Origin of the sequence: Flavobacterium sp. GT3R68 (assembly GCF_007109225.1) — a bacterium.
In the GTDB taxonomy this organism is placed as follows: Bacteria; Bacteroidota; Bacteroidia; order Flavobacteriales; family Flavobacteriaceae; genus Flavobacterium.
This window is the reverse complement of sequence record NZ_VJZK01000006.1, coordinates 115,344-162,249: the sequence shown is the minus strand read 5'-3', so window position 1 is coordinate 162,249 and position 46,906 is coordinate 115,344. Positions and strand designations below refer to the sequence as shown.

The window sequence follows — 46,906 nt, the reverse complement described above, 5'->3', positions numbered from 1 at the left end:
TGACCGCTACGGAAAACTCCTTAAACAGCTCAGTCCGATTAATTCAACTGGCTGGGACGGTACTTTTAACGGGCAGCTGATGCCATCCTCGGATTACTGGTTTAGTGTAGACTATACAGAAGAAGGAGTTGTCAAAGTATTCAAGGCACACTTCTCCATGAAGAGATAACAATTTTATTAAAATAAAAAAGCCTCTTGTTTGGAGGCTTTTTTTATCTAAATATGGCAATAAAAAAAAACCACTCAATTTGAGTGGTTTTGTGTTTTCAATACTATTTAGAATTGTAAACCCTTATCGCATCTTTTAAAATTTCTACAGAACGGATCAAATCTTCTTTCTTAAGAACATAAGCAATTCGGACTTCGTTTAAACCAACTCCCGGAGTAGAATAAAAACCCGCGGCTGGAGCTACCATAACTGTTTCTTTATCCAAGTCATATGACTCCAATAACCATTGTGCAAATTTATCTGCATTATCAATAGGCAATTGAGCAATACAATAGAATGCACCCTTAGGTTTTGCTACGACTACACCTTCAATTTTATTCAATTCGGTAATCAAAGTGTCTCTACGCTCTCTATATTCAGTAATTACTTCATCAAAATAACTTTGAGGAGTGTCAAGAGCAGCTTCACTTGCAATTTGGGCAAAGGTAGGCGGACTCAATCTGGCTTGTGCAAATTTCATTGCCGTAGCCATAAGTTCCTTGTTTTTGGAAACAATACAGCCAATTCGGGCACCACACATACTGTATCTTTTAGAAACCGAATCAATCATAATGGCATGTTCTTCCAATTCGGGAATATTCATCACCGAATAATGCACATCGCCATCATAAGTAAACTCACGGTATACTTCGTCAGCAATAAGAAACAAATCATGCTTCTTAACTAATTCTGCCAATTGCATCATTTCTTCTTTTGAATACAAATAACCTGTTGGATTTCCAGGGTTGCATATCAGGATAGCTTTTGTTTTTGGTGTAATTAATTTTTCAAAATCTGCAATCGGAGGTAAGGCAAATCCAGTTTCAATAGTGGAAATTACCGGGACTACTTTTACGCCTGAAGCTGTTGAAAATCCATTATAGTTAGCATAAAACGGTTCCGGAATAATGATCTCATCTCCTTGGTCCATCGTGCTCCCCATAGCAAAAAGCAATGCTTCCGAGCCACCGGTTGTAATGATGATATCGGCTACGTTGATTGGCAGGCCATGGTTGATATAATATTGGGATAATTTAGTTCTGTAGCTTTCAAAACCGGCAGAATGACTGTATTCCAAAACCTTTATGTCAAGATTTTTAATCGAATTCATCGCCGCTTCCGGGGTCTTGATATCCGGTTGACCAATATTCAGGTGGTATACTTTATTTCCTTTCTTTTTCGCAATTTCTGCGTAGGGCACCAATTTTCGGATTGGCGACTCAGGCATTTGTTTTCCTTTGTTTGAAACTTTTGGCATGTGTGATTATTTTGAAATGCAAATTTGCGATTTTTTTTTCAAAAAAGTGACAATCTATAGTAGCGGATATCGTTAAATCATTTTTATTTGTAGTATTTATTGTAACTTTATAAAAATGATTTTCCATGAAGAAGGCGTTTGTTCTAATTTTAATCTGTTTTATCAGTATTCCTCTATTTGCTCAGGACGGATTCCAATTTCAATCCAATAAGAATAAAGTAGTTATCCCTTTTCAATTGATTAACAATTTGATTTTTATACCAATCAAAGTAAATGGCGTGGAACTGAACTTCCTGCTGGATACCGGTGTCGATGAAACCATTTTATTTAGTCTAGAAGATAAAGATGAAGTCCGTTTTTTTAATGTCGAAAAAATTAAACTAAAAGGATTGGGCGACGAGGATGCAATTGAAGGCCTAAAGTCATCACATAATAAGCTTGAACTTCCTCATATGTTAGATGCTGATCATGAATTATTCATTGTTCTGGATCAGGATTTTAATTTTTCTTCGCATGTAGGAATCCCGGTAAACGGCATAATTGGATACCATTTTTTTAAGAATAACCTTGTCGAAATCGATTACGACCGCAAAAAAGTATTCGTCTACAAGGAAAATAAAAAAGTCAGTAAACGAATTAAAAATAAATACACTTCCTATCCGATCAGCATCGAAAATAACAAACCCTATCTGTTTGCTTCAGTGGACATTATTAAGAAAACGGTTCCGGTAAAATTATTGCTGGATTCCGGAAACAGCGATGCCATCTGGTTATTTGAAAACCGGGCGAATAAAATTGGTGTTCCAGCTAAAAATTTCAATGATTTTCTTGGAAGAGGTTTCAATGGTGATATCTACGGAAAAAGAGCACGTGTTGCCAATTTCGCCATCGACCAATTCCGATTTGAGAATCCGATTGTAGCTTTTCCAAACACTTCTTCCTTGGGGAATGTCGTTTTTGTCAAGGACAGGGCAGGATCCATTGGCGGGGAAATATTTAAAAGATTCTCCGTTATTTTCGACTATAAAAACAGCAGCCTATATTTAAAAAGAGGACGAAATTTCGATGCTCCCTTTAATTATAATATGAGCGGGGTAGAGATACAGCATCAGGGATTGCAATGGGTTCAGGAAACAGTGCAATTGCAAACCGCGCCCAAAGGAATTGAATTTGATTCCAGCGGGGAAAGAATTAAAAATGATTTTAAATATAAATTTAGCCTGAAACCGATTTACTCCATTTCCAATGTCAGAAAGGATTCACCCGCCGATTTAAGCGGATTGAAAAAAGGCGATGTCGTGATTTCCATCAACAAGTCACCGAGCTATAAATACTCCTTGGAACAAATTACTGCCCTTTTAAAATCAGAAGATGGAAAAACTATAGAAATGGAAGTGGAGCGAAATAACGTTCTTATGAAGTTTAAATTCCAGCTGAAAAGTATGTTATAAAAAAAAGCGCTTCAATCGAAGCGCTTTTTTTTATTATTGATTTGGTAATGCTTTTTTCTTGGCGAGCAAGTTGACTTCCTCTTTCACAACTACCTCTCCTTTTATTTTCAAGGGAACCCTGCCTTCCGGATAATTAACCGCATTGGATTCCACTGTGATTGTTTTTCTGATTGGGCCGAGATTCATGTTGTATTTCACACTGATTTCTCCCATTTTTCCAGGCATGATCGGTTCCGTTGGTTTAGTCGGAACAGTACACCCGCAGGTCGATTGTACATTCGTGATAATCAAAGGCGCATCACCGGTGTTTTTAAATTGAAAAACACGGACTCCTTTATCTTCCTCTTTCGTTACCGTTCCGTAATCGATCGTATTATCTTTGGCCAAAAATTCGATTTTCGCACCAGATTGAGCAAATGCTGAAAAACTTACAGCGATAAATGCTAATAACAATAATATTCTTTTCATCTTTTAACTTTTAGTTTGGTTATGTAAATTTAGTTTTGTTTTAATTAATGTACAAATATTTAATTCGCTTTTTATACTGTACATTATTATTTACTTTTGTAACAAATACAAATAGCGTACCAAAATTCAATTGTTTAGTTTTGGAGCAATTATTTTGAGCCTTTTTAATAAATCATTTTCCTGCTGTACGTTGCAATCCGCGCGAAAAGGCGCGGGATTTCCACTGCCATCAGGGCTAGTAATAAATCATTTGATTGTTTACAATAATAAATCAAATACAGAATCAACGCAATAACGAATCAATACTAAAATGACAATTCCATCGCAATTCGACGCCAAGACCATAGAAGACAAATGGTATGATTACTGGATGAAAAATAATTATTTTCACTCCACACCGGATCATCGTACACCATACACTATTGTAATTCCGCCGCCAAACGTGACCGGGGTACTTCATATGGGACACATGCTGAACAATACGATTCAGGATGTTCTAATTCGCCGCGCCCGATTGAAAGGCTTTAACGCCTGTTGGGTTCCAGGAACGGATCATGCATCCATTGCCACCGAAGCTAAAGTCGTTGCGAAACTGAAAGCGGAAGGAATCAACAAAAATGACCTGACGCGTGATGAATTCCTGGCTCATGCCTGGGAATGGACCGATAAATACGGAGGTGTTATTTTGGATCAGCTAAAAAAACTAGGTGCGTCCTGCGATTGGGAAAGAACGAAGTTCACGATGGATCCGGATATGTCAGCTTCAGTAATCCGTTCGTTTGTTGATTTGCATCAAAAAGGATTGATTTATCGAGGTTTCCGAATGGTTAACTGGGATCCGGAAGCTAAAACGACCTTATCTGATGAGGAAGTTATTTACGAGGAACAACAGGGAAAACTCTATTTCCTAAAATATAAAATCGAAGGTAGTGAAGATTTCCTGACGATTGCCACAACACGCCCGGAAACTATTTTTGGGGATACTGCTATCTGTATCAATCCAAATGACGAACGTTTTGCGCATCTGAAAGGAAAAAAAGCCATCGTTCCTATCTGCGGAAGGGTAATCCCTATCATCGAAGATGAGTACGTAGATATTGAGTTCGGAACCGGATGTTTAAAAGTGACGCCGGCACACGACATGAATGACAAGGCATTGGGTGAAAAACACAATCTTGAAATCGTCGATATCTTCAATGAAGATGCTACGCTCAACAGTTTTGGATTGCACTATGAAGGAAAAGATCGTTTTGTAGTTCGCGAAGAAATTTCAAGAGAGCTGGAAGCCAGCGGCGCTTTGGCAAAAACCGAAACCCATTTAAACAAAGTAGGAACTTCCGAAAGAACGAAAGCCGTAATCGAACCTCGCTTATCGGACCAATGGTTCCTGAAAATGGAGGATTTGGTAAAACCGGCCATCAAATCGGTTTTGGAAGATGACGAAATTAAACTGTATCCCAAAAAATTCGAAAATACCTACAGACATTGGCTGGAAAATATCCGCGATTGGAATATTTCCCGTCAATTATGGTGGGGACAACAAATTCCGGCTTATTATTTTGGCGATGGAAAAGAAGATTATGTGGTAGCCGAATCGAAAGAGGAAGCCTTGGAATTGGCAAAAACCAGAACCAATAACCCACAATTGACAATCGATGACCTGACACAGGATAAAGATGCATTGGATACCTGGTTTTCATCGTGGTTATGGCCAATGGCTGTTTTCGGAGGAATCATGGAACCTGAAAATGAAGATTTCAAATATTATTATCCAACGAACGACTTGGTAACAGGTCCGGATATTTTATTTTTCTGGGTAGCCAGAATGATTATTGCAGGATACGAATACACCGGTAAAAAACCTTTTACGAATGTGTATTTAACGGGATTGGTTCGCGACAAGCAAAGGCGCAAGATGTCAAAATCATTAGGTAATTCACCTGATCCATTGGACTTAATTGAAAAATTCGGGGCTGATGGTGTTCGTGTTGGATTGTTGTTAAGCGCTTCTGCCGGAAACGACATCATGTTCGACGAGGAACTTTGTAATCAAGGAAAAGCCTTTACTAATAAAATATGGAACGCCTTCCGATTGATAAAAGGGTGGGAAGTAAGCGATACAATTCCACAGCCGGGTTCTTCCAAAGTAGCTATCGAATGGTACGAAGCCAAATTACAGCAGACTTTAGTTGAAATTGAAGACAACTTCGAAAAATACCGTATTTCAGATGCCCTGATGGGTATTTACAAATTGGTATGGGACGATTTCTGTTCCTGGTTCCTGGAAATGATAAAACCGGCATACCAGGCTCCAATTGACAAAGCGACGTTCAACAAGGCAATTGAGATGCTCGAAAACAACCTGAAATTATTGCATCCGTTCATGCCTTTCCTTACGGAAGAAATCTGGCATTATATAACAGAAAGAACAACTGAAGAAGCCCTAATTGTTTCTGAATGGCCGGTATTGAAACCATTCAATGCGAACCTGATTGCGGATTTCGAAAACACTATGGAGGTGATTTCAGGTATCAGGACCATCAGAAAGGACAAGAATATCCCCTTCAAGGACCCAATCGAACTGAAAGTTATAAACCATGATAAAATTTCAATATATTTTGATTCGGTTGTAACCAAATTAGGGAATATTACGGCATTGGAATATGTATCAGAAAAAGTGGATGGTGCTTTGTCTTTCCGCGTAAAATCAAATGAATATTTTATTCCGATAATGGGTTCTATCAATATTGAAGAAGAGATTTCAAAACTGACCGAAGAATTAAAATACACGCAAGGTTTCCTGAAATCGGTACAGTCAAAGCTTTCAAACGAAAAATTTGTTGCCGGTGCCCCGGAAAAAGTTCTGAATAATGAAAAACAAAAAGAAGCCGACGCTTTAGCCAAAATAGCAACGATTGAGCAAAGCTTAGCAAGCCTAATCTAGGAGTTTATACTTTAGAATTAAAATGTCCCATTTATTGGGACATTTTTTATTAATTTAATTTTGAGTTAATTATTGTATTTCAATCTTCCTTTTTTCTATTTTTAACCGAAATTATAAATTGGGGTCTGCCTAATCAAGATTATGAAACTTTTTCTCATGTTATTGATGATTGTTAGTATGACGTTACCAGGATTCGCGCAACGTGAATTTGGTAGTAAAACATTGGCAATACCCCATTTTGAAAGTAATCTAAAAACGGGAGCTTCTGGGGCTCTTTCCAAGTTTAACGTCCCGCCCATCGATTTTCCAGCGTTGAAAAGATTACCAATTAGATTGGATCTTTTTCCAAGTAGCATGAAGAAAATTGGAGAATTACCCACCAGGAGTCCCATGATACAAAAAGAGGAATTTAAAAATCCGGGAGATATCATCGTGCAAAAACTAAATAAAAGGGACGGTGAAGAAGTACAAACCATTTATAGAAAAAATCAATATCTGGGTGATTATAAAACCAAATCTGCTTTTATTAAGGTTTTCTGTAGGGATTACGGGTTAATAGATGGCGATGAAGTTCGCCTTTATGTTAATGATGTTCTTGTGGTTACCCGAATTTCGCTCGACGACGCATCACAGGAATTCGATATTCCCTTAACGAAAGGTTTTAATAAAATCGAATTTGAAGCAATAAATCAAGGACTTTTAGGTCCTAATACCGCTGAATTTCAGGCTTATGATGATAAGGAAATTCCAATTTGCGCAAACCAGTGGAATCTCGCCACAGGATTCAGGGCGACAATGATTATTGTAAAAGAATAAATATACTCTTTAGATTTATTTTTTCAGGGCCTCCTCATATTTCTTCTGGACTACATCCCAATTGATGATATTGAAAAAAGCATCAATATAATTTTTCCGACGGTATTGATAATCCAGATAATAGGCGTGTTCCCAAACATCCAATGCCAATATTGGTGTTCCGGGAATCAAAGCTTTTGGCATTAGCGGATTGTCTTGATTAGGTGTATTTGTAACCTGAAGCTTGCCGGTTTTGTCCACTATCAGCCATGCCCAACCGGAACCAAATTGCTTGGTAGCTGCGGCTGTAAATTGGGTTTTAAAATTTTCAAAAGAATCAAAATCTGCGGTAATAGCTGCTGCCAAAGTATCTTTAGGCTGACCGCCTGCCTTGGGGCCGAGACATTCCCAATACAAGTTATGGTTGTAGTATCCTCCGGCATTATTGCGAATATCGGTGCTGTCGACCGCTGCCTGTGAAAGGATATCTTCAATGCTCAATCGTTCTAACTCGGTTCCTGCAATAGCTTTATTAAGATTGTTAGTATATGTCAGGTAATGTTTGGAATAATGGGTTTCCAAAGTTCGGGAATCAATACTCGGCGCTAACGCATCATAGGAATACGGGAGCGCAATCATTTTAAACGATCCTGGATCCGCTTTTACATCTTCAGGATTACCAATGGTAATTTTTTCCTGTGCTGTAGGAAGTGGGACTTCGACGACTTCAGTAAGTTTTTTTTTGTTACAGGATTGTGATATCAAAAGAACTGAAAAACACAAGAATAATCCAAATGTTTTTTTCATGATCACGTTATTTTTTTTGTAAGGCAATAATTGTTTCAATGTATAATTCTTTAGCTTCATCTGGTGTCAGGTGACTGATTTGCATCCAGGCATTGGTTTTGAATGCGTTTCTTAAATCAAAATTGGAAATATGACTCGGATTTAATGTTCCAAAAGTAGCCTGTTTGTAATAGGCATATAGTCTCAGCTGGACATCCTGCGGAAGTGACGCCTGAGGTATGGCAGACGCTATATCTACCGCTTTTTGGAACCGAATATCTAAATCCTTTTCTGTCATTAAGATTTAATTGCAATAATTGTTTTTCCCCCAACTGCTTTTTCGTTCAGCTTCACGTTAACTTGTGTGCCTAAAGGTAAAAAAATATCAACTCGGGAACCGAATTTGATAAAACCGGCATCCGTACCCTGAACAACCTGCATGCCTTCTTTCGCATAATTAACGATTCGTCTGGCCAAAGCACCTGCTATCTGACGGTAAAGAATCTCTCCAAAAACAGGATTCTCGATAACTACCGTTGTTCTTTCGTTTTCTTCACTTGCTTTTGGATGCCACGCTACAAGGAATTTTCCGGGATGGTATTTGCTGAATTTCACTTTTCCATTCATAGGATAACGTGTAACATGCACATTTATTGGCGACATGAATATGGACACCTGCAGACGTTTGTCTTTGAAATATTCACCTTCATACACCTCTTCAATGACAACCACTTTACCATCAACTGGAGCAATGATTTGGTTATCGTCGATTTTAACATCTCTTTTCGGATTTCTGAAAAACTGCAGAACCATAATTAAAAAGAATAAAACTAAGAGTTGCACTGACATTTTCAGCCATGGAATGGTGATAAATTTGTCAGCCAATAAAATAAACACAACCATTAAAGTGGATGCTATTAAAATGATTTTTCCGCCTTCTTTATGAAACATAATATAAAATTTGATAAAATAAAAATACAAATGGAGCCACAAATATAACACTATCTAATCGATCTAGAATACCCCCGTGGCCGGGCATTATCTTTCCGCTGTCTTTTACATTGGCAATACGCTTGAATTTGGATTCGATTAAATCCCCAACGGTACCGAAAATGCCTACTATCAAAGCAAATCCAATCCATATTTTTTGTGCAAGTTCTTGTCCTTCAATATAGTATTTGGATATAAAGAAACTGGCAATGACTGCAAAAAAAACACCACCGATAAATCCTTCAATTGTTTTTTTGGGTGAAATTTTTTCGAATAATTTTCTTTTTCCGATAGATTTTCCAACAATATAGGCAAATGTGTCATTAGTCCAGATCAATATAAATATCCCGATAATGATTTTTGGGTTATACCCTTTTATTCCGAAGGGTATTTTGGTAATAATGATAATGGGAAGGATGATGTATCCTAGGAGGTAAATATATTTCGAAATGGTATCAATTTTTGTTTGGCTGTCGTCAAACAAAAAAAAGATGGCTTTTATCGAAATGCTTAGAGTGACTGCAAGTAATATAACATCGGTGATTCTGCTAAAGGGAATGTAATAATGTATAAAGTAAGTGCCCGCAGCTAATAACAAAAGAATGATTTTAGGAATGTGAACAAGGCTACAAAATTCAAAAACGCAAATAAGGAGGAAAATTCCAAATAGGATAAAAAAACTTTCGGTCGAATATAGAATCGAAGCCAGTAATAAAATTATATAGATAGCCCCTGATAATGACCTTTTGAGCGTTTCATTCATCTTAAAGGTCTTCTAGAAGCAACAAATATAGGTTTTTGGCAGAACTTCCGTAATGCAGAAAATCTTCTTCTTTTACTTTCTCAAAATATTTTATGGTAGTGATATTGGTAGGATAATCTTTTTCGTATTTCTTTTTGATCATTCGAAGTCCGTCGCTTTTACTTTCCAGAATTTGGCTGGTAGTGGCCAAAATTACGATATTAACGGGTAGCTCGTTTGGTTTGTTCTGTTTGATCTGACTTGACGAAAATAATACGGAGCCTTCATCAGCGATAAGATTTTCGCAGGATGCCAAAAGAAATTTTGGGTTGGCAGGTTTGTCGTGGTTGATTTTGTTTTCATCCAGCATACTGAATAGCTTAGGCTCATAACAAAGCGCTTCCGATTCAAACCAGTCGTTTTCTTCTAAAATATTTTCAAAATGTTCCTTAACCTCATTTAAATTCTCGCAGTATAAAAATTTACCTCCATTTTTTTTAAAATTAAAAGTAAATCTTTCATCAACAGGCAATGATAAATTTAAAGCAGAATTGTTAAACTCACTGTGATTTTCCTCATCAGAGGAATCGTTACCAGAACCAAAAATTTTTCTGAAAAGACTCATATTATAGATTCAAATGCTAAGGTTGTCGTTTGAAAACTTTCAAAGATAAAAAAATCTTAATTCAAAAGCGTTTTTTGAATTAAGATTTTTATAAAAAAGGAGAATATTTTTTAATTACAGAGAAGTTTCTTCCTGCAGATTTTTATCGAAAGTTCGTTTTCCAAAAATAGCTTCCAAATCATCTTTGAAGATAACTTCTTTTTCTATCAGAATATCAGCTAATTGGTTCAGTTTATCTTTATTTTCCTGCAGGATATGAATCGCTCTCATATATTGGCTTTCAATCAATAATGAAATTTCTTTATCGATAATCATGGCAGTCTCTTCAGAATATGGTTTCGAGAAATTGTATTCATTTTGTCCGGACGAATCATAATAAGTGACATTTCCCAGTTTTTCATTCAAACCGTAAATGGTAACCATCGCTCTGGCTTGTTTTGTTACTTTCTCCAAGTCGCTTAATGCTCCCGTGGAAATCTCATTGAAAATTACTTTTTCAGCTGCTCTTCCACCCATTGTCGCACACATTTCATCTAACATTTGGTCAGGGCGCACAATCAGCCTTTCTTCGGGTAAATACCAGGCTGCTCCCAGACTTTGACCGCGGGGAACAATCGTTACTTTTACCAACGGTGCCGCATGTTCCAGCATCCAGCTTACAGTTGCATGTCCAGCCTCATGAATGGCAATGGCTTTCTTTTCTTCTGGGGTAACAATTTTATTTTTCTTTTCCAATCCTCCAACAATACGGTCCACCGCGTCAAGGAAATCCTGTTTGTCAACTGCAGTTTTATTGTGACGGGCAGCAATTAAAGCCGCCTCGTTACATACATTGGCAATGTCTGCACCTGAAAAACCTGGTGTTTGTTTGGCAAGAAAGTCAGTATCCAATCCTTCTACTTTTTTCAAAGGGGCAAGGTGTACTTCAAATATTTCTTTACGTTCGCGTACGTCCGGTAAGTCAACGAAAATTTGTCTGTCAAAACGTCCAGCACGCATTAACGCTTTGTCCAGCACATCCGCTCTGTTAGTGGCGGCCAAAACAATTACATTTGAATTGGTTCCAAAACCGTCCATTTCGGTAAGTAATTGGTTCAAAGTGTTCTCACGTTCGTCGTTTCCGCCTGACATATTACTTTTTCCACGAGCTCTACCTACGGCATCAATCTCATCGATAAAGATAATCGCCGGGGCCTTCTCTTTCGCTTGCTTGAACAAATCACGTACACGGGAAGCTCCAACACCTACGAACATTTCCACAAAGTCAGAACCGGACAAAGAGAAGAAGGGAACTTTAGCTTCGCCGGCTACGGCTTTGGCCAATAATGTTTTTCCTGTTCCCGGAGGTCCTACCAGCAAAGCGCCTTTGGGAATTTTTCCTCCCAGATTTGTATATTTTTCAGGGTTTTTAAGAAATTCTACAATTTCCTGTATTTCTTCTTTTGCACCCTCCAGACCCGCTACATCTTTAAATGTAGTCTTGATATCTGTTTTTTCGTCAAAAAGTTTGGCTTTTGATTTACCAATATTGAAGATTTGGCCTCCGCCGCTTCCTCCACTGGCTCCGCCTGACATTCTTCTCATGATGAATATCCAAAGTCCAATAATTAACGCAAACGGAAGAATCATCTGTAATAATTCGCTCCAATTACTTTTCGGTAAAAAACTATAATCTTTTAGTTTCCCGTCTTTTACAGCTTTCTCCAGTTTGTTTTGAAAGATCTCATCATTACCAATGTCGAAAGAATAATGAGGCCCTTTGTTGGGGTTATTCAACATGTCTTTTGCAACGGCTTTATGGGTTTTTTCTTTTAAAGCTTCGGGAGTAAGATACACTTCAGCCTGGGTTTTATTGTATACCAGTACTTTCTGTACCTGACCTTTTTCAAGAAAATCATTAAATTTTGATGAAGAGGTTTTTAGGGGTTCCTGAAAACTGTTGCCGCCTGTAATAAAGATGAATATAAAAATTAATGCAACAGCACCATAAATCAGCCAAGGACTGATTTTTATTTTCTTCGGGTTGGGATTATTATCTTTAGCCATTAATTTTTAATTCTTTTTAGTATTTGTTTTGAATAGTAGTAATTCTTGCATCGCCCCAAAGGCTTTCAATGTTGTAGTATTCTCTAATTTGTTTTTGAAAAACGTGCACAACGATATTCACATAATCCATCAAAACCCATTCGGCATTTTCCATTCCTTCAACATGCCAAGGCTTGTCTTTTAGTTCTTTTGAAACTGTTTTTTGGATTGAATTTACAATTGCATTTACCTGCGTGTTGGAATTACCATTACAGATAATGAAATAATCACAAGCAGCATTGTCAATTTCTCTCAAATCCAGAATATCGATATCATTTCCTTTAACTTCTTCAATTCCCTTAATGATGTTCGCTAGCAAAACGTCATTATTTATATTCTTTTTCGTCATTTATTATTTTTCTATATTGTGCAAAGTTACCATTTTTGTGTTTAATTTTGAACCTTAACATGAGATTAAATTGTGTTACCCAAAAATTTTCCAATGAAATTAATCAAACTCGATGCCATAGATTCCACGAATGACTTTCTCAAGGCTCTGGCAAACGATTCTACAGTCGAAAATTATACCGTAGTCACTGCCGAAAATCAAAGCAAAGGCAAAGGACAAATGGGGTCCACGTGGGATTCTGAAATTGGTAAAAACTTAATAATGAGTATTTTGATTAAAAACATATTGTTAGATATTAGTCAGATTTATAATCTCAATATTGCCATTTCGCTGAGTGTTATTACTGCTTTAGAAAATATTGGAGTTCCTGCATTAACTATCAAATGGCCTAACGACATTATGTCAGATAATAAGAAAATTGGTGGTATTCTGATTGAAAACAGTATTAAAACCAATGGTGAGATTATTTCGGTTGTCGGACTAGGACTCAACGTGAATCAAATTAATTTTGAGAATCTTCCAAAAGCATCTTCTTTGGCGGTAATTATGCATATGGATTTGGATAAAGAACAGTTGCTTTTTAAAATTGTCGAAGAGATGAAATTGCAGATTTTCAAATTGCAGAATCATCAGTCACAAGATTTATGGCAACAATACAACAACAGTCTTTTCAAAAAGGGAATTCCGATGCCGTTTGAAAATCCTAAAGGCGAAAAGTTCATGGGAATCATTCAGCATGTTAATGATTTTGGACGATTGCAAATCTTGTTGGAAGACGATTCCATTGCCTCTTTTGATATTAAAGAAATTCAGATGTTGTATTAGTTTTAAAGCGTAAAATCTTCTCCTAAATAAAAATTAATCAGCGCATTATTGAAAAGCAATTCATATTTGGCGCGAATCAATTCTGCCTGAGCACTTTTAAAATTGGATTTTGTGAAATTGATTTCGTTAATATTTATTTTTCCCAATTCATATTTCAATTGATCCGAATCAAAACTTTTTCGGGCGAATTCATAGGCAATAGAGGAGGACTCCTGCTTTTTTAAAGCCGCTTTAGTATCATTGATGGCCTGTAAAACCACCTTTGACAACCTGTTTTCTTCCAGTTGGGTTTCCAGTCGGGACTGCTCATAAGCAAGTTTGCGTTGTTTTATCCGATAGTTAGTTTCCAATTGGTTAAAAATGGGAATGACCATCGTTAATTTTAGACCGCGCGCCAGATTTTCATCAATTTGATCTTCAAAACTTACCAAGGGGTCATTGTTGCTGTACTTTGAACCATATGTAAATTTTGCTATCAAGGAAGGCATTCGATAAGATCGTGCAATTGCAATATCTGTTTTAGCTTTTTGTGCCATCAGTTCACTCATTCGGAATGCAGGATGGATGTCGATGGCATTCCGAATCAATGAAAATTGGTTTTCAAATTGATTTTGGTTTTCCGACAACACAAGATTAGGTTTAATTAACACGATATTACGGTCCAAGGGAATGTTCATCAATTGTTTCAAATCAATATAATTTGAGGCTAACAGGTTCTGATTATTGATCAACAATAGTTCTTCGGTAGCTTTTTGGGATTGAATCTTAAAGACTTCACTTTCGGCAATTACACCTGATTTAAATTTTAAATCTGCAATTTCCAGTTGCTTTTCGCTCGCTTTTATCTGTTCTTGGTTGACCAAAATGGTTTCTTCCAAATATAAAATGGTAATGTATTTTTGAGCCAGTTCAATGGTGATGTCATTTTTAATTCGCTGGACATAGGCTTTATTTATTTCCAGTTCCTGTTTGGCAGCCTTGATGGATTTGATGTTTATAAATCCGGAGAAAAGATTTAGCGTGGCGCTAAGATTGCCTGTATACGATTTAAGGTCTTTGTCAACAAAAGTATTGGTAGTCGGGTCGATTTCACGTCCCCAGGAATACTTGTTTTCCACATTTCCCTCGATTTCGGGAAGTAGGTGGCCGCGTGCTGTCCGTAATTGATATAACGCTATTCTTTCTGAAAGATAGGCGCTTTTGATTGTCACGTTGTTATTGATGGCCAGCTTGAGGCAATCATTAAACGAAAGCGATTCTTGCCCAAAAAATAAATTTGAGAAAATGAAAAACGACAAAATATAAAGGATATTCTTCATCATTGTTAATTTACACCATCATCAATTTTGTTAAATAATTTTTTAGCTATATACCGGAAAAGACGCATTTTTTCAATGATTACTTCGCCTTTAAGTACATAACCTGCTTTGAGTCTGATATTCGAATTGTATTTCTGCATATCGGCCAGGCAGTAAAAAGTCTGATCAACATCTGATGGCGAAACATAAGTGATTTTTCCCTTAATGGCGCCATATTTATAGTAATTGTAAGCATCAAGTTTGAGGTTTATTTCCTGACCTTTCCTAATGTATGCGATGTCTTTTTCGTCCAAAATGATTTTGGCATAAAAATTCTCTTTTTTGGGTGCAATAATGGTAAGGATTTCTCCCTTATTGATAATTTCTAAATTTTGCTTCACATTAAATAGATTCGAAATTGTTCCGTTGATCGGGGAAACGATATTCAATTTCTGTAATTCATCTTCAAAATAGGTAAGGTTGTACTTCCTGTCGGCTATCAAAGCCTGAAGTTCCAGAATATCTCTTTCATAATTCTGGATTTGGTTATCGATATCAATAATCGCCCTTTTTAAATCATTGTTGGTTTTTTGGTAATTGTTGGCCAGATTTTCAAAATCATAATTTTTCAAGCTGTAACTTGAAGAAATATCAACTTGTCCTTTTTTGTCATCGAGGTTTCTGCTTTTGGTTTCGGTAAGTTCATATTTGGATATGGCACCTTTCGCGTAAAGCAGCGAATCCGTTTTATACTTATCGGTAAGAATATTTGTTTGTTGGGATGACAGATTAATTTTATTGTTTAAGGAAGCGATTTCCTGTTCGGCTTTTTTTCTGTCGGTACGGTAAATATTGGATTGTATACCCAATAATTGGGTCAATGAATTTTTGCGTTCTTTTGTACTGGCAATCAATTTATGAATGATGTCTATTTTATTTTCCATCATATCCACATCCATATTGGCGACGTCGTATTCGGATTTGGTTTTCTTGTTTTCCAATACAAAAAGTGTATCTCCTTTTTTGACTTCTTGTCCTTCTTTAACCAAAACTTTCAAAATCTTGACCTCATTCGGAGCATTAATTTTCAATTGTGGTGTGTCCGAATAGATTTGACCATCTTTGAATTTTACAGCATCGTTCATCTCCAGGGTAAATATTAAAATTAATATAATTACCAGAAAGGCTACAAAAATCCTGTACAGGATTTTTATAAAGTGGATTGCGTTGGTGTTATAGTAAAATGAGTTCTCCATCTTGTATTTTATATTTTTTAGAAAATATGATGTTATTTACCGGTTCGTGAGAAATAATGATATAGGTTTTCGAATCATCATCATTGATCAGCATTTCTACTTTTTGTCTCGATTCATTGTCCATTCCGGAAAGCACTTCGTCCAGAATGATTATTTCTGCTTTAGAAAACAGGGCTCTTAATAACAGTATCTTTTTACGTTGCCCGGTCGAGAAGTTTTTCCCGTTTTCATTGATAAGAAAATCCAATCCTTCTTCTTTTGATGCGATAAAATCATAAAAATTAATCTGTTTGGCCTTGTCAATAATATCCGAAATCGTAATGTCGGCTCCCAATGCAATATTGTTCTGAATAGTATCATTAAATAAAATATCCTCGGTAGTCACCAGCAGGATTTTATCTTTCATTCGGTCGTCATTGTAAAATTTACGGTCCCGTTCATTAATCAGAATAGTACCGGAATTTGGCAGATAAAGGGTGGTCAGCACTTTGCTGAAGGTTGATTTACCCGAGCCGTTTTGTCCTTCAATCTTTATTTTTTGGTTTTTTTGTATCTGAAGATTGATATTTTTCAGAATAAGCTCATTTGGAACATAACCGTAATTCAGATTTTGAAGTTCGATGTGTTCAATTTCGAATTCGGAGATTCCTTTTCTGGTAACTTTTTTACTTTCTTCATCGAAGTCCAAATATCTTTTAAGGATAACTTCATTTTCCTGCAACGATAAGTTGTCATCGAGAATGCTTTTGAGGGAAGAAAAAATCTTAGATGACAGCGCGATGAATGTCACAATTTGTCCCAAGGTGATCAACTGGGTCAGCATCGCGGTTTTGGTCAGATATACCATGATAAACACAGAAGAAACAATGACAATTAACGCTACAATGATTTTGTTCAGCAGGTCAATGTATCCGTTCTTAAGCTGGATTTTCAAATATTCGTTGATGCTTCCAAAGACTTTATCAGAGTGAAACTGTTCGATTTTAAAACTTTTGATAACCTGGATTCCTTCTACTTTTTCCATCATTTTGGACAGGAAATCCGCTTTTCGCATGTACCGCAGTCTTTCATTTTGTTTGAGGTAGGGTGTAATTATTTTGAACCATATATAGAAACAAACCATAACTCCAAGTACCACTACGGTCAACATTTTGTTTATAAAAAATAATACGGCGAGGGAATAGACAGATACAAAAATATCAACAAGGATGCTGGTGAAGAATTTAAGGAAAAACGTCTTCAGTTTTAGTGCATCGCTAATTCTTTCCATCAAATCCCCTTTTTTATAAGAATGGATATAAGAAAGACTGGAATTGTTGATTTTTTTATCAAATGAAAACAGAAAATATTTGTCTAATATATTACCCAAATGTATCCCTACAAAGGATTTGTATATCGTTGTGATGATGTCAAAAATTTTGTAAACACCTAAGCCGACGGCAAATAGAACCAAGGTATTCAGGTTATAGGAGGGAAGGACATCGTCAATTAAAATCTGGTTGGTAAATACAGCAATCTGCGCAGTACTGGCCGAAAATACGGCAGCAAAAATGTAGATGTACCATAACTTTTTAAATTCCCCCAATTGTTTGAACAGTCTCCAATACAAATTGGTGTTTTCTTCTTTTGGTAATGGAATGGCTTCTTTATCCGGATCCGGTTTTACGACCAGGATAAGAGGCGATGTGTTTTTTAATTGGTCTTTGTTGAATTTTAAGGTTTTGAAATTGCGGGGAACCGAAGATATCTCCTGATTTTTTAATAAATCGTTGAGAAAGTTTTTCTCTGCTACGATATCCTTAAACCCAAAATTACTTTTGAGGTATGTAAAATAAGTTAGCTTGTTGTAGAGTTCGGCATGACCATTTTCCAGTAATGCCGTTTCAATATTGATATGATATTCTTCAAGATCTTTTTTACAAAAGGCAATAATTTTTTCTTCGGTATCGGCCAAATCCCAATGGTTTTCTGTAAAATGGGCGATTTTTTTTATTTCCTGAAGCGACAGATAGTATTCCTTTCCTTTGCTCGGGTCGTATATTTTGAGTTTTTGGCCTTTCATCCCGTCGACAACTACATAATGCAGGCCTTTTTTATTTTGGATAGGCAGGATGAATGGAAACAGCTCTTTTACGGCAAGAATATTTCCATTGATGTAATTAACTTCCAGTAATCTAAAGCTCGCAATAAAGCCGTTAGTGTCAAAAAATTTCTTTATATCAGTAATTCTTGATCCTTTTTCCTCCAATGGCACATTCTGCTCGATGTACTTTCGAGAAATATTTTTTTTATAAAGATTGAAAATAGTTTTTATGGAACTGATTCCGCAATCGTTGCTCTTTAACTGGGGGTCTGTTTTTAGCATAGATTTTGTGCTTTATCTTTTTTCCTTTGGGGTTAGTAATCGTGGTTATCTGAGAGTTAAGTTAATTCAATATTTACTGTCGCACAAAATTTGTCTATGACAAGCATGAAAACTCGATAAAAACACATTAATAGAAGTTTTGAATTAATAAAAAAGCCCTTCAGACGGACTAAAGGGCTTTTAGATAAAAATATAAAAAATTTTTATTATAATTTATGCATGTTTTGGGCCAGAGTTTCTATGAATTTACTGATTGGGCCTTTAATCATCATGGCCATCATCGCATTGAACTCTCCATCAAAATTTAGTTTTACATCTGAGGTATTCTCCGTAACAGCATTAATGTCAGCCGTTAAGGTAAAAGCGAGTTTATCGCTGGCCGAACCAAGAACTACTTTATTTGGTGCCGCTTTTTCATTCATTTTCAGCTTGATTTCCGGCATTCCCTTTAATCCGAAAATAAAAGAGTTTTCATCCAATACTTCAAACTTGGCAATATTCTCAGGCATTAATTTTTCGAAATTCTTTACGTCAGTCAACGCATTAAAGATGTAATCAGCTGATTTTTCTACGGTAACTTTTGGGCTTTCTAAATTCATGGTTTGGTTTCGATTTGTTATTAGTGTAGGCGTTTTGAGTTTTAGATGTCAATGCTAAACTTCAACTCCCCAGGTAGACGGACTGATTCTCCATTCCTGCAAAGCTTGTATTTCATCCTCGGTAATATATCTTTTGGCTACTGCCTCATGAAGTAAATTTTCATAATTACTCAACGTGAATAATTCTACATTGGCTTTTTTGAAATTCTCATCGGCAACCTTAAATCCGTAACTAAAAATAGCAACCATGCCTTTTACATTGGCTCCCGCTGCGCGTAATGCTTCCACTGCAAGCAAGCTGCTGTTTCCGGTACTGATTAAATCTTCAATCACCACCACATTTTGGCCTTTCTGTAAAAAGCCTTCCACCTGATTCAGTCTGCCGTGTTTTTTTGGTTCTGGCCGCACATAGACAAATGGCAATCCCAGGCTTTCGGCAACCAGGATGCCAATTCCGATGGCACCAGTAGCCACTCCGGCAATTACATCGGGTCTTCCATATTGTTTTTCAATGTTTTTAGAAAACTCATCCCGAATGTAATTTCTAATCAATGGAAATGAGAGTGTTATCCTATTATCACAATAAATAGGCGATTTCCAACCGGAAGCCCATGTAAAAGGATTTCCTGGATTCAATTTAATTGCATTTATTTGTAAAAGCAATTCGGCTGTTTTTTCGGCTGTGTCTTTATTAAAAATCATATTACAAATGTATAAAGTTTTTGTGAACGATAAACCACTTTTTTTGACAAATGAAATCTTCAAAGAGACAGATTTCCAATTTTTCTTGCTGGATAGTGTTGATATTAAGCATCTTATTGTCAAAATGTTTCGAAATAAAATTCAGAAAGCCTATCTCTTTCATCCGGATGAAAAGGAAATTATGAAGACTCTGAAAGCTAAAATTCCCGTCAATAAAGCCGGCGGAGGGTTGGTGTATAACAAGAAAGGCGAAGTTTTGTTTATTTTCAGGAACGGAAAATGGGATTTGCCTAAAGGCGGAATCGAGAAAAAAGAAGAAATTGAGAATACCGCAATCCGGGAAGTGGAAGAAGAAACTGGGGTAACGGGTTTGAGAATTAAAAGGAAACTGCAGAAAACCTACCACGTATTTAAACGCAATGGGGTCTATAAATTAAAGATAGTTCATTGGTTCGAAATGGAAACCGATTTTGAAGGAACTCCCCTTGGCCAGGCCGATGAAGGAATTGAAAAAGTGGAATGGAAAAATCCCGCACAGATTCAGGAAGCTTTGCAAAATTCTTATGAAAATATAAAGTTATTATTTGAAACAGAAAAGCTCCTTCAATAAGGAGCTTTTCTTATTTGATCCAACGGTACACCGGATACTGTAAATGCGCTTTCTCGTAATAAATCGAATGCATATAAACCCAGTTCAATTGCGTATTGGGGTTTTTGGCAAAGTCACTATCCGAGCTTTTCTTCTGTTCCAATTCGGCCTTCAATTTTGGGTTTTCCCTTAAAAGCTGGGCCCCCAAATCTTCAAAAACATACTCCGAATACCCTTCTTTTTGCTGTAAAATGGTATCAAAGAAATTCCAGTTAAAAAAGCTGTCTAAGGCTTCCGGTTCAAGGGTTTCCAATAAATATTTGACTCCTTTTTGTGCCGTCGGAAAAACATAGTCTCCTTTGGCGAAAGCCACTTTAATTTTGCTGAAAGCAACCTTTGTATTGCGATGCGGATAATGTCCTTCGTACGCATTTGTCGCAGTTTTATATTCGGCTATCCTGTAACTTTCAACTTCAATAATCGTGTCGTTCTGAAGCTGCGTGTATGTGATGTGGTTGCTTTTCAGTAAATCGATAACATTCCAAAATCCCTGCGGAATGATGTATGCATTCGGGATAATTACTTCTTTCACCGATTTGTATTCCTTGTAATATGGAATATCTTTTTTGAACGGTTTTTTGCGATCATAAAACAAACGGTCTCCGGTCGTAACCTCACTTTTTTTGTAACTTCCTTCATATCCTAAAAACGGAATCGTTGTGACTTTCGAACTGTCGATTTCCCACTGTATCGGATATGATTTTTTTGGCAGATAATGCTGCTCGTTTTTTAGGCGCATTGCTTTAATGGCAAGGAAATTTTTATCAGTGAAATCAATGGTGCTGACCATGAATTCATAAGTTGCCTTCACACGATCTGCATATTTTTTAAGCATGTGCGTTTCGACAACAAAACCAATAGTATTGAATAATGATGTATAACCGGTAGCATAGCGCGGACTTTCAAAAAACTGCGCAAATCCCTGATCCGGTGTGCCATTCCAGACATTTACATACGGTGTGGCATCCATATTCTTTTTATATAAATCCTTGACCAAGACCGGCATCATTTCATTCTTCAGGTAATTCCCTAAATCCGGGCCCAATTTATTGTGCTGCGTCATAATATACGTCAGCTTGTATTGATAATCCGCGCCATTGCTCACATGATTATCCATAAAAACATCGGCATTCGTTACATGGAAAATCTCCACTAAGCTTTTGGTGTTTCTGGCATCCGATTTGATAAAATCACGGTTCAGATCGTAGTTTCTGGCATTGCCCCGGAAACCATATTCTTCAGGGCCATCCTGATTTACTCTTGTAGTCGAATTCCGGTTCAATGCACCGCCGATATTATAAATAGGGACTGTTACCAAAACGGTATTTTTCGGTGCCTTAATTTTACCTAACGCCAAATCCCGAAACAATAGCATTGTGGCATCGATTCCGTCGGGTTCTCCTGCGTGAATTCCATTATTGATAAGGATTACTGCTTTAGAAGTATTGATTTTTGTGAAATCAAATCGTTTTTCCGGATTGAAGATAATCATATGAAGCGGTTTTCCGCTATCGGTCAATCCCATTTCCTGCATTTTAATAGTTGGGAAATCTTTCGCCAAAAGCGTATAATAGTTAATAGTTTCCTGATAAGATGCCGATTGGTTTCCGTTTCCTTTCTCAAAAAAAGTATCGTATTTGTTGCTTTTTTGTGCCACCATTGAAAAAGTTAACAGTAAAAATGGAATAGTGAAAAATCTCATATATAGGTTTTTATAAAAGGAAATCAAATGTAATTATTTTCGTAATTGTTTTCGTTTTCTGGTTCTGATAAAATGAGATTTGTTACAAAACTGCCAATTCCTTACTTATATTTCATAATTGATTCTACCTTTGCGCCATGAAAAATAAACATCATTCGAACAATATACTTTTAAATTTAGGAATTGACAGCCTAAACGAAATGCAGGTTGCAGCTCAGGAAACCATTCTGAGCGATAATAATATCCTTTTGCTATCACCGACAGGTTCCGGAAAAACATTGGCATTTTTACTACCGATTTTTGAAATGCTGAAACCGGAAATACTCTCTGTACAGTGTTTAATTTTGGTTCCTTCAAGAGAATTGGGATTGCAGATTGAGCAGGTTTGGAAAAAAATGGGTACGGATTATAAAGTGAATGTTTGTTATGGCGGACATTCGATCGATACTGAAATCAAAAATTTAAGCAATCCGCCTGCGGTTTTAATTGGAACTCCGGGACGTATTGCCGATCATATTGACAGGGGAACTTTCCGTCTGGACAAAATCGAAACGTTAATTTTGGATGAATTTGACAAATCCCTGCAATTGGGTTTTCATGAGCAGATGTCGTTCATCATTGGGAAATTGACCAAGCTGAATAAAAGGGTTTTGGTTTCGGCCACTTCTGATATTGAAATTCCAAAATATACCAGAGTTATCAATCCGACCATTTTGGATTTTATTCCGGAAGAAGAAGAACGAAGCAACCTTACGATGAAAATGGTGGTTTCGAAAGAGAAAGATAAAATCGGAAGCTTATTCAATCTTATTTGTTCGTTAAAATCGCAATCGGCTTTGATTTTCTGTAATCATCGTGATGCAGCTGAACGTATCAGTGACACGCTGAATGAAAGAGGAATTTATTCCACGTATTATCACGGTGGAATGGATCAGGATGAAAGAGAACGCGCACTAATCCAATTCAGAAATGGAAGCGTGAGCTATTTAATTACCACCGATTTGGCTGCCCGTGGTTTGGATATCCCGGAAATGAAACACGTTATCCATTATCACCTGCCATCGAAAGAAGACGAATTTACCCATAGAAACGGAAGAACCGCTCGTATGTTAGCTTCCGGAACGGCCTATATCATTGCTCATGAAAGTGAGAAAAAAATGGATTATATCGACTACGGAATGACAGCCCTGAAAGTCGATAACGCAACTTCATTACCGAAACCTCCTGAATTCCAAACGATTTATATCAGTGGCGGTAAGAAAAACAAGCTGAACAAAATTGACATCGTTGGTTTCTTTTCACAAAAAGGAAAATTGGAAAAAGGGGATTTGGGGTTGATTGAAGTAAAAGATTTCATTTCTTTTGCGGCAGTGAAATTCAATAAAGTAAAAGACCTGCTTCATGCGATCAAGGACGAAAAAATGAAAGGCAAGAAGTTTAAAATTGAAGTGGCCCGAAAAGTCATCAAGAAAGAAGAAGAGTAAACTATTCTGAAATGGATACAAAAAAGGCTGTCAGTTCCAATTGGATTGACAGCCTTTTTCTAATAAAACTGAAATTTATATTTTCTTAACGTATTGCGTAATGATGACAATTGTCTGGCCATCGACTCTACCTTCGATGTATTCGGCATTTTCATGATCCAGACGGATATTACGAACGGCAGTACCTTGCTTGGCTACCATACTGGAACCTTTGACTTTCAAATCCTTGATTAAAACTACCGAATCACCAGTTTCCAGAATTACACCGTTACTGTCGCGGTGGATGACTTTATTTTCATCTTCTTCACCTTCTCCGGTTGCTTGTGCCCATGCTAAGGTATCTTCATCCAGATACATCTGATCCAATAATTCCTGCGGCCAGCCAGCTGCGCGAAGACGGCTTAACATTCTCCAGGCTACCACTTGTACAGCAGTATGTTCACTCCACATGCTGTCGTTAAGACATCTCCAATGGTTTAAATCTACTTTATCCGGATTTTCAATTTGGTCAATACAAGTTTCACAAGCCAGGATACTTTCCTCCAATCCGCCTTTTTTTGTTGGCAATAACTGATAAACTCTTAGGTTTTCGGTTGTAGCGCATAACTCACATTTGGAAGCACTGCGTTTATTCAATTCTCTTTCTATACTCATTATAATAGTGTCTGTTTTATTTTGCGAAATACGGTTTTGCTTATTATTTAATACGAACCGCTTTTGGAACCAGCATTTCATATTCGCCGCCATTCCTGATAACGTCGCGTACTATACTGGAACTGATATATGACGTATCGGCAGCAGTTAACAGGAAAACGGTTTCGATTCCGGATAATTTTCGGTTGGTATGGGCAATGGCTTTTTCAAATTCGAAATCGGCGGGATTACGCAAACCTCTGAGGATAAAAGCCGCTTTTAGTTTGTTGCACAAATCAATGGTCAGGCCTTCATATGTGATGACGGAGACAGATGGTTCGTCTTTGAATGTTTCCTCGATGAATCTTTTGCGGTCCTCCAATGAAAACATGTATTTTTTTTCGGCATTGACGCCAATGGCAATAACGATTTCATCAAACAACCGAATGCTTCTTTTGATGATATCGAAATGTCCTAAAGTGATGGGGTCAAATGACCCTGGGAATACTGCTTTTCTCATGATATAAAAATGGATCCGCCATAAATACGGATTTTATTGCCTAACAAAGTTAACCAAAATAATACCTAATTAGGCAAAGCCAATTCGATAGCATTGGTAAATAACTCTTCTAATGAAATACCGGCGGCATTGGCTTGCTGGGGAATCAGGCTTTCGGTGGTTAATCCGGGAATGGTGTTCATTTCGAGCATATATGGTTCATCATTAACAAGGATGAACTCGCTTCTGGAGAAACCTTTCATTTTCAATACTTCGTACGTTTTCTTGGCGATGGCGCCCACTTTTTCAGTCATTTCAGGAGAAATTCGGGCAGGAGTGATTTCCTCTGATTTTCCTAAATATTTGGCCTCATAATCAAAGAAATCATTTTCGGAAACAATCTCGGTTATTGGCAAAACGGTTACAATTCCTTTGTAATTGATGACGCCGACCGAAACTTCGGTACCGTCCAGAAAGCTTTCAATAATGATTTCATTGTCTTCTTTGTAGGCGGTCTCAATGGCAATTGGCAATTCGGCCGCGGTTTTCACTTTGGAGATTCCAAAACTGGAACCCGCTCTGTTGGGTTTTACAAAACAAGGCAGGCCTACTTTTTTTACAATTTCGTCCGTATTGATACTATCTCCTTGATTCAGATAATAAGAAGTGGCTGTTTTTATGCCGTATGGTTTCAGGACCGACAATAAATCCCGTTTGTTGAACGTTAAAGCTGCCTGATAATAATCGCACGAAGTTTGTGGCATGCCGATTAATTCGAAATAGGCCTGCATCAGTCCGTCTTCGCCCGGTGTTCCATGGATGGCATTGAAAACAACATCAAATTTGATTTTTTTACCGTCAACAGTTACAGAAAAATCATTTTTGTCGACTGGGAATTCAGCGTTATCAGTGCCAACATAGACCCACTTTTCTTTGAAGATATGGATTCGGAATCCGTTGTATTTGGTTTTATCAAGATATTGGTGAACGACGTTTCCACTGATTAACGAAATTTCAAATTCGCTGGAAAACCCTCCCATGATGATCGCTATATTTTTCATTGCTGTGTTTTAATTCTGAATAGGTAGTTGTTACTGCTTTTTTAGCCCCGATAACAGCGGCATCCCACGTTTTTTTACGTGGATATAGCGAATAGCGGGAATAGCTTCAAATAAAATTTTAGCTACACAAAAATATCATTTTTTGTTGAAAGGAAAAACCTTTAGTATTTATATCTTTGCGCTAAATAAAATTTATATGAGTTTAGGAAAATATCTTACCAGCCGCGTTTTTGCCATTCAGGTTCTCATTGCGATTTCGATAATTGCTGTTTTGGGTTATTTGTTTATGCATTGGTTGACTTTTACGACTGATCACGGGAATGAAATTACGGTCCCGAATCTTGCTAAACTAAGTGAGGATCAGGTAGAAGAGAAGCTGGACGATTTGGATTTGGACTATGTGCTGTTGGACAGTGTCGATTATAACAAGGATTATCCGAAACACAGTGTTGTGGAGCAGGATCCTTTGCCGGGCGCGAAAGTAAAGAAAAACAGAAAAATATATATTAAGATCAATTCTTCGGGGTTTACCTCGGTGAGAATTCCAAACCTGATAGAGAAAACATACCGTCAGGCGGTGCCAACATTGAAGGCATTAGGACTGGAACTGGGCGAAATCACCTATAAGCCTTACTTAGGGAAGGATATGGTGCTGGAGATGCATTGCAATGGAAAAAAATTGAATCCCGGCGATAAGATTTTTAAATCGTCCAAAATTGATTTAGTTCTTGGAGATGGAAAAGTGGGTTTTGAAGAAGCGGAATTAGACAGTTTAGATACGGAAACACCAAATGAATAACGATCAGAATACAGAAGTAGACGAAATAGAAGACGAATTATTTGAGCATTTTAGATTTGATGTTCCCAAAGGGCAATTGCTTTTGAGAATCGACAAATTTTTGATGAACCTGATTCCAAATGCAACCCGAAATAAAATTCAGAATGCGGCAACCGCAGGTGATATTTATGTGAATGACCTTCCGGTAAAGTCAAACTATAAAGTGAAACCCTTTGATGTGGTGCGCATTATGTTGAGCCATCCGCCATTTGAAAACCGTGTCGATCCGGAGAATATTCCGTTGGATATTGTCTATGAGGATGATGCGCTTTTATTGATCAACAAACCGGCAGGATTAGTTGTGCATCCAGGTCACGGTAATTACACCGGAACTCTGGTGAATGCATTGGCTTACCATTTTGAAAATCTACCAAAGAACAGCAGCGAGCGTCCAGGATTGGTGCATCGTATCGATAAAGACACTACTGGGCTTTTGGTAATTGCAAAGACGGAAGCGGCAATGACACATCTGGCGAAGCAATTTGAAGCAAAAACTTCGGAAAGGGAATACGTTGCCTTGGTTTGGGGAACGATGAAAGAGGATGAAGGAACGATTGAGGGTAATATCGCCCGACACGTGAAAGACCGCATGCAGATGTCGGTTTTTGCAGATCCTGAAATTGGAAAACCAGCCGTGACCCATTACAAGGTATTGGAGCGTTTTGGCTATGTGACGTTGGTATCTTGTGTTCTGGAGACAGGACGAACACACCAGATTCGTGTCCACATGAAACATATTGGTCATCCAATTTTCAATGATGCGCGTTATGGTGGAGATTTGATTTTGAAGGGAACCACATTTACGAAATACAAACAGTTTATTGATAATTGTTTCAAAATATTGCCGCGTCAGGCTTTGCATGCCAAAACCTTGGGATTCGTTCATCCGACTACCGGAGAAATGATGCGTTTTGACACCGAATTGCCACAGGATATGCAGGATTGTATTGAGAAATGGCGTAATTATTCCAAATCGCATCACAGCGACGAAGAAGAGAATTAAAAAAGCCCCATCTGGAGCTTATTATTTATGTGTTATGATTTAGGACTTTCATCAAAGTTAACCATCCAGTTGATACCAAATTTATCTGTAAACATTCCGAAGTAAGCACCCCAGAACGTTTTATTCAATGGCATTGTTACTTTTCCGCCTTCAGAAAGTCCGTCGAATAATTTGTCAGCTTCTTCCTTACTCTCAGCATTGATAGAAATCGAAAAATTATTTCCGGCCACGGTAGCCTGTCCGAATGCTTCCGAACTATCGCTGCCCATTAATATCGTTTCTTTGCTAATAGGAAGGGAAACGTGCATGATTAATTCACCATCCGCCTCTGAAATTTCGCCACAGCCATCCATTGGTGGCATGTCTTTGAATTTCCCTATGTATGGAAATTCCCCGCCGAATACCGATTTGTAAAAATTGAATGCTGCTTCGCAAGTGCCGTTAAAGGTTAAATAAGGATTTACTGCTGCCATTGTTTATAGATTAGATTGTTCGAGGTTATAATTCCAAATATAAATAAATTCTTATTATCAACATCGGTCTGTTTGAAAATAGTACCAGTAGTTTTTGAGAATAAAAAAAGCCCCATTTCGGGGCTATATTTAAACTGAGACGTAATTATCACGGATAATCTTTAATATGGGCTTCCTTGTCTTCGGTTATTTTGACTTCTTTGTCTTCGGCCAACATTTTGACAGTTTCTAATGCCTGAGGGAATTTTTCCTTAAAGTAAGCGCTGAATTCTTCGGTGGTATCCATATTTACTTTAAGGCGGGTTCTTCCCTGATTTTCCTCAAGCATATAGTTTTCCATTGCACCGGACCATTTAAGACTTTCTTTATGAAGCGGCTGTTCATGTCCATTTTTTAGGACACCCAGATGCTCGATGGACATCATGGTGTTAGGAACGCTTTTGGCTATTTTACTGTACATACCACCGCCTTTATCCGATATAAATAAAACTTTGCTTCCTTCTTTCCAGTCTGTTACCGCTTTGGAACCTTTATTAAACGCGTTGGTCCATTTTTCATAAGTAGGTCCTGCCCAAAGTGTGTCCCATACTTTCTCTTTGGGTGCGTCGATATCGACTTCGAATTCTAATTTTTTCATAGCGATTGTAATTAAGTTATTGTAATGAATGATTACTTTATAAATTTAAACTGCTAATAATGAATTTCTTATCTATCAAATTTAAGCAATTTTTCGATGCCGTTATTCTAATAAAACATTTAATTTATTCTTTTAGGGTAAATGATCAGTGATTTTTAGCATTTTTTAGATGATTGCTTTTGTTGTAATAAGGCGGGAATTTGTATTTTTGAACATTAATCAATACCCATGAAAATAGTCCTATCGCCTGCCAAATCTTTGGATTTTGAAACCCAACTGCCCACTGTAAAGCATACTCAGGGTACCTTTCTAAAAGAAGCGCGGCAGGTTCACAAAGTTTTAAAACAAAAATCGCCTAAAGATTTAGCGGAGCTGATGGATATTTCCGAAAAACTGGCTGACTTGAACTGGCAACGCAATAAGCATTGGAAAACCCCTTTTACTGCGGAAAGTGCCCGTCCGGCAATTTTTGCCTTTGCAGGTGATGTTTATTTAGGTTTGGATGCCTATACAATTCCAGTAGAAAAACTGGATGATTTGCAAGACCGTCTGCGTATCCTCTCTGGATTGTACGGATTACTTAAACCGTTAGATCTGATTCAGCCTTATCGATTGGAAATGGGCACTAAAATGCCAATTGGCGAAGATAAAAACCTGTATGAATTCTGGAAACCAAAAATTACCAAAGCGCTAAATAAGGAATTGACCAAGAAAGAATTGTTTGTCAATCTGGCCAGTAGTGAATATTTTTCGGCTGTAGATGGAAAAGCGTTGAAAGTTCCTGTGATTACACCTGAATTTAAGGATTACAAAGATGGGAAGCTGAAAATGAAAAGTTTCTTTGCGAAGAAAGCCAGAGGGTTAATGGTGCGGTATATTATCGATACTAATGCCCAGACTCTCGAAGATCTGAAAGGATTCAATTATGATGGATACCGGTTTGATGCTAATTTATCGAAAGGGAGCACAATTGTTTTTACCAGATAGAACAGTATTTTTAAAGTTAAATTACAGTCAAATATAAGAAATTCATTAAAGTACATTTTCCTTTTAGAAGACTGTGTTTCTTGCATTTTCACAAAATAAAAACTCCGAAAAGGATTCGGAGTTTTCTGAAAATATATATTTTTTTGGTATTGAAATTAATGCATTGCTTCGGAACGATCCACTTTGTTTTTTCCTTTTTTAATCACTAACATAAACGGAATACAAAGTAGAAATAAGATGCCTAAATACATGAAGATATCCATGTATGATAAAACTGCACTTTGTTTCATCACACCATAATCTATAGCCTGATAGGCTTTATTCAGCGATTCATTAGCCGAAAATCCCTTAGACATGAATCCTTGTTGTAATTGCAGGACCCGTTGTTGTACTTCAAAACTGCTTTTATCTAAATGGGAAACCAAATTTACACGATGCTGCTGGTTAAAACGGGCGATAAAAGTGGTAATAATCGCAATACCAAATGAACCACCCAATTGTCGCATCATTCCTGTAAAAGCGGCTCCTTCACCAATACTTTTCCCTTTTAAGGTTGATAGTGAAAGTGTAGTTATCGGAACAAATAAAAGCCCCAATCCAACACCTCGCAAAACCAGCGGCCAATACATGTGTTCTTCTCCGGTATCCGGCGTAATGACATTATGCATCCAAAACGTGAAAATGAAAAAGATCAAAAATCCTGCTGAAACCATATATGCCTGCGGCACTCCTTTTTGAATCAATCGGCCAATGATGGGCATCATGATTCCGGTAGTGATAGAACTTGGAATCAACAATAAACCGGCATCCAAAGCACTCCATCCTAAAACAGATTGTGTATAAAGCGGAATGATAAAAGTGGAGCCATACAATCCAAATCCGAGAATGAAACACATAATGGTTCCGACCTTCAAATTGGTGTCTTTTAAAACCCTTAAATTCACAATAGGATGATTATAAGTAAGTTCTCTCCAGATAAATAGTAATAAACCGAAAACGGATAATACACTTAAAAAGACAATCCGCTTATCATTAAACCAATCATCCTGCTGTCCATGTTCCAAAACAAATTGTAAAGAACCCACAAAAGATATAAGGAATACAATTCCCCACCAATCGACTTGAGAGGCTTTTAATTTTTCTCCATATTTAGGACTTCTGACAAATACCAACGTCAAAAAAGTTGCAATGATTCCAATCGGAATATTGATGTAAAAAATATATGGCCATGAAAAATGATCAACGATATAACCTCCCAACGGCGGTCCTAAAGTCGGCCCCACAATAACCCCCATGCCATAGATGGCCTGCGCCATTCCACGTTTGGCAATCGGATAACTTTCGGTAATAATGGTCTGGGCAGTCACCAATAATGCACCACCGCCTAATCCCTGGATGAATCTGAAAATAATCAGCTCCCAGATGTTGGTGGCATTGCCGCAAAGGAAAGACGCAACAGTAAATATAATGATGGAAGTGGCGAAATAATTCCGGCGGCCAAATTGCTGAGACAACCAGCTCGTCATCGGAATCACAATTACGTTCGCAATTGCATAAGCGGTAATAACCCATGCAACGTCCGTTAAAGTAGCGCCAAGGCTTCCACGCATATTGTTTAGCGCCACGTTTACGATAGTGGTATCGACAATCTCCAGCAACGCACAAAGCACTGCGGTGATTGTTATGATGACCCTTCTGAAGCCGTATTCGACTAAACTGTCTCCTTCTACCATGAGTTCAGATATTTAGATTTAGCTGTTCAGAATCTTACTTTAAATGTACATCTACGTCAACGTTCATTCCAGAGCGGAGCAATTTTATTTTCTCTGCGTCATTAGAGGCATTCAGACTAATTTTTACAGGTATTCTTTGAATGGTTTTTACAAAGTTTCCGGTAGCATTATCAGGCGGAAGTAAAGAGAATTTAGAACCTGTTGCCGGTGAGAAAGAAGTAATTTCCCCCTCAAAATCAGTATCCGGATAGGCATCGACTTTGATGGTTACTTTTTGGCCCATTTTCATTTTGTTCAGCTGCGTTTCTTTGAAATTCGCAATAACCCAAGCTTCTTCATTGTTGATGATGTAAAATAAGGATTGTCCCGGCTGAACCAATTGTCCCGGCTGAATAGCAATTTTTGAAACCTGTCCATCAATAGAAGCGGTAACAACGGTATAATCCAAATTCAATTTCGCAGCGTCCAGCATGGCTTGTGCACGTTTGATATTGGCAGCGGCTACTTCTGTCATTTTGTTCGATACATTCGATTTGGCTACAATAACCGATTTTTGGAAATTACTTGCTTTTTGTTGCTGCTGTAAAATTCTCAATTGACTTTCAGCTTCCTGTCTCGCGGCCAAAGCCTGCTCGTATTGTTGTTTGGTAATCGAATGGTTTTTATATAAATTATCATAACGTTCGAAATCATTGGTAGCTCTGCCCAACCTGATTTTTGCAGTTTCGATATTGCCACCGGCCGACTGAACATTCGCATCCGATACAGAAACGCTCGCCATAGCGCTTCCAACATCCGCTTTTGAAACCTCAAAATTGCTTTCGGCTGCCACTAATGCCGCTTTTGCATCTTCCAATTTTACCAAATAATCTTTGTTATCAATCTTGAAAAGTGTATCACCTTTTTTGACATAATCATTGTCTTTGACGTATACTTTCGTCACATAACCCGACAATCTTGGAATAATTGGGTTCATATTTTTCTCTATCTGCGCATCATCTGTTCCTTCATGCGAAAGCGAATGAATGTATTTGTAGCTTCCATATACTACACCCAATACAAGTAAAACAGATAAGATGGCTATAAATTTTTTGTTGGTTTTTTTCTTTTCCATGAGATGGGTTCTGTTATTTTGAAAGATTGAAAGATTGTGTTAATTGCCCTGAAACCGATTGCATTTCATAATATTTAAGCATGATGTTGGCTTTGGAATACGCATGATTGATTCGTGAATTTAACTGTTCCACATCGGCTTCAAGCAAATCAGTAGTGTTGGAAAGCCCATTATCGTATTTGTCTTTTACAATCCGGTAATTTTCCGCTGCCTGATTAATCGCTTGTTTGTAAACTAAGTTTTGCTTTAAGGCCAAATTGTAATTTTCAATAGATTGCTGCACTTCGACTTTAATGTTTTCCGATAAGATACTTTCAGTCTGTTGCGTCTCTAAGGATTTGCTTTTGGCCGTTTTTACAAAAGATCCATTTTTGAAAATCGAACTTAAATCATAAGATACACCCACACCAAAATTGATGGCATTGGTAACAGTAATGGCGTTTTTTAAATCCAGATACGCGTAGCCACCCACTAAAGCTATGGAAGGGTAGTAGCCACTCTTTGCAATTTTGATATTGCATTCACTGGCCTTCTGTAGAAAATGAACCGCTTCGAGATCTTTCCTGTTTTTCAATGCATTTTCTTCACTGTGTATGATATTGATAGGCTGCTCGTCATCAAACTGATGCTCATCGATGCCAATGCGGTAATCTTCAGGAAGATGCAGAAGTGTAACCAAATAGTAATTAATTACGGCAACATTTTTATAGGCTTCATCCAGCGACAACTGAACTTTGGATTGCTGCAATTGGGATTTCAGTAGATCATTTCGAGCGATAATTCCGTTTTGTTCCATTGCGGTAAAATCGGTTACCCGTTGCTCGGCGCTCTTTAGATTTTCGGTTATCAAATGGACCGCTTTTTGTGCTCTGTATAAATTGGCGTAATATTCCACAACCCTCATCGCAATTTCTTCTTTGGTCTGCGCCGCATTCGCTTTTTCTGCCTGATGTAAACTTTCTGAAGCCTTGATGCTGTTTTTTAATTTAAATCCCGAAAAAAGCGGAAGGCTGGTATTAACCTGGCCAATGATAAGCTGGTCTATTTTTGGAGGCGGACCGTTCGAATCCCCTGAACTTAAATTGGAATCTACCTTTGCATTGGTCAATCGCAGGTATTGTCCCGATACTTTAAAATCCGGATACTGGTTGTTTTTCATAGATTCCAACTCGTACTTTTTGGTCTCTGCTTTAGTGTTGGCCAAATTCACCTCATTGCTTTTGGTCAATGCCAATTCTATGGCTTCCCGCAGATTCAGATTTGTTTTTTGCTGGGCTTGAATGGATGTAAATCCGAAGAATAACATCGCATAAAGCAATAGTTGTCTACGCTTCATATTTTAAAAGGGCTTTTATAGTTTGCTGAATGTGTATAATTAAAGTGCTGTGGATGTAAGTATTGTAATCGTCATCATTCCGAAGGTTCAATAACTCTTTGTAGAAAGTCCGATTCATGTGAAAATGAAAATAGGTCCCCATTATGGTTGGCAGAATCAGTTCTACCGTAATATCTTTTTTGAAAATCCCTTTAGCTTGGCCTTCATCAATGATATTCTGCAACGCTACCAGATTGTATTTTTTTACCTCATTAAAAGCCTCAAAATTGATGTCTCTTTTTTTGGTGGAAATTTCGAAATGCAGGATTTGATACATACCCCGATTTTTGTTCAGGCGAGTGATGTATAATTCGATGAGTCGGTCAATTTTTTCGAAAGGAGTTAATTCTTCCTTGAAAAGGTTTTCAATCTGCAGGCGCAAATCGGATATTCTTGTGATAATCAGTGCTTCCAGTAGTTTTTCTTTGGAGCCAAAATAATAGGATATCATCGCAATATTGATTTTGGCCTCTTTTGCGATATCCCGGATGGAGGTGCCATCAAAGCCATGTTCTGTAAATAGCTTTTCGGCTACCTGAAGAATATGAATTTGCTTGTCATTAAAATCACTCATAAAACAGTTGCTAATTAAATCGGGGACAAAATTAAACAACTGTTTAATTTAAACAATCGTTTAATTTTATTTTAACTTTTCTTTAACAACTGGGTTTGCAATCTGCTGAATAAAGGCTGCAATAGTTTCAATGCCGTTTTGACTTAAATGATTGACGAATGAACTTCCTATAATGGCTCCCTTCTGATGCTGTACCGCTTGTGAAAATGTAGCGGCATTACTAATTCCAAATCCAATAATTTGCGGATTTTTGAGGTTCATCTTTGCAATTCTTTCAAAATAATTTTTCTGGTTGTCACCAAAAGTACTTTGACTTCCTGTTACGCTTGAACTGCTGACCATATAAATAAATCCATCGGAAATTGCATCTATTTTACGGATTCGGGTTTCTGAGGTTTGTGGCGTAATCAGGAAAATGTTTTTGAGATTATGGTTTTCAAAATTGGACTGGTATTCCTGTTCATAAATGTCTATAGGTAAATCGGGAATGATTAATCCATCGATACCTACTTCAGCACATTTTTTGCAAAATTCTTCTACTCCAAATTGCAAGATCGGATTGAAATACCCCATAATAAGCAACGGAATCTGGACCGTTTTCCGAATGTCTTTCAGTTGTTCGAACAGCAATTTGGTAGTCATTCCGTTTTGTAAAGCCTCAGTGGAACTCGCCTGGATTGTTGGCCCGTCGGCCAACGGGTCGCTGAATGGCAATCCGATTTCTATCATATCAACCCCGCTTTTTTCTAAATCCTGGATTATGGCTGCGGTATCGTTGAGGTTCGGGTAACCTGCCGAAAAATATATCGAAAGGATTTTTTTGTCTTCCTGTAATTTTGTGTTGATTCTGTTCATGTTATTTTTTTGTTTGCGTTAGGGGTAGCAGCGGTATCCCCCGTTTTTTTGCGGGGATATAGCGGATGACCTGACCCTTGCGGTAACGCCCAATTAAAATTTAAAATAATCGATATACGTATTCAGATCCTTGTCACCGCGACCAGAGAGGTTAATTACAACAATGTCGGTTGGTTCGAACTTTTTATTGTCCAATACGGCAAATGCGTGTGCGGTCTCGATTGCGGGAATGATGCCTTCCAACTGGGACAATTTTAAGCCCCAATGCATGGCTTCGTCATCGGTAATAGACAGGAATTCGGCTCTTTTCGTTTCGTATAAATGCGCGTGCATCGGTCCTACGCCGGGATAATCCAGCCCGGCCGAAATGGAATAGGGTTCGGTTATCTGTCCGTCGTCCGTTTGCATCAAAAGCGTTTTGCTTCCGTGGATAATCCCGATTTTCCCTAAAGCTGAGGTTGCGGCACTTTCACCGGAATGAATGCCTTTTCCGGCAGCTTCCACGGCGATGAGGTTCACTTGATCGTCATCCAAAAAATGGTAAAATGCCCCCGCTGCGTTACTTCCACCGCCCACGCAGGCTATGACGTAATCAGGATTTTCACGACCTTCTTTTTCCAGTAATTGTGATTTGATTTCGGCGGAAATAACACTCTGGAAACGCGCCACCATATCCGGATAGGGATGGGGCCCCACGACCGAGCCGATGATATAATACGTGTTTTCGGGATTGTTGATCCAATCGCGGATCGCTTCATTGGTCGCGTCTTTCAAGGTTTTGGAACCTGAAGTTGCCGGACGGACTTCCGCGCCGAGCATTTTCATTCGGGCTACATTGGGTGCCTGGCGCCGGATGTCGATTTCGCCCATATAAACGATGCATTCCAATCCCATTAACGCACAAACGGTTGCAGTGGCTACGCCGTGTTGGCCAGCTCCGGTTTCGGCAATAATCCGTGTTTTGCCCAGGCGTTTTGCCAATAAAATCTGTCCAATGGTATTGTTGACCTTATGGGCGCCGGTATGGCATAAATCTTCCCGTTTCAGGTAGATTTTGGTATTGTATTCCTTTGATAAACGTTCCGCAAAATAAAGCGGCGTTGGTCTTCCGACATAATCTTTCAACAGATTTGAAAATTCTTGCTGAAACGATGGTTCAGCGGTTATTTGGAGATAGTTCTGGCGTAATTCCTCGACATTAGGATAGAGCATTTCGGGGATAAAGGCGCCGCCAAAATTGCCATAAAAGCCTTTCTCGTTGACGTTATAAGTTGTTCTCATAATATTGTTTTTGTGAAGGAACAATTCCCGAATTGCACTTGCGTTTTTTAATCCGGGTCCGGTTTCAAATTTGCTGTTGACATCAATGCCGTGAACAGGTAAATTCATTTTTTTTATTTTATCAATTTCTTCGATACCAATGCCTCCGCTTAAAAAGAACGGTTTGGCGGAATTGTATTTTTTTAAAATTTTCCAGTTGAAAGGGATTCCGTTTCCGCCCGGTAATTTTCCTTTGGTATCAAACAAAAAGTAATCGCAAACCGCTTCGTAAGGTGCTAAAACCTCAAAATTAAAATCATCATTTACCGAGAATACTTTGATGATTTCAATTGGAGTTTGTTGCAATAGCTTACAGAATTCAGGGGTTTCATTTCCGTGTAATTGAACTATATCTAAATCGTATTGATCTATTTTAGAAATGATTTCTTCCCAAGGTGCATCCACAAAAACACCTACTTTTTTGATGCTTTTTGGAAGTTCCGGAATTTCACCATTAAAATATCTGGTAGATTTTTCATAGAAAATAAATCCCAAGTAATCAGGATGCTGTTTACTGACTTCAACTATGTTTTCAGGATATTTCATCCCACAGATTTTGAGTTTCATAGGTGTAATTCAGATATAAATTCGGCGGCACTTTTGCCTGGATTATTGCTTTTCATGAAATTTTCCCCAATAAGAAAACCTTTAAAACCGTATTGTTGCAATTCTTTGATGGATTCGGTGTTGCTGATGCCGCTTTCGGAGACTTTCACGAATTCATCTGGAATCTGGGGTGCTAATTCTTTGCTGTAATCGAGGCTGACTTCAAAGGTTTTCAGGTTACGGTTGTTGATTCCTATCATATCCAGACTGGGCATTATCGCTTTTTGCAATTCTTCCAAATCATGGACCTCCAATAAAACTTCCATAGCCAAGGACTGCGCAAATTGGGATAATTGTCTGATTTCTTCTCGGGTCAAAACAGCCGCTATGAGCAAGATGACATCAGCTCCATGGGCTTTGGCTTCCAGAATCTGATATTCGTCAATAATAAATTCTTTTCGCAGTAGCGGAACATTTACAGAAGCTTTTGCCAATATTAAATCGTCTAAGGAACCACCAAAATATTTGCTGTCCGTTAAAACTGAAATGCCGCAAACACCGGCGCTTTCATAACCTCGTGTCACTTCTTCTACTGTGAAGTCCTGGCTGATGATGGCTTTAGAAGGCGAACGCCGTTTGTGTTCGGCAATAATTCCGCAAACGCTGTTTCTTAAGTTTTTGCTTAGTGAAATGGTTTTGCTTCCAAATAGTATTGAATTTTCGAGTTGGGAAATCGGAATAATGGATTTTTTTAGAATGACTTCCCGTCTTTTATCGTTGATTATTTTGTCTAAAATCGTCATAATCTATACACTTAATTGTTGCAGTTTTTTTAATTTTTCCAGGGCTTTTCCGCTCTGAAGACTTTCCATAGCCAATTCGAATCCTTGTTTTGGTGTAAGGGTATTGACAGTCGCAATCGCCATTCCGGCGTTGGCGCAGACCACATTGTTTTGTGCTGTTGTTCCTTTTCCCGAAATAATATTCAGAAACATTTCAGCCGATTGCTCGATGGTAGTACCTCCTTGAATTTCCGTTTGTTTTAAAAGTGATACTTCAAAATCTTCGGGATGCAACATGCCTTCCATGGTATTAGAAATTGTTTTAGTACTTCCGGTCAATGAAATTTCATCATAGCCATCCAGACTGTGTAAAATGGTAAAATTGGTTTTCGTATTTTGGTAGAGATAGGCATACATTCTCGCCAGTTCCAAGCTGAAAACGCCTACTAATTGATTCTGTGGAAACGAAGGATTTACCATCGGCCCCAGCATATTAAAAAACGTCTTAACCGCAAGTTCCTTTCGGATAGGCGCGACGTTTTTCATTGCAGGGTGGAATAGGGGAGCGTGTAATACACAAATGCCGGCCTGGTCGATGCATTTTTCCAGAAAATCAGAGTCTTTACTGAACTTAATCCCCAGGCTTTCCATTACATTACTGGAACCGGAAATGGAAGAAACCCCGTAATTACCGTGTTTTGCCACTTTTATTCCGGCTCCGGCAGTAACAAATGAAGCTAAGGTCGAGATATTAAAAGTGTCTTTTCCGTCGCCTCCTGTTCCGCATAAATCAATGGTATTGTAAGCTGATAAATCAATTGGGATGCACAATTGCAACAACGCTTCGCGAAAACCGGAAAGTTCTTCAATGGTAATATGACGCATCATGAATACCGTTAAAAAACTGGCAATCTGACTGGGATTGTAATTCCCGTTGGAAATATTAACCAACACCATTTTGGCTTCCTCTTTGGAAAGCGTTTCGTGTTGAATAAGTCTGTTCAGTATATTTTTCATTTTATAGTTGATGTAGAAAGTTTAGGATTCTAACTATTTTGTTTAAAATCAGGCATTATATTTTGATGAATTTTGAGGGATTAGCTGTTTAGCCAGTTTTCCAGGATTTTCTTTCCGTCTGGTGTCAATACACTTTCCGGATGGAACTGAACACCCCGAACATTAAGTGTTTTGTGTCGAAGTGACATAATCTGGCCATTCTCGTCTATGGAAGTAATTTCTAAAACGTCAGGTAAATTTACGGGGTTGACCACCCAGGAATGGTACCGGCCGACTTCTATTTCTTTGTTCAGACCATTAAATAAACTTTCATCATCGACAATCACTGATATTGGTGATGCCACACCATGATAGACTTTTTGCAGATTAATCAGGCTTCCGCCAAAAACTTCTCCGATGGCCTGTTGCCCTAGACATACGCCTAGAATGCTTTTGGTTGCGGCATAGGTTCGGATGACTTCTTTCAAAAGTCCGGCTTCATCCGGGATTCCAGGACCCGGTGATAGCAAAATCTTGTCGAAGTTTTTGATTTCCGCAATATCAAATTCATCATTACGGTACACGGTTACCTCGCAATTTAGATCCTGAAGGTAATGCACTAAATTGTATGTGAAACTATCGTAATTATCTATGACTAAAATTTTCATCTGTTTGATTTTTTTATAATGTTTCGGCTAAATCCAATGCTTTATTTAGCGCCCCTAACTTATTATAGACTTCCTGCATTTCGTTTTCTTCATCCGAATTGCTTGTAATTCCCGCGCCGGCCTGATAGTGCAGTTGGTGGTTTTTACTCAAAAAAGTACGAATCATAATTGCGTGATTGAAGTTACCATCAAAATCCATAAAACCAATTGCTCCTCCGTAGAAATTCCTATTGGTATTTTCAATACTTTCAATGAGTTGCATGGCTTTGTGTTTGGGTGCCCCAGATAAGGTTCCCGCGGGGAATGTATCTGCTACTGTTTGCATGGTGGTTGCTTTGTCGTTTAATTGCCCTGTAACTTTTGAAACCAAATGAATGACGTGGGAGAAAAACTGCACTTCTTTATATTTTTCAACTGAAACATGGGTGGCATTTCGACTTAAATCATTTCGGGCCAAGTCCACCAACATCACATGTTCACTATTTTCTTTGGCATCAGCCGAAAGCTGTCGGGCTAAAATAGTGTCTTGTTCGTCATCCCCGGTCCGTTTGAAAGTCCCGGCAATAGGATGAATTTCGGCTTTTCCATTCTTAACAATCAGTTGTGCTTCGGGAGACGATCCCATGATTTTGAAATTGCCATAGTCAAAAAAGAATAAATAGGGCGACGGGTTGATACTTCTCAGCGCCCGGTATACATTGAATTCGTCGCCTTTGAAATTTTGGGTAAACCGTCGGGATAAAACCAGTTGAAAAACATCACCAAGAAAACAGTGTTTTTTTGCTAAGCTCACATGTGATTTAAATTCATCATCCGATAAATTGGAGGTAAAATTATTTTCTTTTGAAAAGGAATACGACGCAAAGTTTTTGGATTGCAGTAATTGCTCAATTTCTGGAATATTATTTCTGTTATCAAGACTGTGGCAAAAAATATACGCTTCATTTTTGAAATGATTGATGGCGATAATATTCTGATACACAGCATAAAAAATATCAGGAATCTGTAAATTGTTCTTTTTCTGGCTGATGGTTACTTTTTCGAAATAACGAACTGCATCATAGGCGATGTAGCCAAATAGTCCATTGTTGATAAACTTAAAATCATTGCTCTCTGATTGAAATTGGGACGCAAATTGTTGAAGAATTTCGGGAATGCTTGTCTCTTTTTGAATTGCAATAATTTCGGAAGTCATATCCGGAAAAGTTTTAAATATGGTTTCGTTTTCAATTCTGATGGATGCAATAGGATTACAGCAGATGTATGAAAAACTGTTATTATTGGCGTGATAGTCACTGCTTTCCAACAATAAACTGTTCGGAAATTTATCGCGGATTTTTAGATAGACACTTACCGGGGTTATGGTATCGGCCAGGATTTGTTTGTAATGCGTATGTAACTTATATTTTTGCATGATGTTGTTTGTTCGGTTTTGGGAATAAAAAAAAGGCTTGTCGTGATTGACAAGCCTTTTTATATTTTGAATTTAAAAATACAATAGAGGATTAGTTCACGACTTTTGACGTAAATTATTCCACCACCAAGTATTGTTTAAAATTGTGTTCATCTTTATATTTTGAATTACAAATGTAGTAATGTAAAATTATAAACCAAGGAAATTGCAATAAAAATTCCGGATGGAATTCTTTTTAAGGGGTCAGTAATTATCGAAAATATGTAAATAAATATTGTTTTACGATAATTAATTATATATTTGTAATAATAAAAATAAATTTTAATAAAAATGAAAACTGTTCGATTTGTAGCTACAATCCTTTTTTACCTGACGCGAATTCTGGCGTCGCTATACTTAATTACATTTGTCTATGCGGCTGTGGTATTGTTTCTGTCGTTTCAGTCGGACGTGATAGGGAACCCGATTGTCATTACCGCTGATAAAAGATTTGATATTCTGTATCCTTTTACTGATATACCTTTTCTTTTGGGAGAATACACGAAGCTGTTTATTCTGGAAATGCTTTTAGGAATTGGATTGTATGGAGTTTTTCTATGGCTTTTGAGCGATGTATTTTTGGCTTTCCGACAATCTAAATTGTTTACTTCAGATTCGGTAATAAAACTGTCCAGATTTTATATTGTGAATTTGACGGTGCCCGGAATTGTGTTTCTGTTACTGTCATTGTTTTCGGAATTTTCGGAAGAACGAAGCACCATGGTGATGCTAACTGTCCTGCATTTTATTATTGGAATCTTTATATTTTTTATGGCTTCCATTTTTAAGCAGGGTGTCGAGTTGCAAAACGAACAAGATCTTTATATTTAAGCCTATGCCAATTATAATCAACGTTGATGTAATGCTTGCCAAAAGAAAGATGCAATCGAAAGAATTGGCTGAAATTCTGGGGATCACACCTGCTAATTTATCTATATTAAAAACGGGCAAAGCCAAAGGTATCCGCTTCGATACGCTGGAATCCATCTGTAAGGCATTGAATTGTCAGCCGGGAGATATTTTGGAATACATCCCCGAATAAATTTTTATAATCCGGATTTAAATATCGGCCCATTTGGCCGACAGGCTTTCTTTTGCCTTAATTTTTTAAAAAAAGAAAAAATATTTAATTTAATCATCAATCATCCCGAAGTGCAGCCAAAGTGTTTGGAGCGCAGCGGAAAAAATCATCAAAAAATGAACACATTAAAAATCAACAATCTCTGTAAGACTTATGACAACGGAGTGCAAGCGATAAACGACGTTTCGCTTGAAATTTCCAACGGCATGTTTGGTTTGCTGGGGCCTAATGGTGCCGGAAAGTCCTCATTAATGCGGACTATTGCAACCTTGCAAAAGCCGGATACCGGAAGCATCGAATTTAACAGCGTCAACATCATTGAAAATCCCTTGCATATACGTCAAAGTCTGGGGTATCTGCCCCAGGAATTTGGGGTTTACCCAAAGATTTCTGCTTACCGTTTATTGGATCATTTAGCAATATTGAAAGGTATTGTCAACAAAAGTGACCGCCAAGGGCAGATTATGAACTTATTGCAACAGACCAATTTAATAGATCATAAACATAAGGCTGTTCACACTTTTTCAGGAGGAATGCGCCAGCGATTCGGGATTGCGCAGGCATTATTAGGAGATCCAAAAATAATTATTGTGGATGAACCCACGGCTGGCTTGGATCCGGAGGAACGGAACCGATTCAATAATTTATTGAGTGAAATCGGCGAGAACAAGATCGTGCTGTTATCAACCCATATTGTAGCCGATGTCACTGATTTATGTACTAATATGGCGATTGTCGCCAGTGGAAAAATAATTGCGCAAGGCAAACCGGAAGAAGCGATTTCAGCCATCAATGGCGAGATTTGGATGAAGACCATTGCAAAGGATGAGCTCGCGGATTACAGAGAAAAAGCAAATGTAATTTCGTCTCAATTGAATGCCGGAAAGATGAATATTCATGTGCATTCTGATATCCGGCCTGATTCCGGTTTTACATCGATTGCTCCCAATCTTGAGGATGTGTATTTTATTGCTTTGCATCAGAATCATTCTAAAAAACGGGATTATGTTTAGGAAATTAATCACTTTTGAATGGCATTATCACACCAAAAACGTATTATTTTATGTGACCTTTCTGGTTTTTTTACTCCTTGGTTTTTTTGCAGCAAGCGGAAACAATGCCATGCCGGGTATGGACCGGAATTCACCTTACATGATTACATATTTGGTAGGGATTTTATCACTTGGAATTATATTTTCGATGACACTGCTTGTGGCGCAAACACTTTTGCGTGACAGCGAAAACAAAATGGATGTGATTATTTATGCAACTCCGGTCTCGAAAACAAACTATTTGGGTAGTCAGTTTTTGTCGGTTTTTGGAATAGGAGTGTTGTCTTTTGGAATGGCTATTATCGGGATGATGATTGGACATCATATGCCGTGGCTCAAAAATGAAGCAATGGCCGATTTTTCTCTAACGACTTATTTATGGCCGTTTTTGATCCTGGCTATACCCAATATTTTACTGTGCACGACCATTTTAACGGCATTGGCCTGGCTGACAAGAAATAAACTCATTGTGTATGTTGGCGGTTTGCTGATTTATATTTTATACATCGTCGGGTCTGTCTTTTCGAATTCTCCATTACTCGCGGGAGCATCGCCCGCGTCAGGAGCAGCCATGGCAATGGTGGCTAAAATGGATTCCTTCGGACTGGCTGCTTTTTTTGAGCAAACGCGCTATTGGACCAGCTTTCGCAGAAATACGCATGGAATAGAATTAACAGGGAATTTGCTGTTTAACCGTGTGTTATGGTTTCTCATTTCCATTTTAATATTAGGATTGTCGTATTCCATTTTCTCCTTTAGAAAGATAAATTCTAAAAAAGTAAAAAAAGAAAAAAACATAGCAAAACATTCTCTAAAAGTGTTGCCATATCGAAGTATTCATGCTGAAATCCAAACGAGAAAACATAACCTTTCAGTCTTTTTCAGTTTTGTTAAGATTGATATTGTTTCAGTGGTCAAGGGAATTCCGTTTTTATTGATTCTGATGATTCTGAGTGGGCTTATAGTTATTGAAATAATTAATGCCTTTGATGGGGGAACCAGAATGCCGGAAAGCATTACTAATACATCCTTGATGATGACAACCATTATGGAAATATTGCCTTTTGTGACGATTCTGGTGCTTCTATTTTACAGTAATGAATTGATTTGGAGGAGCGCAAACACAAATTTTGAAATGCTTGAAAACGCAACACCTTCCAATTCGTATAGCATTTTTTTTTCAAAATTACTTTCATTGACGACAATTCCGCTTTTACTGATTTCAGCCAGTATCCTTATTGGGATTGCGTTCCAAATAGTAAAAGACAATGCTCCGATTGAAATTGGGCATTATCTGTCGTTGTTTTATTTCATAGGCGTGCCTATGTTCCTGATTTCAACAATATTATTGGCGATGCAGACTTTCATTTCCAACAAATATATTGGTTTGGCAGTTTCTGCAGTAATAGTGTTTCTATTTAGCAGTAGTTTCGGGAAACTGTTAGGGATTAATCATCCGTTGTTCCGCTTTGCCGATGTACTCAAAGTTCCTTATTTTGATATGAATGGTTTTGGAAATTACACGGTTGCTTTCCATTTAAAAATACTTTATAATTTGGGATTGGTCATGATCTTAATCGTTTTCAGTGGCATTTTATGGAAAAAAGATTCGCTTCAATTGAAAAAAATGAATTTTTCACAAAAAGGATTTTTGTCGTTGGGAGCTTTGTTTTTTATTGGCTTTGGAGGTTATATTTTTTATAAGACCAATATCGAGTTTCCATACACCACTAAATCTGACATAATGGATTGGAAGCAAGCGTATGAAACCCGATTTAGAAAATATGAAAAACTCGCCCAGCCCACTGTAATTAAAGTAAAGACAAACATTGATTTATATCCGGAGGAACAGCGGTATACCGTTAGGGGAATGTATCAGCTGATTAATACGACAGGGAAAAACATTGACAGTTTACTGATTTATGTCAATGAAAATCCGAAATTGACTTCTGTAAGTATTCCGAACGCTAAATTGCTTCAGCAGGAATTGGAATATTGTCATTATTGGTATAAAATGGAGCAACCTTTTCGTACAAACGATACCATACAAATGGATTTTTCAATGGAATCGTCATGGTCTGAGTTCAAAGGACATACACCATTCAATTCCATTATTGATAATGGTTCATTTATCAGGATCAGTAATTATTTTCCGCGTTTTGGATATCAGAGTTCCAATGAAATTGACAATGAAAAGGAAAGACTGGAGCGAAATTTAAAAACACCAACAACTATTCCCAAATTTGAAGACAGGATTCCAGGTCCATATCCCCATGAATTTATCGATTTGGATGCCACGGTTTCCACTTCAGGAAATCAGACGGCGATTGGTTCCGGGACCTTGGTTAAGCAATGGAAAACTAATGACAGAAATTATTTTCATTATAAAACAGAAAAGCCAATTCCATTTCGTTTTGCGTTTTCGTCGGCAAAATATCAAGTGAAGAAGGAAGTTTATAAAGGCATTTCCATTGAAGTGTATTATGATGCCCGGCATCACAGAAATGTAAATGAACTTATTCGGGATACCAAAAAGACATTGGATTATTGCGACAAAAACTTCGGGAAATACCCGTATGCGGTAATCCGTTATGCAGAAATCTCGGCTTTCGCCGAAGGTTTTTCGGGTACTGCATATCCTACGACCATATACATGAAAGAGAACGGAGGTTTTTATGGTGATTGCAGTAATGGAAATAAGGAAGACGCCATCAATATGACGGCAGGGCATGAATTATCGCATCAATGGTGGGGATCGTCGCAATTTAATCCAGAAGTTAAAGAGGGGGGCTGGATTCTGACGGAAACCTTAGCGCAATATACCGAACTGATGCTGTATGAAAAGGCGCATGGGCGGGAGCGCATGTTGGAAACGGTCAGTATCCATTTGGATCAATACCTGAGTTATCGTGCATTTTCTGAGGAAAGACCGCTTTACAAAACCAATTATGACACGCCGCATTTGCCGTATAACAAAGGAATGGTGGTGATGCATGAATTGCGGATGCTGATAGGTGAGGGGAGGGTGAATCACGTACTTAAATCGCTTATCGTGAATTATGGTTATCCGAAGTCACCTGCTGATTCACAGGATTTTTTGAATGAAATCTACAAAGTAGCGCCAATAGAATCCCACGACAAAATAGATGAATTATTTAAGCAAATCATTACATATTCATCAAAAGTAGAAAGTGTCAGCAGCAAACTCATTCCGGATATAGGATATGAAATCAGGTTCAAAGCCAGCAGTTTTAAATTTTCGGAAAACGGAAAAGGAAAGACGAAATTAATTCCAAACGACCATACCATCGATATCGGCATCTATGATGATAATGCGGTGTTAACACTTCATACATTTGTGCTAAAAAATAATCATGTTACGGGAAAAATCACAGTTTCCGGGAAGCCGGTAAAAATCGTTGTTGATCCCTATTTGAAAAACATTGATTCGTTCCGGGAAGATAATGAAAAAGAGATTTTTTGAATTTGCACAAAAAAAAGAGGCTGTCGATATCAACAGCCTCTTTTTTATTTTTCTGATGTTAAAAAAACAAACTTACATTCAGTTCGAATTCATCATAGATGGTTCGGTCTCCCAAATCATCGAAAAAGCTGCCGGAACCGTATTGAATACCGTATTTTGTT

45 protein-coding genes and 1 pseudogene (1 of these 46 running past the window's edge) are annotated in these 46,906 nt (G+C 37.8%); 14 read left to right on the top strand and 32 right to left on the bottom strand.

Going from position 1 to position 46,906, the window contains the following annotated elements; all coding sequences use genetic code 11:
• On the top strand, window positions 1–169 hold a 169-nt coding region (locus FNW07_RS12100; RefSeq protein WP_144265636.1), incomplete at its 5' end, for a T9SS type B sorting domain-containing protein.
• A gap of 103 nt (window positions 170–272) precedes the next feature.
• On the opposite strand, the gene FNW07_RS12095 is transcribed toward FNW07_RS12100, so the two are convergent.
• Window positions 273–1,466 (bottom strand): pyridoxal phosphate-dependent aminotransferase, encoded by a 1,194-nt coding sequence (locus FNW07_RS12095; protein ID WP_126744014.1) that lies wholly within the window; start codon window positions 1,464–1,466, stop codon window positions 273–275.
• A 125-nt stretch (window positions 1,467–1,591) separates the two neighbouring features.
• Between FNW07_RS12095 and FNW07_RS12090 the strand changes: the two genes are divergently transcribed.
• Entirely contained in the window at window positions 1,592–2,917 is a 1,326-nt protein-coding gene (locus tag FNW07_RS12090; protein WP_126744013.1) for a PDZ domain-containing protein, read from the top strand.
• A gap of 33 nt (window positions 2,918–2,950) precedes the next feature.
• Here FNW07_RS12090 and FNW07_RS12085 read toward each other — a convergent pair whose 3' ends face one another.
• Window positions 2,951–3,385: a DUF1573 domain-containing protein gene (locus FNW07_RS12085; protein WP_126744012.1), complete on the bottom strand. Its 435-nt coding sequence runs from the start codon at window positions 3,383–3,385 to the stop codon at window positions 2,951–2,953.
• 310 nt (window positions 3,386–3,695) lie between these two features.
• Between FNW07_RS12085 and FNW07_RS12080 the strand changes: the two genes are divergently transcribed.
• Window positions 3,696–6,329, top strand: a complete 2,634-nt coding sequence (locus FNW07_RS12080) for a valine--tRNA ligase (RefSeq protein WP_126744011.1) — start codon at window positions 3,696–3,698, stop codon at window positions 6,327–6,329.
• A 141-nt stretch (window positions 6,330–6,470) separates the two neighbouring features.
• Window positions 6,471–7,145 carry a hypothetical protein gene (locus FNW07_RS12075; protein WP_126744010.1) on the top strand — a complete coding sequence of 225 codons (675 nt, stop codon included), beginning with the start codon at window positions 6,471–6,473 and terminating at the stop codon, window positions 7,143–7,145.
• A gap of 15 nt (window positions 7,146–7,160) precedes the next feature.
• Here FNW07_RS12075 and FNW07_RS12070 read toward each other — a convergent pair whose 3' ends face one another.
• The 7 genes from FNW07_RS12070 to rsfS form a co-directional block, all read right to left on the bottom strand.
• Window positions 7,161–7,931: a superoxide dismutase gene (locus tag FNW07_RS12070; RefSeq protein WP_126744009.1), complete on the bottom strand. Its 771-nt coding sequence runs from the start codon at window positions 7,929–7,931 to the stop codon at window positions 7,161–7,163.
• 7 nt (window positions 7,932–7,938) lie between these two features.
• The gene (locus FNW07_RS12065) at window positions 7,939–8,208 is read right to left on the bottom strand and encodes an acyl-CoA-binding protein (RefSeq protein WP_126744008.1); all 270 of its coding nucleotides are present in this window, start codon (window positions 8,206–8,208) and stop codon (window positions 7,939–7,941) included.
• Window positions 8,208–8,861, bottom strand: coding sequence for a phosphatidylserine decarboxylase family protein (locus FNW07_RS12060; protein WP_126744007.1), 654 nt, complete (start codon window positions 8,859–8,861; stop codon window positions 8,208–8,210). The genes FNW07_RS12065 and FNW07_RS12060 overlap by 1 nt, the downstream gene beginning before the upstream one ends.
• Window positions 8,851–9,663: a phosphatidate cytidylyltransferase gene (locus FNW07_RS12055; protein WP_126744006.1), complete on the bottom strand. Its 813-nt coding sequence runs from the start codon at window positions 9,661–9,663 to the stop codon at window positions 8,851–8,853. Before FNW07_RS12055 ends, FNW07_RS12060 begins: the two co-directional genes overlap by 11 nt.
• A gap of 1 nt (window position 9,664) precedes the next feature.
• Window positions 9,665–10,267, bottom strand: a complete 603-nt coding sequence (locus FNW07_RS12050; RefSeq protein ID WP_126744005.1) for a lactate utilization protein B/C — start codon at window positions 10,265–10,267, stop codon at window positions 9,665–9,667.
• Between the two features lie 114 nt (window positions 10,268–10,381).
• On the bottom strand, window positions 10,382–12,313 hold the full coding sequence (gene ftsH / locus FNW07_RS12045) for an ATP-dependent zinc metalloprotease FtsH (RefSeq protein WP_126744004.1): 1,932 nt from the start codon (window positions 12,311–12,313) through the stop codon (window positions 10,382–10,384).
• 16 nt (window positions 12,314–12,329) lie between these two features.
• Window positions 12,330–12,701, bottom strand: a complete 372-nt coding sequence (gene rsfS, locus FNW07_RS12040) for a ribosome silencing factor (RefSeq protein ID WP_126744003.1) — start codon at window positions 12,699–12,701, stop codon at window positions 12,330–12,332.
• Window positions 12,702–12,794: 93 nt separating this feature from the next.
• Here rsfS and FNW07_RS12035 point away from each other — a divergent pair, with 93 nt between their 5' ends.
• The gene (locus FNW07_RS12035) at window positions 12,795–13,526 is read left to right on the top strand and encodes a biotin--[acetyl-CoA-carboxylase] ligase (protein WP_126744002.1); all 732 of its coding nucleotides are present in this window, start codon (window positions 12,795–12,797) and stop codon (window positions 13,524–13,526) included.
• 2 nt (window positions 13,527–13,528) lie between these two features.
• Here the strand turns inward: FNW07_RS12035 and FNW07_RS12030 are convergent, their stop codons facing one another.
• The 5 genes from FNW07_RS12030 to pyrE form a co-directional block, all read right to left on the bottom strand.
• A complete protein-coding gene (locus FNW07_RS12030) occupies window positions 13,529–14,848 on the bottom strand; it encodes a TolC family protein (RefSeq protein ID WP_126744001.1) in 1,320 nt (439 codons plus the stop codon).
• A gap of 2 nt (window positions 14,849–14,850) precedes the next feature.
• Window positions 14,851–16,080: an HlyD family secretion protein gene (locus tag FNW07_RS12025; protein WP_126744000.1), complete on the bottom strand. Its 1,230-nt coding sequence runs from the start codon at window positions 16,078–16,080 to the stop codon at window positions 14,851–14,853.
• Entirely contained in the window at window positions 16,058–18,445 is a 2,388-nt protein-coding gene (locus FNW07_RS12020) for an ABC transporter transmembrane domain-containing protein (RefSeq protein ID WP_126743999.1), read from the bottom strand. Before FNW07_RS12020 ends, FNW07_RS12025 begins: the two co-directional genes overlap by 23 nt.
• Before the next feature lie 206 nt (window positions 18,446–18,651).
• Entirely contained in the window at window positions 18,652–19,044 is a 393-nt protein-coding gene (locus tag FNW07_RS12015) for an SRPBCC family protein (RefSeq protein WP_126743998.1), read from the bottom strand.
• 54 nt (window positions 19,045–19,098) lie between these two features.
• Window positions 19,099–19,746, bottom strand: coding sequence for an orotate phosphoribosyltransferase (gene pyrE, locus FNW07_RS12010; protein WP_126743997.1), 648 nt, complete (start codon window positions 19,744–19,746; stop codon window positions 19,099–19,101).
• 7 nt (window positions 19,747–19,753) lie between these two features.
• Between pyrE and FNW07_RS12005 the strand changes: the two genes are divergently transcribed.
• Window positions 19,754–20,356 (top strand): NUDIX hydrolase, encoded by a 603-nt coding sequence (locus FNW07_RS12005; protein ID WP_126743996.1) that lies wholly within the window; start codon window positions 19,754–19,756, stop codon window positions 20,354–20,356.
• A 10-nt stretch (window positions 20,357–20,366) separates the two neighbouring features.
• Here the strand turns inward: FNW07_RS12005 and FNW07_RS12000 are convergent, their stop codons facing one another.
• Window positions 20,367–22,097: a M14 family metallopeptidase gene (locus tag FNW07_RS12000; RefSeq protein WP_126743995.1), complete on the bottom strand. Its 1,731-nt coding sequence runs from the start codon at window positions 22,095–22,097 to the stop codon at window positions 20,367–20,369.
• Window positions 22,098–22,234: 137 nt separating this feature from the next.
• Here FNW07_RS12000 and FNW07_RS11995 point away from each other — a divergent pair, with 137 nt between their 5' ends.
• Window positions 22,235–23,581 (top strand): DEAD/DEAH box helicase, encoded by a 1,347-nt coding sequence (locus tag FNW07_RS11995; RefSeq protein WP_126743994.1) that lies wholly within the window; start codon window positions 22,235–22,237, stop codon window positions 23,579–23,581.
• A 75-nt stretch (window positions 23,582–23,656) separates the two neighbouring features.
• Here FNW07_RS11995 and FNW07_RS11990 read toward each other — a convergent pair whose 3' ends face one another.
• The 3 genes from FNW07_RS11990 to FNW07_RS11980 all read right to left on the bottom strand — a co-directional run bounded on the left by FNW07_RS11990 (window position 23,657) and on the right by FNW07_RS11980 (window position 25,774).
• Complete coding sequence (locus FNW07_RS11990; RefSeq protein WP_126743993.1) at window positions 23,657–24,235, bottom strand: alkylphosphonate utilization protein; 579 nt, start codon at window positions 24,233–24,235, stop codon at window positions 23,657–23,659.
• Window positions 24,236–24,278: 43 nt separating this feature from the next.
• Window positions 24,279–24,734 carry a pantetheine-phosphate adenylyltransferase gene (gene coaD, locus FNW07_RS11985; RefSeq protein ID WP_126743992.1) on the bottom strand — a complete coding sequence of 152 codons (456 nt, stop codon included), beginning with the start codon at window positions 24,732–24,734 and terminating at the stop codon, window positions 24,279–24,281.
• Between the two features lie 65 nt (window positions 24,735–24,799).
• A complete protein-coding gene (locus FNW07_RS11980; protein WP_126743991.1) occupies window positions 24,800–25,774 on the bottom strand; it encodes a D-alanine--D-alanine ligase in 975 nt (324 codons plus the stop codon).
• 196 nt (window positions 25,775–25,970) lie between these two features.
• Here FNW07_RS11980 and FNW07_RS11975 point away from each other — a divergent pair, with 196 nt between their 5' ends.
• Window positions 25,971–26,573 carry a PASTA domain-containing protein gene (locus FNW07_RS11975; protein WP_126743990.1) on the top strand — a complete coding sequence of 201 codons (603 nt, stop codon included), beginning with the start codon at window positions 25,971–25,973 and terminating at the stop codon, window positions 26,571–26,573.
• A complete protein-coding gene (locus FNW07_RS11970; RefSeq protein WP_126743989.1) occupies window positions 26,566–27,615 on the top strand; it encodes an RluA family pseudouridine synthase in 1,050 nt (349 codons plus the stop codon). Before FNW07_RS11975 ends, FNW07_RS11970 begins: the two co-directional genes overlap by 8 nt.
• 32 nt (window positions 27,616–27,647) lie before the next feature.
• Here FNW07_RS11970 and FNW07_RS11965 read toward each other — a convergent pair whose 3' ends face one another.
• Both FNW07_RS11965 and FNW07_RS11960 read right to left on the bottom strand, forming a co-directional pair.
• A complete protein-coding gene (locus FNW07_RS11965; RefSeq protein ID WP_126743988.1) occupies window positions 27,648–28,088 on the bottom strand; it encodes a VOC family protein in 441 nt (146 codons plus the stop codon).
• A 148-nt stretch (window positions 28,089–28,236) separates the two neighbouring features.
• On the bottom strand, window positions 28,237–28,725 hold the full coding sequence (locus FNW07_RS11960; RefSeq protein ID WP_126743987.1) for an SRPBCC domain-containing protein: 489 nt from the start codon (window positions 28,723–28,725) through the stop codon (window positions 28,237–28,239).
• A 228-nt stretch (window positions 28,726–28,953) separates the two neighbouring features.
• On the opposite strand from FNW07_RS11960, the gene yaaA reads away from it, so the two are divergent.
• Window positions 28,954–29,712, top strand: a complete 759-nt coding sequence (yaaA, locus tag FNW07_RS11955) for a peroxide stress protein YaaA (RefSeq protein ID WP_126743986.1) — start codon at window positions 28,954–28,956, stop codon at window positions 29,710–29,712.
• 155 nt (window positions 29,713–29,867) lie between these two features.
• On the opposite strand, the gene FNW07_RS11950 is transcribed toward yaaA, so the two are convergent.
• From FNW07_RS11950 to FNW07_RS11905, 11 genes and pseudogenes are all read right to left on the bottom strand, one after another.
• Complete coding sequence (locus tag FNW07_RS11950) at window positions 29,868–31,445, bottom strand: MDR family MFS transporter (protein ID WP_185964648.1); 1,578 nt, start codon at window positions 31,443–31,445, stop codon at window positions 29,868–29,870.
• Between the two features lie 34 nt (window positions 31,446–31,479).
• A complete protein-coding gene (locus FNW07_RS11945; protein ID WP_126743984.1) occupies window positions 31,480–32,559 on the bottom strand; it encodes an HlyD family secretion protein in 1,080 nt (359 codons plus the stop codon).
• Window positions 32,560–32,572: 13 nt separating this feature from the next.
• Complete coding sequence (locus FNW07_RS11940; RefSeq protein ID WP_126743983.1) at window positions 32,573–33,895, bottom strand: TolC family protein; 1,323 nt, start codon at window positions 33,893–33,895, stop codon at window positions 32,573–32,575.
• Window positions 33,885–34,508: a TetR/AcrR family transcriptional regulator gene (locus FNW07_RS11935; protein WP_126743982.1), complete on the bottom strand. Its 624-nt coding sequence runs from the start codon at window positions 34,506–34,508 to the stop codon at window positions 33,885–33,887. The genes FNW07_RS11940 and FNW07_RS11935 overlap by 11 nt, the downstream gene beginning before the upstream one ends.
• A gap of 66 nt (window positions 34,509–34,574) precedes the next feature.
• Window positions 34,575–35,363: a tryptophan synthase subunit alpha gene (gene trpA, locus FNW07_RS11930; RefSeq protein ID WP_126743981.1), complete on the bottom strand. Its 789-nt coding sequence runs from the start codon at window positions 35,361–35,363 to the stop codon at window positions 34,575–34,577.
• A gap of 93 nt (window positions 35,364–35,456) precedes the next feature.
• Window positions 35,457–36,644: a tryptophan synthase subunit beta gene (gene trpB, locus FNW07_RS11925; protein ID WP_370511512.1), complete on the bottom strand. Its 1,188-nt coding sequence runs from the start codon at window positions 36,642–36,644 to the stop codon at window positions 35,457–35,459.
• Window positions 36,645–36,674: 30 nt separating this feature from the next.
• A pseudogene (locus FNW07_RS14035) lies at window positions 36,675–37,229 on the bottom strand (phosphoribosylanthranilate isomerase); the annotation flags it as partial.
• Window positions 37,230–37,246: 17 nt separating this feature from the next.
• Window positions 37,247–38,032, bottom strand: coding sequence for an indole-3-glycerol phosphate synthase TrpC (gene trpC, locus FNW07_RS11920; protein WP_126743979.1), 786 nt, complete (start codon window positions 38,030–38,032; stop codon window positions 37,247–37,249).
• A gap of 3 nt (window positions 38,033–38,035) precedes the next feature.
• Window positions 38,036–39,028, bottom strand: a complete 993-nt coding sequence (gene trpD / locus FNW07_RS11915) for an anthranilate phosphoribosyltransferase (protein ID WP_126743978.1) — start codon at window positions 39,026–39,028, stop codon at window positions 38,036–38,038.
• An 80-nt stretch (window positions 39,029–39,108) separates the two neighbouring features.
• On the bottom strand, window positions 39,109–39,675 hold the full coding sequence (locus tag FNW07_RS11910; protein ID WP_126743977.1) for an aminodeoxychorismate/anthranilate synthase component II: 567 nt from the start codon (window positions 39,673–39,675) through the stop codon (window positions 39,109–39,111).
• 13 nt (window positions 39,676–39,688) lie between these two features.
• Window positions 39,689–41,089 (bottom strand): anthranilate synthase component I family protein, encoded by a 1,401-nt coding sequence (locus FNW07_RS11905; RefSeq protein ID WP_126743976.1) that lies wholly within the window; start codon window positions 41,087–41,089, stop codon window positions 39,689–39,691.
• Between the two features lie 330 nt (window positions 41,090–41,419).
• Between FNW07_RS11905 and FNW07_RS11900 the strand changes: the two genes are divergently transcribed.
• From FNW07_RS11900 to FNW07_RS11885, 4 genes are all read left to right on the top strand, one after another.
• Complete coding sequence (locus tag FNW07_RS11900; RefSeq protein WP_126743975.1) at window positions 41,420–41,959, top strand: DUF2975 domain-containing protein; 540 nt, start codon at window positions 41,420–41,422, stop codon at window positions 41,957–41,959.
• Window positions 41,960–41,963: 4 nt separating this feature from the next.
• The gene (locus FNW07_RS11895; RefSeq protein WP_126743974.1) at window positions 41,964–42,170 is read left to right on the top strand and encodes a helix-turn-helix transcriptional regulator; all 207 of its coding nucleotides are present in this window, start codon (window positions 41,964–41,966) and stop codon (window positions 42,168–42,170) included.
• Between the two features lie 155 nt (window positions 42,171–42,325).
• On the top strand, window positions 42,326–43,222 hold the full coding sequence (locus tag FNW07_RS11890; protein ID WP_126743973.1) for an ABC transporter ATP-binding protein: 897 nt from the start codon (window positions 42,326–42,328) through the stop codon (window positions 43,220–43,222).
• Complete coding sequence (locus FNW07_RS11885) at window positions 43,215–46,745, top strand: M1 family aminopeptidase (protein WP_255512765.1); 3,531 nt, start codon at window positions 43,215–43,217, stop codon at window positions 46,743–46,745. The genes FNW07_RS11890 and FNW07_RS11885 overlap by 8 nt, the downstream gene beginning before the upstream one ends.
• A 58-nt stretch (window positions 46,746–46,803) precedes the next feature.
• Here FNW07_RS11885 and FNW07_RS11880 read toward each other — a convergent pair whose 3' ends face one another.
• On the bottom strand, window positions 46,804–46,906 hold the final stretch of the coding sequence (locus FNW07_RS11880; RefSeq protein ID WP_126743971.1) for a YceI family protein. The gene runs 455 nt beyond the window's last position; the window shows 103 of its 558 coding nt (coding positions 456–558); its start codon lies beyond the right edge, outside the window; the stop codon is at window positions 46,804–46,806.

Coding starts and splice junctions, on each gene's coding strand:
- FNW07_RS12095 (WP_126744014.1), bottom strand. CDS start 1,466: ATGCCAAAAGTTTCAAACAAAGGAAAACAAATGCCTGAGTCGCCAATC.
- FNW07_RS12090 (WP_126744013.1), top strand. CDS start 1,592: ATGAAGAAGGCGTTTGTTCTAATTTTAATCTGTTTTATCAGTATTCCT.
- FNW07_RS12085 (WP_126744012.1), bottom strand. CDS start 3,385: ATGAAAAGAATATTATTGTTATTAGCATTTATCGCTGTAAGTTTTTCA.
- FNW07_RS12080 (WP_126744011.1), top strand. CDS start 3,696: ATGACAATTCCATCGCAATTCGACGCCAAGACCATAGAAGACAAATGG.
- FNW07_RS12075 (WP_126744010.1), top strand. CDS start 6,471: ATGAAACTTTTTCTCATGTTATTGATGATTGTTAGTATGACGTTACCA.
- FNW07_RS12070 (WP_126744009.1), bottom strand. CDS start 7,931: ATGAAAAAAACATTTGGATTATTCTTGTGTTTTTCAGTTCTTTTGATA.
- FNW07_RS12065 (WP_126744008.1), bottom strand. CDS start 8,208: ATGACAGAAAAGGATTTAGATATTCGGTTCCAAAAAGCGGTAGATATA.
- FNW07_RS12060 (WP_126744007.1), bottom strand. CDS start 8,861: ATGTTTCATAAAGAAGGCGGAAAAATCATTTTAATAGCATCCACTTTA.
- FNW07_RS12055 (WP_126744006.1), bottom strand. CDS start 9,663: ATGAATGAAACGCTCAAAAGGTCATTATCAGGGGCTATCTATATAATT.
- FNW07_RS12050 (WP_126744005.1), bottom strand. CDS start 10,267: ATGAGTCTTTTCAGAAAAATTTTTGGTTCTGGTAACGATTCCTCTGAT.
- ftsH (WP_126744004.1), bottom strand. CDS start 12,313: ATGGCTAAAGATAATAATCCCAACCCGAAGAAAATAAAAATCAGTCCT.
- rsfS (WP_126744003.1), bottom strand. CDS start 12,701: ATGACGAAAAAGAATATAAATAATGACGTTTTGCTAGCGAACATCATT.
- FNW07_RS12035 (WP_126744002.1), top strand. CDS start 12,795: ATGAAATTAATCAAACTCGATGCCATAGATTCCACGAATGACTTTCTC.
- FNW07_RS12030 (WP_126744001.1), bottom strand. CDS start 14,848: ATGATGAAGAATATCCTTTATATTTTGTCGTTTTTCATTTTCTCAAAT.
- FNW07_RS12025 (WP_126744000.1), bottom strand. CDS start 16,080: ATGGAGAACTCATTTTACTATAACACCAACGCAATCCACTTTATAAAA.
- FNW07_RS12020 (WP_126743999.1), bottom strand. CDS start 18,445: ATGCTAAAAACAGACCCCCAGTTAAAGAGCAACGATTGCGGAATCAGT.
- FNW07_RS12015 (WP_126743998.1), bottom strand. CDS start 19,044: ATGAATTTAGAAAGCCCAAAAGTTACCGTAGAAAAATCAGCTGATTAC.
- pyrE (WP_126743997.1), bottom strand. CDS start 19,746: ATGATTTTTAATAAAGACACAGCCGAAAAAACAGCCGAATTGCTTTTA.
- FNW07_RS12005 (WP_126743996.1), top strand. CDS start 19,754: ATGTATAAAGTTTTTGTGAACGATAAACCACTTTTTTTGACAAATGAA.
- FNW07_RS12000 (WP_126743995.1), bottom strand. CDS start 22,097: ATGAGATTTTTCACTATTCCATTTTTACTGTTAACTTTTTCAATGGTG.
- FNW07_RS11995 (WP_126743994.1), top strand. CDS start 22,235: ATGAAAAATAAACATCATTCGAACAATATACTTTTAAATTTAGGAATT.
- FNW07_RS11990 (WP_126743993.1), bottom strand. CDS start 24,235: ATGAGTATAGAAAGAGAATTGAATAAACGCAGTGCTTCCAAATGTGAG.
- coaD (WP_126743992.1), bottom strand. CDS start 24,734: ATGAGAAAAGCAGTATTCCCAGGGTCATTTGACCCCATCACTTTAGGA.
- FNW07_RS11980 (WP_126743991.1), bottom strand. CDS start 25,774: ATGAAAAATATAGCGATCATCATGGGAGGGTTTTCCAGCGAATTTGAA.
- FNW07_RS11975 (WP_126743990.1), top strand. CDS start 25,971: ATGAGTTTAGGAAAATATCTTACCAGCCGCGTTTTTGCCATTCAGGTT.
- FNW07_RS11970 (WP_126743989.1), top strand. CDS start 26,566: ATGAATAACGATCAGAATACAGAAGTAGACGAAATAGAAGACGAATTA.
- FNW07_RS11965 (WP_126743988.1), bottom strand. CDS start 28,088: ATGGCAGCAGTAAATCCTTATTTAACCTTTAACGGCACTTGCGAAGCA.
- FNW07_RS11960 (WP_126743987.1), bottom strand. CDS start 28,725: ATGAAAAAATTAGAATTCGAAGTCGATATCGACGCACCCAAAGAGAAA.
- yaaA (WP_126743986.1), top strand. CDS start 28,954: ATGAAAATAGTCCTATCGCCTGCCAAATCTTTGGATTTTGAAACCCAA.
- FNW07_RS11950 (WP_185964648.1), bottom strand. CDS start 31,445: ATGGTAGAAGGAGACAGTTTAGTCGAATACGGCTTCAGAAGGGTCATC.
- FNW07_RS11945 (WP_126743984.1), bottom strand. CDS start 32,559: ATGGAAAAGAAAAAAACCAACAAAAAATTTATAGCCATCTTATCTGTT.
- FNW07_RS11940 (WP_126743983.1), bottom strand. CDS start 33,895: ATGAAGCGTAGACAACTATTGCTTTATGCGATGTTATTCTTCGGATTT.
- FNW07_RS11935 (WP_126743982.1), bottom strand. CDS start 34,508: ATGAGTGATTTTAATGACAAGCAAATTCATATTCTTCAGGTAGCCGAA.
- trpA (WP_126743981.1), bottom strand. CDS start 35,363: ATGAACAGAATCAACACAAAATTACAGGAAGACAAAAAAATCCTTTCG.
- trpB (WP_370511512.1), bottom strand. CDS start 36,644: ATGAGAACAACTTATAACGTCAACGAGAAAGGCTTTTATGGCAATTTT.
- trpC (WP_126743979.1), bottom strand. CDS start 38,032: ATGACGATTTTAGACAAAATAATCAACGATAAAAGACGGGAAGTCATT.
- trpD (WP_126743978.1), bottom strand. CDS start 39,028: ATGAAAAATATACTGAACAGACTTATTCAACACGAAACGCTTTCCAAA.
- FNW07_RS11910 (WP_126743977.1), bottom strand. CDS start 39,675: ATGAAAATTTTAGTCATAGATAATTACGATAGTTTCACATACAATTTA.
- FNW07_RS11905 (WP_126743976.1), bottom strand. CDS start 41,089: ATGCAAAAATATAAGTTACATACGCATTACAAACAAATCCTGGCCGAT.
- FNW07_RS11900 (WP_126743975.1), top strand. CDS start 41,420: ATGAAAACTGTTCGATTTGTAGCTACAATCCTTTTTTACCTGACGCGA.
- FNW07_RS11895 (WP_126743974.1), top strand. CDS start 41,964: ATGCCAATTATAATCAACGTTGATGTAATGCTTGCCAAAAGAAAGATG.
- FNW07_RS11890 (WP_126743973.1), top strand. CDS start 42,326: ATGAACACATTAAAAATCAACAATCTCTGTAAGACTTATGACAACGGA.
- FNW07_RS11885 (WP_255512765.1), top strand. CDS start 43,215: ATGTTTAGGAAATTAATCACTTTTGAATGGCATTATCACACCAAAAAC.